We start from the raw sequence: 56175 nt of genomic DNA, 5'->3' as shown, positions 1-56175 counted from the left end.
GATCGCCACCGGTGGCGGGTTGAGTCCGGCGTCGCGCCAGGCAATCCACTGGATGCACGCAGCCCGCACCACCCAGCGTCCGATCGGCACGATCAGGCCGGTTTCCTCCGCCACCGCAATGAACTGATCGGGTCCGATGATGTTGCCCGAGCGGGGAAGCCAGCGAATCAGGGCTTCCAGCCCCACCACCCGACCGTCAGCAAGATCGGCCTTGGGCTGATACAGCAGCGCCAGTTCATCGCGTTCGAGCGCCTGGCGCAGGCCGTTTTCCAGGGCCATCTGCTGCTGCGCCACGGTATTCAGTTCATTGCTGAAGTATTCAAATCCGCTGCGGCTATGTTTGGCCTGATACATTGCCAGATCGGCCTGGCGCAGCAGGGTATTGGCGTCGAGACCATCGTCCGGATATACGCTGATAACGATTGGGCAAGCCGGTCAGCGGGTCGTGGTTGGCCAGCATGTCGAGCCGCATTTCGGAGTAGCGGCGCTCGGTCAGGGCCGCCGACACGAACAGGCCGCCCAACGCCATGGTCATCATGCTGATCTGCAGGGCAAACACGTCGCCCGGCGTGGTGGCGCCGGTGATCCCGCCGGAGGAGACCAGTACGACGCCCATCACAATGAGCGCCGCCAGAAAAATGGCCAGGCTCGCCCCGGTCACCGAAAACCGCAATGCCGCCCACAGCACGGCCGGCATCATCACGAACAGGATGATTTCGGCAGGCCGCAGGGGATCGGCGTACTCCATCATCACCCAAGTCAGCGCCAGCATGCCGATAGCGCGGCAGGGTGCCAATGATCCATGCCCCGGCGGCGGCACCGAGCGCAATGCGGAACGCGTCTTCCAGCGGCAGGATCGAACTGTAGACCGCCAACGATCCCAGCAACACGCCCACCACGCAACACGCCCACCACACCCGCTGCGCCAAAACGCAGGCTCGCCACGGCGCCAATGCCGGCCGCCAGCCAGACGGCGGCGATGACGCCCGATACGTACGTGGCGAGCTTGAGACTAAGCCAGCCTGCCAGCGCATACGCCAGCGCCGCCAGCCCGACGATCAGTGCAAAGCGCCCGAATTCAGCGGGACCAGGCAGCGATAAACGGGCCAAGAGGTGAAACCCGCTTATCGCTCGGGATCGAGTTCGGCGCGCACGGACTCCAACGCGTCCTTGAGGGTTTCCTCGGACAGCCCGTTGAGTTGTTCGGCCAGCATTTCAGCCGCGCCGATGGTGTCGGCGTCATCGGGCAGGGTATCGGTATCGAGATTGGCAACGAACACCGCGGCTGCGCCCGTCACCTGCAACAGCTGGCGGCGTTCGTTCATCAACATTTCGATTTCACCGCGCAGCAGGCGGATTTCGTCTTCTTTCATCGCGTGCAAGGGCATAGTTGTATCCTTATACTGGTCAGCCAAACAGGGTCAACACCCCGGTGTAGCCATATAAACGGTTGTGGGAAATCTCGCCGTTGGCAAAAAAACCCACCAGCGGAAAATCTCCCAGGGCATCGCGAATCAGCTCCATCTCGCGATTCTGCACGCCGAACATATGCTGGCCGCGTCCCAGGCAGGAATAATACACGCCGCCCCGGATCGGCGCGTTCAATTGCGCCCCGATGGCGGCGAGCATCCGCTGCAGGTCATCTTCGGCCGATTGCTGGTCGCGACGGCAAAACAGCAGCTCGTCTCCCGGCGCGACGGTTTCGCCGACCGCCACCAGGTTGTTTTGCGGGTCGACCCCCAGAATATTGCGCACCAGATAGTCTCCGGTGTCCGAGCCGCGTACCGGCAGGCCGACAAAAATATAGCCGGCCGCGCGCCGCAGGTCGCGTGCCAGCACCTCGCCGATTTCTTCCTTCATCACATCGAGCGCGGGACGATGATCGAGGCTGCCGACAACGTTCTTGTTGGCGGCGGTAATGCGGTGACGCGGCCCCAATGGCGACACGCCTTGCGTCAGCCGCGTCGCCAGTTTCACCCGCTCGCTGAACAACACGCCGGAAAGACCGCCGCTCACCACGCCATCGCTGATCTGCGCGGTCTCGCCGCGCGAGCTCGACAGGCCGCCGACGACGAAACCGCTCGATACGTGCGCACTCAGGCCTTCGATCAGCTCCTGGATGCGGGTGTTGGCCGGGTCACCATGGACCATGGCGAAGTAGCCATCCGACAACTGCCGCGCGTCGAGATCCTGCGGGGCTCGCAGCAGCGGCAGCATGCTGAAATCAGCCGGATCGAACTCGCCCAGCATCACTGCCATCGCAGGCGCCTCCAGGTATTCCACGCCGCTGGCGCAGACCCCCACACCCACACTGCCCGTCCAGTGCGGCACGCCGGTTGCACTCTTGAAAAAAGCCAGAATCGCGTCGAGTTCGCCCGCGAAGGCATCCGACACGTAGAGAAACCCCAGCGTCGCCGCCGATGGAATCGCGCCCAGCTGCGTCATGCAGGCCTGCGCGGCGCGGGTCCAGTCGGCGTCTCCAGCGTGGGCAAACTTGAAGGGGGTAGTCATCGCATCACATCAAACAAAAATCACGGCAGGCCTGGTATGCCGGCCATCGAGACGGCAACCCTGCCAACGCAGCCAGGCATCCAGTGCCGTCTCAACCGGCAGTCTGCCCTGCATCAGTAGCCCGTTTGGCCGCTGTACGGCAACTCGCCTTCGCCAAAGAAACTCCACAGCAGATGAGCAACCACCTCGGGCGCAATCACGGTGTGCTGGTTATGGGTTTCCTGAAGCGCGGCACGCAGTTTCTTGCGCAATTCCGGGTCGCCGGTCAGGTCGAAAATAATGTCGACTTTCGCACCCATTGTCACCACTTCCATCGCGTCCTGGAACACCGGCACCTTGCTGTGGATGAAACCCAGCGCAACCGGCGACTCCAGGTCGCGGGAGGCCACGGCGACAATTTCCACATTGACACGCTCTTCCTGAATTTTCTCCAGAAAATGCTCCGCAAACTTTTCCCCGACTTCACCCAGCCCCAGCAGGGCAACTTTGACAACATGGCTCATGGAACGACTCCTCTTATCAGTTATATGGTTGGCAACAATAGAACCTGTTGTTTTTTCCGCCCGCACACCCCAAGCATCGGATTGCCGGCTGGCGATTGCAAACGCACCGGAAGCATACGGTCCCGGCCCCCGCCTGTCGATACCGGCCAACTTGCTGGCAGACGCACGGCCCTCGCCTGTTCGTACCCGACAGCACAGGCGATATGATTCGGGCTTCGACTCAAGGCCCGCCCATGTCAGACATTGCTCCGCTCCACCCGCCCATCACGCCTTACGCCAGCGGCATGCTGGAAACAGCAGGCGTCCACCGCATCTACTGGGAGACCTCCGGCAACCCCGATGGCATCCCGGTGCTGTTTGTGCACGGCGGGCCCGGCAGCGGCACCTCGCCGATTCAGCGGCGTTTTTTCGATCCAGCACGTTACCGCATCGTGCTGTTCGATCAGCGCGGCAGCGGCCGCTCGACGCCACATGCTGAACTCACCGACAACACCACGCCGCACCTGATCGCGGACATGGAAGCGCTGCGGCGCGAACTCGGCATTGAAACCTGGCTGATATTCGGCGGCTCATGGGGCTCGACCCTGGCACTCGCCTATGCCGAAACTCACCCCGAGCGTTGCCGCGGGCTGGTACTGCGCGGCATCTTCCTGTGCCGCAAGAGCGAGATCGACTGGTTCCTTCATGGCATCCGTGCCCTGTTCCCCGAGGCGCAGCGGCAGCTGGCGGAATTCATCCCGGAAAACGAACGCCATGATCTGCTCACTGCCTATCATCGCCGCCTGGTCGATCCCGATCCGGCGGTGCACCAGCCCGCCGCCTTCCAGTGGGCCACCTTCGAGGCGTCCTGTTCGACCCTGCTGCCCAACCCCGAGCTCGTTTCTGCATTCTGCGGTGAAAAAACCGCACTGTCGCTGTCGCGCATCGAGGCGCATTATTTCGTCAACCACATCTTCCTGCCCGACAACAGCCTGCTTGCCAACGTCGGCCGCATCCGCGCCATCCAGGCCGTGATCGTGCAGGGGCGCTACGACGTCGTCTGCCCCATCGTGTCGGCCGACGAACTGGCGCGCGCCTGGCCCGAGGCGCGCTATGTCATCGTGGCGAATGCCGGCCATTCGGCGTTTGAACCGGGCATCGCACGCGAACTCGTCGCCGCCTGCGACCGCTTTGCCGAGACCGGAGCATTCGACCAATGAGCCTGTCGCCTTATGTATTCGATGCCAGTGCGGAGAACTTCAACCGGCTGGTGCTGGAAAACTCGCACAAGGGCCCGGTGCTGGTGCACTTCTGGACCCCCAAAGCCGGCCCCTGCTTCATCCTGATGCCGCGCCTGGTCAAACTCGCCGCCGAATACGGCGGCAAGTTCCTGCTGGTGATGCTGAATACCGATGACCTGCCCGAGCTTGCCCGACGCTTCGGCGTGAATTCGGTACCCACGGTGAAATTCTTCTGGCGCGGCGAAGTCGCCCACACCATCCACGGCGCCGATCCCGACAGCAGCTTCCGCGAAGTGCTCGATCGCTTCATCGCCGGCGATGCCAACCGCGCCCACGCGCTGGGCGTGGCCGCCTGGCAATCGGGCAACGTCCAGCAGGCACGCATGCTGCTCGCCAACGCGGCAATGGCCGAACCCGACAACCTCGCGATCCCGCGCGACCTTGCCAAGCTGCTGTGGGCCGAGGGCGAAGGCGAACAGGCGCTGAAGCTGCTCGACAGCCTGCCGCCGGAAGCGCGTGCGGAACCCGAAATCGCCCGCCTGCACGCGCACCTGAGCCTGGCGGAAACCGCACGTCTGGCACCGCCGCTGGCCGAGCTCGACACAGACCTCGCACACGATGGCGGCGACCTCGCCGCGCACTACCAGCGCGCGGCGGTACTGCTGGCGGCGGACGACTTTGCCGGCGCGATGGAGGAACTGCTGTTCATCACCCTTGCGGACCGCAGCTTTCGCCACGACATCGGCCGCATCAGCCTGCTGGCGCTGTTCGACCTGCTCGGCAGCGCCCATCCGCTGACGCGGCAATACCGCCAGGCCTTGTCCGAATCGCTGCATTGAACTTCGATCACCCCGCATTTGCGCCCTATCGGGCGTTGATCGAAACGCTTGAACTGGCGCGTGCGCTGCCCGCGCTGGATGCCCTCAACGCGCTGGCCGCTGCACGCGGCACGGCCCAGGCGCGCGGCCTGCCGCTGCGCTTTTGTGTTCCCGGCGGCCGCCTGTCGGCGCGCGATTACGAAACCCATATCCTGCACACCGGGCAGGTGCCGACCCGCGCCGATACCTGGCACGACGTGCTGAACGCGCTGGTGTGGCTGCGCTTTCCGCGCTTCAAGGCGGCGCTGAATGCGGCCCACGGCGAGGCCCTCGCAACCGAGACCGACACCCGGCGCGGCCGTCGCCGCGACGCGCTGACGGTGCTGGACGAATCAGGAGTGTGGGCGATCAGCCGCGACCCGGCCTTGCCTGAGTTGCTGGTCAGGCGCGCCTGGCACGCACTTTTCTGGGAAGCCCGCGCGCGCGTCGAGACCGACATGCGCTTTGTGGTGGTGGGCCATGCGCTGCTGGAAAAGACGCTTGCGCCCTACCCCTCGATGACCGGCAAATGCCTCATGCTGATTTCGGACACGCTCGACCCCGATGCCGCAGATGCGCAAGCGGCCACGGCCCTCGCCACCATCGACACCCCGCGCCAACTCGCCCCGCTGCCGGTGCAGGGGATTCCCGGCTGGGATGCGGCCAACGCCAGCGACGCGTATTACGCCAACCCGGAGATATTCCGGCCGGCGCGCTGACGAATAAACAGCTGCCTGCCCGCTTCAGCCCGCCACGGCCGGCAGTTCAGCGCCGGCCACCCAGGCCTGCGCCAGTTCCAGCTCGTCGAACAGCCGGATGTCCGCCGACATGAACAGGCGGTTCACCCACATGCTCCACGCCACCCACTCGTCGCCGGTGAGGATGGCGATGCGGCCGAAATCGTTCTTGTGCTCGCGCGAAAACTTCAGCTCTTCCCACGCCACGTCGACGCTGTACGACAGCATGTCGCGCAGGTCGAACAGCAAGTTGACCTTGCCCTGAAACTGGATGCCGTAGCACACCGCCTGCTCGAATTCACGGTAATCGTCCAGCGTGAACTGCCCCATCACGGTGACGGCAATCTGGTTGTCTTTGGTATTCAGGCTGATCATGGTGCGCTCCTCATTAAGGTGTTCTCACTATAGCGGATCGGGCTGCGCGGGCGTCGACGCGCGCACCGCCCATACGCCAGCTACCGCTACCACCGCCATGCCGGCCCAGGCCGGCAGCGGCAACCGTTCGTCGAACAGCAGCACGCCATACAAGGCAGAAAACCCCACCGTGGTGTAGGCGAGCGAGCCGACCATGAGCGTGCGGCCGCGATGGTAAGCGCGTGTCAACGCCAGTTGCGCCAGCGTGGCGGTGACGCCGATGCCGGCGAGCCACGGCCAGTCGCCCGCCAGCGGACGATGAAAGCCGGCCACCGCCATCCATACGCCGCCGCCCACAGTCGCCAGCAGGGTGAAATAAAACACCACCCGCCATTCGGGTTCGCCCAGCTTGCCCAGCTGCTTGACGTTGACATAAGCCACCGCCGCCAGCATACCCGACACCAGCCCGGCCAGCGCGGGCAGCCAGTCCTGGCCCTGCACCTGCGGACGCAACAGCAGCACGATGCCGACAAAACCCAGCAGCACCGCACCAAGCAAGCCCCGCCCGTGGCGTTCGCGCAGCCACCACGCGGACAGCGCCGCCAGAAACAGCGGGGCGGTGTAATTCAGGGTGACCGCAGTGGCCAGCGGCAGCCGACCGATGGCGTAGAAGAACAGCACCAGCGCGACAAAGCCCGACAGACCGCGCCAGAAGTGAGCACGCCAATGACGCGTGGCAAGTGGCGCCAGCAACTGGCGCCGACCGACGGCGATCACTCCCCAGATTGCGAGCAGCCCGAACGCCGAGCGGTAAAACACCAGTTCGGCGGGTGAAAAGGTAGTCGAGGCATGCTTCACCAGCACGCCCATCAGCGCGAACAGCGCCGCCGCCACCAGCATCCAGCTCGACTTCATTGGGGGCAGCTCATTGGCGCCAGCTCATCGCGGATAGGCGAAAAAATGGGCGGTGTGCGCCGCCCGTTGGGGAATTCGAAAAAACGCATTGTTAAAGCTCGATTTCCGCAGGAAAGCATGGAAATGCATCATGCCATCTTCCAGCGCCGACAACCACGGCCCGGTTTCAGGGTTGCCCTGCTGATGCAGCGCGAGCCGCGCCACGATGGTGATTTAAAGCCGGGAAGGCACAAGCTTTCAGCAGGCCCCGGCCGGAAAAGCACCGATATGTTGATTACTGTTAAGGCACCGGGCTAAATTTGTTAAAGTGTCGGTCTTTCTCCGCCGGGTCCGATTTCATGGCCAAATCCCGCGCCGCCACCTCTCCTAAAGATTACGAATCCGCACTGGCCGAGCTGGACGCCATTGTGTCCGAAATGGAATCCGGCCAATTGCCGCTGGAGGCCTCGCTCGCCGCCTACAAGCGCGGCGCCGAACTGCTGCAGTATTGCCGCCAGCAACTGGCCGATGCCGAGCAACAGGTAAAGATTCTGGAAAACGGAGCCTTGCTCCCGTTCAAGGCTGCGCAGCCTTTCAAGACTGAAGAAACCGATGACTGATTTTGCCGCCTGGACGCAAGGCTGCCAGACCCGCATGGAAAGCGTGCTGGCCGAGTGGCTCCCCCCTGCCCACATTGCCCCGCAGCGCCTGCACGAAGCGATGCGCTATGCCGTGCTGGGCGGCGGCAAGCGGGTGCGTCCGCTGCTGGCGTTTGCCGCAGGTGAGGTCACGGGCGCTGACACCGAACGCGTGCAGCACGCCGCCGCCGCGGTGGAACTGATCCATGCCTATTCGCTGGTGCACGACGACATGCCGGCGATGGACGACGACGCACTGCGGCGCGGCAAACCCACGGTGCATGTCGAGTTCGACGAAGCGACCGCCCTGCTGGTGGGCGATGCCCTGCAAAGCCTGGCGTTCGACATCCTCGCATCAACGCCGCTGGCCGACGATGCGGCCACCCAGCTCAACATGGTGCAGCTGCTGGCGCAGGCGGCCGGCTCGCGCGGCATGGCCGGCGGCCAGGCGATCGATCTGGCCAGCGTCGGCAAGCCGCTCGATCTGACCGAACTCGAATTCATGCACATCCACAAGACCGGCGCGCTGATCCGCGCCTCGGTGCTGCTCGGCGCGCAATGCGGCAGCGTCCCCGACGCCACCCGCACCGCGCTCGACCATTACGCAAAATGCATCGGCCTTGCCTTCCAGGTGGTCGACGACGTGCTTGACGCCGAAGCGCCCACCGCCACGCTGGGCAAGACCGCCGGCAAGGACGCAGCCAACAACAAGCCCACCTACGTGAGCCTGCTCGGCGCGGCGCGCGCGCGCGAACTGGCACAGGAACTGCGTGCCGACGCCCACGCCGCGCTGGACAGCTTGGGGACGCCCGCCGCGCGGCTGCGCCAGCTGGCCGACTTCGTGGTCGAGCGGACATTCTAAGATGACGACCACACCCCTGCTCGACACCCTCGACACGCCCGCCGCCCTGCGCGCCCTGGCGCCTGACGACCTGCCGCAGCTCGCAGCCGAGCTGCGCGAATTCCTGGTGGAATCGGTTTCCCACACCGGCGGCCACCTCGCCTCCAACCTCGGCACGGTGGAGCTGACCCTCGCGCTGCATTACGTGTTCGACACCCCGACGGATCGCATCGTGTGGGACGTCGGCCACCAGACCTATGTGCACAAGATCCTGACCGGGCGCCGCGCGGCGATGGCCGGCCTGCGTCAGCCGGGCGGCATCGCCGGGTTTCCCCGCCGCGCCGAAAGTGAGTACGACGCTTTCGGCGTCGGTCATTCCAGCACCTCGATCTCGGCTGCACTCGGCATGGCCGAGGCTTTCCATCAACTGGGCTCCAGCCAGCGCGCCGTGGCAGTCATCGGCGACGGCGCGATGACCGCCGGCATGGCGTTCGAAGCGCTCAATAACGCCGGCACCACCGACCTGCCGCTGCTGGTGGTACTGAACGACAACGACATGTCGATTTCGCCCAACGTCGGTGCTCTCAACAATTACCTGGCACGCCTGATGTCGGGCAAGTTTTATGCGGCCGCGCGTCGCGCCGGCGAGAAAGTGTTGTCGGTCGCACCGCCGATCCGTGAGCTCGCCAAGCGCGCCGAGGAACACATGAAGGGCATGGTGACGCCAGGCACGCTGTTCGAGGAATTCGGCTTCAACTACATCGGCCCGATCGACGGCCACGACCTCGACGTGTTGCTGGACACGCTGCACAACATCAAGCAGCTGAGCGGCCCGCAGTTCCTCCATGTGGTCACCAAAAAAGGCAAGGGCTACAAGCCCGCCGAAGCCAATCCCTGCCTGTATCACGGCGTTTCGCGCTTCGACCCGGCGACCGGCGTCGCCGAAAAATCCGACGGCAAGCCGACCTATACCCAGGTGTTCGGCGACTGGCTGTGCGACATGGCGGCCGCCGACACGCGGCTGGTCGGCATCACCCCGGCAATGCGCGAAGGCTCCGGCCTGGTGCGCTTCTCGCAGGAATATCCGAAGCGCTATTTCGACGTCGGCATCGCCGAGCAGCACGCGCTGACCTTTGCCGCTGGCCTCGCCTGCGAAGGCGTGAAGCCGGTGGTGGCAATCTATTCGACTTTCCTGCAGCGCGCCTACGACCAGCTGATCCACGACGTCGCGCTGCAAGACCTGCCGGTGATGCTGGCGATCGACCGCGCCGGGCTGGTCGGCGCCGACGGCCCCACCCATGCCGGCAGCTTTGACCTGTCCTTCCTTCGCTGCATCCCCAACATGCTGATCGCGGCGCCTTCCGACGAGAATGAATGCCGCCGCCTCCTGACCACGGCGTTTCTGCACGACGGCCCGTCGGCGGTGCGCTACCCGCGCGGCAGCGGCGCCGGTGCCGCGCTCGAACCCGGCCTCGATCCGCTCGAGATCGGCCGGGGCGTGCTGCGCCGCAGCGGCCGCGACGTGGCGCTGGTCGCCTTCGGCAGCCTGGTCGCGCCTGCACTGGCCGCCGCCGAGGCGCTCGACGCCAGCGTGGCCGACATGCGCTTCGTCAAGCCGCTCGACATCGACCTGCTGCGCGAACTGGCACAAAGCCATCGCCTGCTGGTCACACTGGAGGAAAACGCGGTGGCGGGCGGCGCCGGCGCCGGGGTGGCCGAGGCGCTCGCCGAACTCGGCATCCCAGTACCCGTGCTGCACCTGGGGCTGCCCGACACCTTCATCGAACATGGCAACGCAGCGAGGATGCTGGCCGGCTGTGGGCTGGACGCGGCGGGGATCGAACAAGCCGTCCGCCGGCGGATAACCTTATTACCCGAGTAGTTTACTCAACTATTCTGGCGGTTTATACTTGATCTAAATTGCATTCAGCCTTAGCTGAAATCACAACCAGGAGCCTGCTATGAACCAGATTTGCGACACCGCCGTTTGCATGCCGGACGTACAAAGTACGGCCGACACGCGGCAAATCGCCATCAACAAGGTCGGCATCAAGAGCATCCGCCACCCGATCCGGGTAGCGGACAAGAACGACGGCGTCCAGCACACCATCGCCACCTTCAACATGTACGTGTACCTGCCGCACAACTTCAAGGGCACGCACATGTCGCGCTTCATCGAAATCCTCAACACGCGCGAGCGCGAGATTTCGGTCGAGAACTTCGAAGGCATGCTGCGCCAGATGGTGGAACGCCTGGAAGCCGAATCGGGCTACATCGAGATGACCTTCCCCTACTTCATCAACAAGACTGCACCCGTCTCTGGCGTGCAGAGCCTGCTGGACTATGAAGTCACCTTCATCGGTTCCATCGAAAACGGCGAATTCACCCATACCACCAAGGTGCTGGTGCCGGTGACCTCGCTGTGCCCGTGCTCGAAAAAAATCTCCAACTACGGCGCGCACAACCAGCGCTCGCACGTCACCGTCACCGCCAAAACAAACGGCTTCCTGTGGATCGAGGATCTGGTGCGCAAGGTCGAGGACCAGGCCTCGTGCGAACTCTTCGGCCTGTTGAAGCGGCCGGACGAGAAATACGTCACCGAGCGCGCCTACGACAATCCGAAATTCGTCGAGGACATCGTGCGCGACGTCGCCGCCGCGATGAACGACGAGCCACTGATCGACGCCTACGTGGTGGAAGCGGAGAACTTCGAGTCCATCCACAATCACAGTGCCTATGCGCTGATTGAGCGCGACAAGTCGAAGCAGTAAATCTCCCGTACCAACAATATGGCCTGCAATCGCAGGCCTTATTTCATTACGGACACCCAGCGTCGTTCGCCCTGAACTTGTTGTGGGGCTGGTTGTGGTAGTGAAGGTGTTTGCTTGACTACTGACCGTTGGCCGGGGGTAGCCCGGCCAACGGTCAGTGGCCTTGCAAAGTCCTCAACTGCACCAACCCGCCCCACAAGAGCAAACAAATCAATATCGTTGCGTCAGCGTCATGGTCTGCCCGTCGCGGCGCATCTCCATCCGGTTCAAGAAACTCATCCCCAACAGCGGCACATTCAAACCCGCCTCCAGCACCATGCCGTCAACCTGATTCAGGGTGATACTGCCCACCTTGACGGTATTGAAGGTGACGCGCCAGGCGGGCACCACGCCGGCAGCAGTGCCGACACCCACAGCTTGACCGGCCTTGTAATCAAGCCCCATCCGTCTGGCCTCGGCTGCATTGATGGCGATGGAGGTTGCACCGGTGTCGACCAGAAAACTCATCGGATAGCCATTGAGCGAACCTGCGGCAGCAAAATGACCGCGCGCATCGGCCGTGAGCGAAACACTTTGCCGATCACTCGCAACCGCACCACCTGCAAATGATTGCCCCATACTCAGGATGCGGCGCTTGCCGTCGACATCGAAACTGGCGCTGCCCGAGTCGGCTGAAATCAGCGCCACGCCCTGAACCGCTTGTCCCACGCTGAGTGTTCGCGGTTTGCTGCCGTCGATGGTGACGATGGCCTTGTCCTTGAACAAGCCCACCACCGAGACACTCGCTGCCCATGCCGGGGTGCAGGCCAGCCAGCCTGCCGCTATGATGGTCACATTCAATGATTGTCGCTTGAGAGGCATCGTGCATCCTGTTCTGATTTTTCGTCATTCCCCGACCGAAGGGCCGGGGTATTTCACCACGTTCCTGGATCGCCACGGCATTCCCTGGCAACTGGTTCGCATCGACGCCGGCGACGCCGTGCCTGAAAGCCTTAACGGCGTTTCCGGCGTCTGCTTGATGGGTGGACACATGAGCGTGAACGATGACCTGCCCTGGATCCCGCCTGTGCTGGCCCTGATCCGCGAGGCCGTCGCGTCCGACATCCCGGTGATCGGCCACTGCCTGGGCGGCCAGCTGATGGCCCGCGCGCTGGGCGGCACGGTCGGCGCCAACCTGGTCAAGGAGATCGGCTGGGGCGACGTCCGCATCACCGATGCCGACGCCGCGCGCCCCTGGCTGGGCGATGCCACAACACCCATGCTGGCATTTCACTGGCACGGCGAAACCTTCAGCCTGCCGCCGGGCGCCACCCGCATCCTCGACAGCGCCTTTTGCGCCAACCAGGCCTATGTGCTGAACGACCGCCATATCGGCATGCAATGCCATGTCGAAATGACGCCCGAACTCATCGCCAGCTGGTGCGACAACGGCGCCTCCGAGATCGCTGCCAGCGACAGCCCGGGGGTACAATCGGCCGACGCCATCCAGGTGGACATGCCCGCCCGCACCGCCCAACTGCACCAGTTGGCGGACAAAATTTATTCCCGCTGGATTCAAGGGCTTAGGCAATAATCGCGCCACGCTTCCGAGAAGACGCTAGACAGCCGTGTCGCGCGGCGTGGGATAATCACCTAAGTTACGTTACATTTAGTTTGTAAGCACCACCTGATAATGGAGACCCTATGCAAAACGTCGATTACGCCAACTTCGATTTCGGAGAACGCCTGAACGGCTTCATCCAGGAAGTCATGAATTTCGGCGGCGCCCCCCGCACCGAAGCCGACCTCACCGAAGGCCAGAAAGTCTTTGTGCGCGCGGTCAAACGCGAAATGGTCAAATACGCCGACCCCAACCGCCGGGGCTACCCGCACCATCTGCTGGAGCAGATGGAGTCCTTCACCCGCACCATCGGCGACCTGCACAACTCCTACTTCGACGGCGGCATGCGCAAGGTCAGCGACTGTCTCTACAACCGCTGGAAGATGCTCTACGAAGAAACCAAAAAGCTGGCCGCAGCCGGGGCCGACACCAAACCCGCCTGGGTTGACGTCATCAAGACCGAGCAGACCGACATGCCCGCCTTCTTTGACGCATAAGCCTTTGTTCCATAACAAAAAAGCTCGGCTTGCCCGGGCTTTTTTGTGCCCACCATTCAGCATCAACCCCGCTTATCCTCAAATAAAAATAAAGGATTATTCAGGCGCCAAACCCGGTGCTATGCTGCTTGGACTCTAATACCCCCACACAGTCTGAGGAGACAGCATGTCCAAACTGGTACGCCCACACGGTGGCGGTGAACTCAAACCCCTGCTGCTTACGGGCGCCGCGCTTGCCGCAGAAAAAACCCGCGCAGCCTCGCTGCCCAAGGTCAAGATGACCTCACGCGAAACCGGCGATCTCATCATGATGGGCATCGGCGGCTTTACTCCGCTGGAAGGCTACATGACCCACGCCGACTGGGAAGGCGTGTGCGATGGCTACAAAATGGCCAACGGCCTGTTCTGGCCGATCCCGGTCACCCTTTCCGCCGACGAAGTCACCGCCCAGAGCATCAAGGTCGGCGACGATGTCGCGCTGGTCGACGGCGAATCCGGCGAGATCATGGGCACCATGACAATCACCGAGAAGTACGCCATCGACAAGGCGCACGAGTGCATGCAGGTCTACAAGACCACCGACCTCGAACATCCCGGCGTAAAGATGGTGATGGATCAGGGGCAGGTCAACCTTGCCGGTCCGGTCAAGGTGTTGTCCACCGGCACATTCAAGGAAGAATACGGCGACCAGTTCATGACGCCCGCCGAAACCCGTGCGGCCTTCGAGAAAATGGGCTGGTCCAAGATCGCCGCCTTTCAGACCCGCAACCCGATGCACCGCAGCCATGAATACCTGGCCAAGATCGCCATCGAAACCATGGATGGCGTGCTGGTTCACTCGCTGCTGGGCGCGCTGAAGCCGGGCGACATCCCCGCCGAAGTTCGCTCCGAGGCCATCAGCGTGCTGGTCGAAAACTACTTCGCTCCCAACACCGTGATCCAGGCTGGCTACCCTTTGGACATGCGCTACGCCGGTCCGCGTGAAGCGCTGCTGCATGCGCTGTTCCGCCAGAACTATGGCTGCTCGCATCTGATCGTCGGCCGCGACCACGCCGGCGTGGGCGACTACTACGGCCCGTTCGACGCACAGAAGATTTTCGACGAGATCCCCAAGGACGCGCTCGAAACCAAGAACATGAACATCGACTGGACCTTCTGGTGCAACAAGTGCGGCGGCATGGCCTCGCAGCGCACCTGTCCGCACACCAAGGATGACCGCATCCTGCTGTCCGGCACCAAGGTGCGTTCGATGCTTTCCGAAGGGCAGGATCTGCCGGTCGAATTCAGCCGCCCCGAAGTCGCCAAGGTGCTGCAGAAATACTACGCCGGCCTCTCTTCAGAGCAGAACGTCAAGGTCGAGTTGAAAGGCCACTCGGCCGCATGAAGATTTTAGGACACGAGCCTACCGGAAGCGGATTCGCGAATCGCCCCGGCCAAGGACGGGTTCAGTTCTAATCGGACCGCGACGTACGCGGATTGTTAGCTCACTTTAGGAGATTGTAATGCCAACCTATGTTCGTACCGACAAGTGCGACGGCTGCAAGGGTCAGGACAAGACCGCCTGCATGTACATCTGCCCGCACGACCTGATGAAACTGGACAAGGACGGTTCGGAAACCGGCCATGCGATGAAGGCGTGGAACCAGGAGCCCGAGCAGTGCTGGGAGTGCTATTCCTGCGTGAAGATTTGTCCGCAGCAGGCGATTGAAGTCCGCCACTACGCCGACGTCGTGCCGCTGGGCGGCATGGTGCAGCCGCTGCGTGGTTCCGACTCCATCATGTGGACGATCAAGTTCCGCAACGGCACACTGAAGCGCTTCAAGTTCCCGATCCGCACCACGCCCGAAGGCTCCATTGACTGCTACGGCGGCAAGCCCATGCCAAAAATGGCCGATATCGAATCCACGGGTTCGTTCACCCGGGAAATGATGGGTGGTTACCGTCCGGGCAACCCTGCCGAACTGATCCGTAAGTAATCCAGATTTAATTGAAAGAGGTGTGAAATGGCTGGAGAATTTGGTAATCCCGAAGTTGTCCAGGAGGATGTGGACATCCTCCTGATCGGTGGTGGCATGGCGTGCTGCGGCGCCGGCTACGAAATCATGCGCTGGGCAGATGCTGCCAAGGCCGAGATGGGCATCGATCTGAAAATCAAGCTGGTCGACAAGGCCGCGATGGACCGTTCAGGCGCTGTTGCGCAGGGCCTGTCCGCGATCAACACCTACATCGGCTCCGAGCAGGACCCCGCCGATTACGCCCGCATGGTCTCCAACGATCTGATGGGCATCACCCGCGACGACCTGGCCTATGACCTGGGCCGCAACGTGGATGATTCCGTGCACCTGTTCGAGGAATGGGGCCTGCCGATCTGGAAAACAGACGAAAACGGCGAGCGTCATGACGGCGCCCAGGGTCTGCCCACACTGAAGGACGGCGGCAAGCCCGTGCGTTCCGGCAAGTGGCAGATCATGATCAACGGCGAATCCTATAAATGGATCGTTGCTGAAGCCACCAAAAAAGCGCTCGGCATGGACCGCATCGAAGAGCGTATCTTCATCGTCAAGCTGGTCAACGACAAGAACGACCCGAGCCGCATCGCCGGTGCGGTCGGTTTCTCGACTCGCGACCACAAGGTTGTCGTCTACAAGGCCAAGGCCATTCTGCTGGCCGCTGGCGGCTGCGTGAACATCTTCCGTCCGCGCTCTGTCGGTGAAGGTACCGGCCGCGCCTGGTACCCGGTATGGAACGCAGGTTCGACCTACGCGATGGCTGCCGAAGCCGGCGCCGAGCTGACCATGATGGAAAACCGCTTCGTGCCCGCCCGCTTCAAGGACGGCTACGGCCCGGTCGGCGCCTGGTTCCTGCTGTTCAAGGCCCAGGCTGTCAACGCCTACGGCGAAGTCTACATGGTGAAGAACAAGGAAATGCTAAACGACTACCCGCCCTACGGGCAGGCAGCCGTTCCCGCATCGTGCCTGCGTAACCACCTGATGCTGAAGGAAATGAAGGAAGGCCGCGGCCCCATTTACATGGACACCGTGACCGCGCTCGCCAAGCTGCGCGAGACCCTGACCCCGCGCGAAGTGAAGCACCTCGAAGCCGAAGCCTGGGAAGACTTCCTCGACATGTGCGTCGGCCAGTGCGGTATCTGGGTGGGCGAGAACATCGAGCCGGAGAAGAAGAACTCCGAACTGATGCCGACCGAGCCCTACCTGCTTGGTTCGCATTCCGGCTGCTGCGGCATCTGGGTGTCGGGTCCGACCGATCTGGGCGCGCCGACCGATGAAGGCCACGCCGAAGCGGACAAGATTCCGGCCCACCTGCCCAAGGGCTGGAGCTGGGGCTATCGCTCGATGACCACCGTCAAGGGTCTGTTTACCGCCGGCGACGGCGTGGGCGCATCCGGCCACAAGTTCTCCTCCGGCTCGCACGCCGAAGGCCGCATGTGCGCCAAGTCCATGGTCAAGTACTGCATCGACAACAAGGATTGGAAACCCGAACTCGACACCTCCGTCGAGCAGCTGGTGGAAGACATCTACAAGCCGGTGCGCACTTACCTCGAGCACAAGGACTACACCACGGCGATCGACGTCAACCCCAACTACATCACGCCCAAGATGCTGCAGTTCCGTCTGCAGAAGATCATGGACGAGTATGTTGCCGGTGTCGCGACCTACTACACGACCAACGCCAACATGCTGGGCGTGGCGGAAGAAAAGCTGAACATGCTGAAGGAAGACGCCGAGAAGATGCGTGCGAAGGACCTGCACGAACTGCTGCGCGCGTGGGAAAACTATCACCGCATCCTGACGGCCGAAGCCCACATGAAGCACATCCAGTTCCGTCAGGAAAGCCGTTACCCCGGCTTCTACTACCGCATGGACAAAAACTTTGTCGATGAGGAAAACTGGCATTGTTTCGTGAACTCGATCTACGACAAGGAATCCAAACAGTGGAACTGCTTCAAGCGCGCCCACGTGGATCTGGTCGACAAGTCCAAGCTGTTCAAGCCCGCTGCCCACTAATTCGCAAGAATTAGCCAGGCAGTAAACTCCGGGCGCCGCCGTGTTAATACGGCGCCCTTTAAAACCGGGCGCCATCAGGCGCCCGGTTTTTTTCCGGTCTCAATAACAGCGAGGCAGGCAAGGTTTAGCATCCAGCCGAAAACGCGTACCCTACGCACTCCCGTCTGTGTGTTGATGTTTTCTTGAAGTGAGGGGCCGTGCCCCACGAGGTTGAACCATGAACGAAGCCGAATTTAAAGACATGATCGAAGACTCCCCGTTTGCGGGCAGTCCGGTCAAACCCATCATGCTGACAGAAGACGCGACGCTGCAGTTTCGCTGCCATCGCGACGTCAAGTGCTGGAACGCATGCTGCAGCAACATCGACATTCCACTCACCCCCTACGACATCCTGCGCCTGAAAAAACGCCTGGACATGTCGTCCGGCGAATTTCTCAACCAGTATTCGGTGCCGTTCGAGATGGACAAGGACGGCATGCCCGGCGTCAAGCTGAAGCCGGTCGAAGGCGGCACCGCCTGCCAGTTCATGACCCCGGAAGGCTGCGGCGTCTACGAAGATCGTCCGACTTCCTGCCGTTACTATCCGGTCGCGCTGCTGACCATGCGCCGCTCCGACGAATACGTCGACCGCAGCGCCTATGCCATGGTGAAAGAGCGGCACTGCCTCGGTCATTTCGAAGACAAGACGCAGACCATCGAGCAATACCGCGCCGAACAGGGCGTCGCCGAATACGACGAGAAGGCCCGTGCCTGGCGGCAACTGGTGGTCAAGCGCAAGTCGGCCGGCCCTGCCATCGGCACGCCCACGCCGATTTCCAACCAGCTGTTTTTCATGGCGAGCTACGACGTCGACCGTTTCCGTGCGTTCGTCATGAGCCCGAGCTTCAACGACACCTACAATATTCCGGTCGAGATCATGGCGACTCTGATCGCCGACGACGAAGCCCTGCTCGACTTCGGCATGAACTTCCTGCGCCACGCGCTATTCGGCGAAGATTTTGTCGAGCAGCACCCGGGAGCGTATGAAAAACGTCTGGCGCGCAAGCGCGCCCTGGCCGAGCAAAACAAGGAAGCCGGATTCCAGAAAAAGATGGAACTGGAAGACGACAAGTATTCAGGCGAACACTGAACGCCCATGCGTTTTCTTGCACTTGTCCTGCTCGCGTTGCCGACACTGCTACCCACCGGCACATCGGCGCAGGCCACGCTCAACAAGTGCCTCGACGCAGAAGGCAAGATCACCTATTCCAACCTGCCCTGCCGCAATGCCCAGGAAACCCGCAAGGTGGAAATCGATCCCGCACAGCCACCCGATCCGACGCGGCCAGCGACCGTCCTGGACGAACCTGTCAAACCTGCTGCACCCAAAGCAGCAGTTTCCCCCAAGGAGACCGCCACCTTGCGCCTCGACACCCAGCGCACCACCGGCAAGCCTGCCGCACGCGTCTCGGCACGCCAGTGCGACGCGCTGTCCGACAAGCTGGGACGCGTGTTCGACAAAATGGACCAGGCGCGTCGCAAGGGCTACACCCAGCAACAAATGGACGCGTGGAATCTGGAAGTCCAGGACCTCGAACGCAAAAAACAGCAATCCGCCTGCTTTTAAAACCCATCCAGACCATGAACGCCCGCACCCTCGACCCTGCCCACCATCTGATCGAAAAAGAGCCCTATTACGAAGCCGTCGGCGACGAAATTCTGTTGTTTGAAGCGGCCTGGCGACAACAGATCCCGGTGCTGCTCAAAGGCCCCACCGGCTGCGGCAAGACGCGCTTCATGGAACACATGGCGTGGCGTCTGAAAAGACCTTTGATCACCGTGTCATGCCACGACGATCTCACCGCCTCCGACCTGGTGGGTCGCTATTTAGTGAAGGGCGGCGAAACCGTGTGGGTCGATGGCCCGCTCACCCGCGCGGTGCGCGCAGGCGGCATTTGCTACCTGGATGAAGTCGTCGAAGCGCGCAAGGACACCATGGTAGTGATCCATCCGCTGGCCGACGACCGCCGCACCCTGCCGATGGAAAAGCTCGGCCTCGAAGTCGAAGCCCCGCCCGAATTCTGCCTCGCCATTTCCTACAACCCCGGCTACCAGAGCGTGCTCAAGGACCTGAAACAATCGACCCGGCAGCGCTTTGTCGCACTGGAATTCGACTACCCGTCGGCCGAACTCGAACGCCGCATCGTCGCCACCGAATCGGGCGTGTCCGAAGCTGTGGCGAGCAATCTGGTGCGTTTTGCGCAGATGACGCGCAACCTCAAGGGCAGCGGACTGGAGGAAGGCGCCTCGACGCGGCTGCTGGTGCATGCCGGCAAGCTGATCGCCGACGGCGTGAGCCCCGTCTCCGCCTGCAAGGCCGCGGTTGCCCAGGCCGTCACCGACGACGACGACATGCTCAAGGCCATCCAGGAACTGTCCTCGTCGATCTTCTAGGCTGAAGCGGGCAATCCGACATGGCGCAGCAGCCGCTTACCGCAGCCGAGATGGAGGCCAGCCTCCACGTCTGGCTGGACACCGAATTCACCTTTTTCAAGGTCGAGGAACTCGCCGCCGAACTCACCGCGCTGGCGCGCGACGAGCAGGACTTCATCCTCGGGTGGATCCGCCGCATCGCCTCCACCCACATCACGCTCGCCTGGCAGTTCGGCCGCCGCGCGCCCGCACTGTTGCCGCGCATGGAACGGCGCCTGCTCGAAGCGTGGGCGGTGCATACCTGCGACGTGTTCGACCGCACCGGCCTGCAGAACGCGCTCAGGGTGATGGAGCAAGTCGACACGTTCGACGAGGACCAGCATCAGCACGATGCCGCTGGCGCGCTGTTCGAGGACATCGCGCCGGTGCTGGGCAATTTCGTTTGCGGCCTCTCCGGGCGGCGGCTGCGCATCGAGGAAGGCGACGCCGCCTGGACCGACGGCGAGCGTATCGTGCTGCCGCCGCTGATCGCCGCGCTGCCGAACCTGGACGACAATTTTCAACTCGCCAAAATCACCGTCGCGCTGCTGTGGGCGCAGACCCGCTACGGCAGCCTGCGCGTCGACCACGCCGCGATTGCCGCCGGCTATGCCGACCCCGAACGCGCCCTCACCCGTCTTTACGCCCTGGAAACGCTGCGGCTGACCGCGCGCATCGCGCACGAACTACCCGGCCTGCACCGCCAGATGCAGCGCCTGCGCACGCAACTCGACCCGGCCCTGCCGCCAGCCTGGCAACGTTTCGAAACGGCGCTGGCTGCCGACCAGGCCACGCTCGATGACAGCCTGGCCCTGCTCGGCGCGGCCTACAACGAAGTCGACTGTCCGCAATGGAGCGACCAGGGCTGCCTGCGCCCGGATGCGATTGCCGCTGCCCGTGCCATCCGGCTGGACAAGGAAAAGGCGCGGCTGCGCATCAAGCTGGCCGAACTGCTGGAAGAGCACGCGGCCGCGCAGCCCGATCCGCAGGCGGCCGCCGAAACACCGCCCGAACTGGACGTGACGCCGCGCGACGAAAACGGCCAGCTCGACTTCGACATCACCCTCGACGACGCCCCGATCGCCCCGCCCGACGGCGTCAGGCAGCTGCTCACCTCGGTGTATCTCGATTTCGGCGAAATCCCCCCGGAATACCTCGTCCCGGCGGGCGACGGCGAATACGACCCGAACCGCGTGCTCGACCAGCCGGACGACCCCGATGCCGTGTGGCAGGGCACCTACCACGAGATCGGCGCCGAGCTGTATCCCGAGTGGGACCACGGCCGCCAGCACTACCGCAAGAACTGGTGCGTGATGCGGGAGAAAACCGTCACCCCGGCCTACGACAGCTTCTATCGCGACACGCTGGCCAAACACGCCGGCGTGGTGAAGCACCTGCGCAAGAAGTTCGAGGCGCTGCGCGACGAGAACCGTCTCGACAAGCGCCAGACCCAGGGCGACGAAATCGACCTCGATGCGCTGATCGAGGCGCTCGCCGATGCGAAGGACGGCCGCGAAATGAGCGACCGCCTGTTCGTCCGCCTGCACCGCGCCGAGCGCAACATCGCGGTGGCGTTTCTGGTCGACATGAGCGGCTCCACCAAGGGCTGGATCAACGAGGCCGAGCGTGAGGCACTGATCCTGCTGTGCGAGGCGCTGGAACTGCTGGGCGACCGCTACGCGATCTACGGCTTTTCCGGGACGACGCGCAAGCGCTGCGAGCTGTTCCGCATAAAAACCTTCGACGAAACCTACGACGATGAGGTGAAGGCGCGCATCTCCGGCATCCGCCCGCAGGAATACACCCGCATGGGCTTTGCGCTGCGCCACATGAGCAAGCTGCTGAACCAGGTCGAAGCCAAAACCCGCGTGCTGATCACGCTGTCGGACGGCCGTCCGGACGATTATTTCGATGTCTATCGCGGCGTCTATGGCGTCGAGGACACGCGCATGGCGCTGCTGGAAGCTGCGCGCACCGGCATTCACCCCTTCTGCATCACCCTCGACCGCGAAGCGCGCGACTACCTGCCGCATATGTACGGCGCGGCGCGTTACATCATTCTGGATGACGTGCGACAATTGCCGGTGAAAGTCACCGACATTTACCGACGCATCACGACATGAGCCTGGACGAACTCAAAATAGGATTTTTCTACAGCAACGGCGCCTACGGCCGCACCTGGGGCGTGCGCCAGTTGGCCGAAATCGCCGCCGACGCCGAAACCGGCGAGATGGTTTATCACTTCAAGGGAATCGCCGGCGCCTGCCGCCGCAAGAAAGGCCATTGCAGCCCGGCGGAATTCGCCCGCTGGGCCAAGTATCAGGTGGCGCTGCTGGAAAACGACTGGAAGCGGGTCGGCGGCGACGCAGCGCCGGCCGAATCACAGGCAGCTTAATCGGCAGCAGGGGGCTCGGTGGCAGGCAAACCCGCCGCAGGTTTATCTTCCTCCAGGATCACGGCTGCCTGCGTGCCCAGGTAATCCATCACCGCATAGGTGAGCGCACTGCAGCCGGTGCCATCGAGCGCTGAAATCGCGAACACCGGCCCGGTCCACGCGTAGTCCGCCACGAACTGGGCCACCACGGCCTTGCGTTCAGCTTCGTCCACCATGTCGATCTTGTTCAGCACCAGCCAGCGCGTCTTGTCATAGAGCCTCTGGTCGTACTTGCGCAGTTCCTCGACGATGGCGCGCGCCTCGTGCACCGGATCGCCGCCTTCCCAGCGCGGTGAAATGTCGACCAGATGCAGCAGCACCCGCGTACGCTGCAAATGGCGCAGGAACTGGTGGCCGAGGCCGGCGCCTTCAGCCGCGCCCTCGATCAGTCCCGGAATGTCGGCGATGACAAAACTGCGCTCGCTGTCCACCCGCACCACGCCCAGGTTGGGCGCCAGCGTGGTGAACGGATAGTCGGCCACTTTGGGGCGCGCCGCCGACACGGCACGGATGAAGGTCGACTTGCCCGCGTTGGGCATGCCCAGCAGGCCGACGTCGGCCAGCACCTTCAGTTCCATCTCCAGTTCCCATTCCTCGCCCGGTTCGCCCAGCGTGTGCTGGCGCGGTGCGCGGTTGGTGCTCGACTTGAAATGCAGGTTGCCCAGCCCGCCCTTGCCGCCACGGGCCAGGCAAACCGACTGTCCATCCGCGGCCAGATCGGCCACCACTTCGCCGCTGTTGATGTCGGTGAACACCGTGCCCACCGGCACGCGGACGATGAGGTCCTCGCCGCCCTTGCCGTAGCACTGCGCGCCGCGCCCGCTTTCACCCTTTTGTGCCTTGAAGATGCGCTTGAAGCGAAACTCGACCAGGGTATTGATGTTGCGGTCGGCCACCGCGATCACGCTGCCGCCGCGACCGCCGTCGCCGCCATCGGGGCCACCAAATGGAATGTTTTTCTCGCGGCGGAACGAAGCGCTGCCATCGCCGCCGTTGCCAGCGATGACCTGTATTTTGGCTTCGTCGATGAATTTCATATTGGAAATAGCCTAATTAATTCTGCACAAACAAAAAAGCCCCATCCGGCGGACAGGGCTTTTTGGCGAACGAATCGGATTCAGTTCAAATCAACTCAGACCGTCGAGTCAATCACACTGCGACCGGTTCGATGCGCACCGTGCGGCGGCGGGAAGCGCCCTTGACTTCAAACTTGACCGTGCCGTGCGCCTTGGCGAACAGGGTGTGGTCCTTGCCGATGCCGACGTTGTCGCCCGGGTGAAACTGGGTGCCGCGCTGACGCACGATAATGTTGCCTGCCAGAACCAGCTCGCCGCCGTAGCGCTTCACGCCCAGACGTTTCGACTCTGAATCGCGGCCGTTACGCGAACTACCGCCTGCTTTCTTGTGTGCCATGTTTTGAGCTCCTTATGCGGTGATGCCGCCGATTTGCACTTCAGTGAAGTGCTGACGATGGCCCTGGCTCTTGCGATAGTGCTTGCGACGGCGCATCTTGAAGATGTTGATCTTGTCTCCGCGAGCCTGGTTCAGCACAATGGCTGTAACCGTGGCGCCGCGCAGCATGGGCGCGCCCATCTTGATGTCGGCACCGTCGCCGACCATCAGCACCTGATCAAAGGTGATCTCGCTACCGATGTCGGCTTCGAGCTTTTCAATTTTAAGTTTGTCACCGGCGCTCACGCGATATTGCTTGCCGCCGGTTTTGATGACTGCGTACATGGGGGTCTCCAACCAATTCGAACCCAGGAAAGCGCGAGATTTTAACGGTGATGCCGCAACAAGTCAAACCATTTGACGGGCTATTTGAATACACGCATGGCGCACATGCATTGCGATGAAAAAGCCCGGCGGACTGCTACCATTGCAAGGTTTCCTAATAATAAGTCCATATCGTGTCTCTGGAGAGCCTGCAATCCTTTCTGGCGGACGACATGCTCGCCGTCGATCATGTCATCCGCCAAAGCCTGTATTCCGACGTGGTGCTCATCCGCCAGGTGTCCGAATACATCATCAACAGCGGCGGCAAGCGGCTGCGACCGGCGCTGGTCCTGTTGTCAGCCGGCTGCTTCAACTATTCGGGACGCGCGCACCACGAGCTCGCCGCGGTGGTCGAATTCATCCACACCGCCACCCTGCTGCACGACGACGTGGTCGACGAATCGGAACTGCGGCGCGGCCGCGAAACCGCCAACGCGCTGTTCGGCAATGCCGCCAGCGTGCTGGTCGGCGACTTCCTTTATTCACGCGCGTTCCAGATGATGGTCAGCGTCGACAACATGGAAGTCATGCGCATCCTGTCCGACGCCACCAACACCATCGCCGAAGGCGAAGTGCTGCAGCTGCTCAACTGCCACGACCCCGACATCAACGAAGAGAACTACCTGCGCGTCATCCGCTACAAGACCGCCAAGCTGTTCGAAGCCGCAGGCCGGCTGGGCGCCGTCATCGGAAATGGCACCGAGGAAGAGAAAGACGCGCTGGGACGCTACGGCATGCACCTCGGCACCGCCTTCCAGCTGATCGACGATGTGCTGGACTACTCCGGCGACTTTCTCAAGACCGGCAAGAACATCGGCGACGACCTGGCCGAAGGCAAACCCACCCTGCCTCTGCTGTACGCGATGAAGCACGGCACCCCGGATCAGGCCACCAGCATCCGCCAGGCCATCGAACACGGCGGCCTCACCGAATTCCAGAGCGTGCTCGCTGCCATCAAGGACACCAACGCCCTGCAGTACACCCGCGAAGCCGCACAGCGCGAAATTCAGACCGCCAATTCAGCAATTTCTTGCCTGGCGGATTCAAATTCCAAGGCAGCTTTGTTACAATTGGCGGCTTTCGCGGTTGACCGAAGTTTTTGACCGCGCAGTTTTTGTTTTTTTGATTTCCCGGTAGTTCTTCAAAATGGGTTCAGCACACCTGAACCCGCCATCTGCCTCGGGGCGTAGCTCAGCCTGGTAGAGTACTGCGTTCGGGACGCAGGAGTCGGAGGTTCGAATCCTCTCGCCCCGACCACTTTTCTGTCATATCCAGTCGAAACGCTGGGGTCCAACACCCCCGGGGATCGGGCATCCGTCCGATGCGACACGCCACCCTCCCCAAAATGCCGTTACCCAAATCCGATCATGCTGCATGCTCAAGCCCTGATTGGCGCGCTAATACATCAGCCAATCGTTCGGGAATATCTTCTGGTGAAAGAGGCTCTAGCGTGCGGCCATTCTCTTCAGTCGTTTTTGACAGTGCGCACCACTGAGCTTCAGAAAGAACTTGGTCATAGAGGCCATCATCGAATTCCATCAATAGTTCTCGATATCAATAATCTCTACAGGCCACGTTTTGCCACATCAATGGTGCTCACGCCCAGTACTTCGCCTTGTCCGGCAGCACCCAGCGCACCCCGCCGCGCGGGTCTTCCTTGTCGCCCCGGTAGCGGGGGATCAAATGGATGTGCAGGTGCGGCACGCTCTGCCCGCCGGCCTGGCCGTGGTTGATGCCAATGTTGTAGCCGTCCGGTTGGTGGTATTTGTCGAGGATGTCCTTGGCGTGCGTCAGCGCCTTCAACAGCGCGGCCTGCTCGGCTTCGGTGGCGTCGAACAGGGTGGCGAAGTGGCGGCGCGGGATGATGACGGTGTGGCCGAGCGAGACGGGAAAGCCGTCGCGGTAGGCGACGGTGAGTTCGTCCTCGGCCATGATGCGGATGGGGTCTAGGTGGCAAAATGGACAGGGTTTGTCGGTGGATACGGTCATGCCTTGGCTGTGCTCGTGTTGTTTACAGAAAATCGGTTACGGTCCTGCAATCCTGGCGTGCATGCCGCCCAAAGTGAATGCGTTGCACCGCCCATTTTTGAGCCGAGTTTAACGCATGCAGACATTGGGCCGCCCATCAGGCATAGCTTGCGCAGCGGCATGTTCAACGCAGATTTTCGGGGTCGATGCAGACACCGCCGACGTACGTCGGCGGGAAATGAGGTCGAGGGACTGCCTGCATCCGCCCCGGCAAGGGGCCAGGGCTTGATGCCCCAATGAGGGATCAAGCCCGCAGGGACGCGGCATGCGGTACCCCATGGCCTTCAGATCAGGGGGCGGCGACGCCTTCATGGCAAACGATAACTATTTGATTCCGCTGGCATTCCGGATTACCTCGCGTTGCTCGCCATGGGGGGATACGAATCTCCCATTGTCTACGCGGTGCAGGATTCGGGTAATGTATCGATTCCTGGCATCGAGCAAATCGGGTACCGGCCCGCCAGGCACGGAAATTGGGGCATTGCCAGCAGGGGCGGTATTCCACAATAATCTGCACCGGGGTTTCCCACTCAAACACCAACGGAGCTTTAAAAACATGAACAGAAAAGAACTTGTTGACGCACTGGCCACCCACACCCAATCCACCAAAGCGGATGCCGAGCGCAACATCGCCGGCCTGCTGGACATCATCTCTAACACGCTGAAAAAGGGCGACTCGCTCACGCTGGTTGGCTTCGGCACGTTCGAGGTGCGCAAGCGCGCTGCCCGTACCGGCCGCAACCCCAAGACCGGCGAAGAGCTGAAGATCAAGGCGTCCAAGGTTCCCGCATTCAAGGCGGGCGCAACGCTGAAGGGCTTGGTAAACGGCACCAAGAAGAAGTAAGTCTGTAACCGGTCGTCCCGCCACGGCGGAACGACCGGACCGGACGCTGCTGCACACGGCAGCGCCCCCGCAAGTCCTCACTCAAACCTACACACCTGCAAGCAATCCAAGGCACGCGATTTTCGTCGCCGAGCCGCTTCGGTCATCGCCTAGCCACTTGATCATCCCCAGGCTGCCAGTCCGGCAACCCCGACCCATTTGCCGCCTCGTATGCGCGTATGTATGTGCGGGTGCAGCTCAAGCTGATCTGAAATCCGCTACAGACTTATCTCATCTGCCCGAAGCGAAAGCTCGATGCCGTCACCCCGCCGAAGAAATCCTGCTCGTGGTAAATGCAGGCGGCAGCCTCGTCCTCGGCTGCGCCGACAGCGACCATCAGCGGGATCAGGTGGTCTGCTTGCGGATGGGCCCGCCGGGCCGATGGCGCCTGCGCCCACTGCAGCAGGCGCTGTGTACGCGCGTCAGGAGGTGAGTGCACGAGCGTCTGCTGCAACCAGGCATCGAACGCCTCCGATGCCACCTTGGCCTGAGCGCCGAACTCCCGCAGGTTGTGATAGCTCAGGCCGCTTCCGATGATCAACACGCCTTCGTCGCGCACAGGCGCAAGCGCCCGGCCCAGCGCGAAGTGCGTTTGCGGGTCGTAGCCAATCTGCAACGACAGTTGGATGACCGGGACGTCGGCTTCTGGGTACATCACGGCCATCGGGGCGATGCAGCCGTGGTCGAAGCCGCGGTTCGCGTCGAGGCGGGCCTCGATGCCTGCCGCTTCGAGCAGATGTTTCACGCGGGCAGCCAGTTCGGGCGAGCCCGGGGCGCTGTATTCCACATGGTAGGTGTGCTCCGGAAAACCGGCGTAGTCGTAGACCATGGACGGGTGTGGGCTCGCCATCACGGTGAACGCACTTGCCTCCCAGTGGCCCGACACCATCAGGACTGCGCGGGGCTTGCTGCCCAGTTCACGCGCAAGCGCCTTCAGCGAAGCCTCGAGCGGACGATAGTGCTCGCGGAGTGCGCCCGTGAGGTACGGCCACGGGCCGCCACCGTGGGACAGGAAGTAGGTAGGCAACCGTTTCATGTCGACATCCTTTCAGCACAGAACGAAACCAATGGCCGCAGCCCATCAAGGCTCAGGCACCCGCCATCACTGCCAACCGCCGCCAAGCACCTTGTACAGCGCCACGCGATTCGCAGCTTCGGACAGGCGCACGCCGATCAGATCCAGCTCGGCACCGTAGAGCGTGCGCTGCGCGTCGAGCAGGCCAAAGTAGCTGTCCACGCCGCCTTTGTAGCGCGCTTCCGACAGGAGGAAGCTTGCCGCGGTGGCGTCGACCAGCTTGCGCCGGGCATCGAGCTGTTCGACGAGGGTGGCACGTTCGGCGAGCGCATCGGCCACCTCACGGAACGCACTCTGGATCGCCTTCTCGTACTGGGCGACGTTGATGTCGCGCTGCACCCTGGCCACGTTCAGGTTCGCCTTCAGCCGGCCGGCCTCGAAGATCGGGATACGGATCTGCGGTACGAAGCTCCAGGTGCCGGAACCCCCGCCGAACAGGCCGTCCAGCGTGCTGCTCGCGGTGCCTGCGGCGGCGGTCAGCGTGATGCTCGGGAAGAAGGCCGCGCGCGCCGCGCCGATGCTGGCATTGGCTGCACGCAGCGAACGCTCGGCCTGCAGGACGTCGGGGCGGCGCGTCAGCACTTCGGAGGGCACGCCGGCCGGCAGTTCGGCCACCGCGCTCACCGTGTCGGTGAGTCTGGCGGGCAGCAGTTCGGCCGGCGCGGGCGCGCCGACGACGAACGCGAGCGCGTTCTCGTCCTGCGCGACGAAGCTGCGGTAGCGGGCAGCGTCGGCGCGTGCGCTTTCCATCAGCGTCCGTGCCTGGTGCAGGTCGAGCGCCGACACCGCGCCGACTTCGAAACTGCGGCGGGTCAGGTCGTGGGACTTTTGCCGTGTTTCATAGGTGCTGCGTGCCAGCGCGAGGCGTTCGCGGTCGGCGGCAAGCGTCAGCCAGGCATTGGCGACTTCGGCCACCAGGCTGATCTGCGCGCTGCGGCGCGCTTCCTCGGTGCCGAGGTATTGCTCCAGCGCCTGAGCGTTGAGGCTGCGGATGCGACCGAAGAAATCCAGCTCGAAAGCAGAAAAGCCGACGGTGGCGCTGTACTGGCGGGTAGTTTCCGCCTCGCCGCTGCGGGTGAGATCGCCCGGCAGGCGCTGTGCGGTCTGGCTTCCGGTCGCGCCGATGGCGGGGAACAGGTCAGCGCGCTGGATGCCATACTGCGCGCGCGCTTTCTCGATGTTGAGCGCGGCGACACGCAGGTCGCGGTTATTGGTCAGCGCCAGCGCGATCACCTCGCGCAGACGCTCATCGGCGAAGTAGCCGCGCCAGGCGATGGCGTCGGCCAACGACACCAGCGCCGGGGCTTCGGCCGGCGTCGCGTTCGGAAAGGTCGCCGGCACCGGCGCCACGGGGCGCTGGTAGTCCGGGATCAGTGTGCAGGCGCTCGTCAGGGTGGCGGCGAGCACGATGGTCAGGGTACGGAGCTTGCTCATCAGTTGACCTCCTGCGGGGTCGGGGCCGGGGAAGAGTCATCCGCCCGCGGCTTGTCCTTGAAAATGCGCTTGATCACCACGTAGAACAGCGGCACGAAGAAGATGCCAAGCAGCGTCGCGGCGATGGTGCCGCCGAGCACGCCGGTGCCAATCGCGTTCTGGCTACCCGATCCGGCGCCGGTGGCAAGCGCCAGCGGCAGCACGCCGAGGCCGAAGGCCAGCGAGGTCATCAGGATCGGGCGCAGACGCATGCGCACTGCATCCATCGTGGCGGTGACCAGATCCTTGCCCTCCTGTTCCATCTGCGCCTTGGCGAATTCCACGATCAGAATCGCGTTCTTCGACGACAGGCCGATGGTGGCGAGCAGGCTGACCTGAAAGTAAATGTCGTTCGACAGTCCGCGCCCAGTGGCGGCGAGCAGCGCGCCGAACACGCCGAGCGGGACCACCAACATCACCGCGAACGGCACCGACCAGCTTTCATACAGCGCGGCCAGGCACAGAAACACCACTAGCAGCGACAGCGCGAACAGCGCCGGCGCCTGGGCACTTGAACGACGCTCCTCGTAGGAGGTGCCGGTCCATTCGTAACCGATGCCGGGCGGCAATTTGGCCATGATCTCTTCTACCGCCGCCATCGCCTCTCCCGACGACAAGCCCGGCGCGGCCTGACCGAGCAGCTCGACCGATGGCTGACCGTTGTAGCGCTCCAGGCGTGGCGAACCGTAGCGCCAGCTTGCCTGGGTGAAGGCGGAGAACGGCACCATCTCGCCTGCCTTGTTGCGCACATACCATTTGCCGAGATCTTCCGGCGTCATGCGTGCACTGGCGTCGGCCTGCAGATACACCTTCTTGATGCGGCCGCGATCGAGGAAGTCGTTCACGTAGGTGCCGCCCCAGGCGGTGGACAGGGTGTCGTTGATGTCCGCCACGGTCACGCCGAAGGCGCCGGCCTTGGCGTGGTCGATGTCGAGCTGGTACTCCGAGCTGTCTTCCTGGCCGTTGGGACGCACGCTCACCAGGCGCTTGTCCTGCGCCGCCATGCCGAGGAACTGGTTGCGCGCCGCACTCAGGGCGTCGTGGCCGAGACCGGCGCGATCCTGCAGCTGCACGTCAAAACCGCTCGAGAGGCCGAGCTCGACCACCGCCGGCGGCACAAAGACGAACACCATGGCTTCGCGGATCTGCGCGAACGCGTCCGTCGCACGCGCGGCCACCGATCTCACATCCTTACCGGGCGCTTTGCGTTCGTCCCAGTGCTTCAGATTGACGAAGGCGATGCCCATATTCTGGCCTCTGCCGCCAAAGCTGAATCCGGCCACGGTGAACACCGCGCGCACGGTGTCCTTCTCGTTCTCGAGATAATGGCGTTCGACCTTCTTCAGCACTTCCACTGTGCGTTCCTGGGTAGCGCCGGCGGGCAACATGACTTGATTGAGCATCACGCCCTGGTCTTCTTCCGGTAGGAAGGAAGTGGGCATACGCACAAACAGCAGGCCGAGCACCGCGACGATCGCCAGAAAGATGGCGAGAAATCTCAGGCTACGCTTGAGGATGCCGCCCACCGCCGATTCATAGCGCTGCGTGTTGCGCGCGAACATGCGGTTGAACCAGCCGAAGAAGCCGCCCAGCAGACCGCGCTCGCCGTGGCCGTGGCCCTTTTCCACCGGCTTCAGCAGGGTGGCGCACAAGGCCGGCGTGAACACGAGCGCCACCAGCACCGACAGCGCCATCGCCGCGACAATGGTGATCGAAAACTGGCGATAGATCACGCCGGTAGAGCCGCCGAAGAAGGCCATCGGCACGAACACCGCCGACAGCACCAGACCGATGCCGACCAGCGCGCCGGTGATCTGGCGCATCGATTTTTTGGTCGCCTCCTTCGGCGACAGGCCTTCCTCGCTCATCACGCGCTCGACGTTTTCCACCACAACGATAGCGTCGTCCACCAGCAGCCCGATCGCCAGTACGATGCCAAACATTGTCAGGGTGTTGATCGAGAATCCGAACGCCGCCATCACGCCAAAGGTGCCGAGCAGCACCACGGGAATCGCGATGGTGGGAATGAGCGTGGCGCGCAGGTTCTGCAGGAACAGGAACATCACCAGGAACACCAGCACGACGGCTTCGATCAGCGTTATCACCACCGACTTGATCGAAATCCTGACGAACGGCGTGGTGTCGTAAGGCACCACCATCTTCACCCCGGCGGGGAAGTAACGCTGCATCTCGTCGAGCTTGGCGCGCACCGCATCGGCGGTTTCCAGCGCGTTGGCGTCGGCGGCGAGCTTGACGCCGACGCCGCCGGCGGGGTGGCCGTTGAAGCGCGCAACGGTGCCGTAGTTCTCGGCGCCGATCTCGACGCGGGCGACGTCCTTGAGGCGCACTTCACCGCCCTGCGCCGAGGTGCGCAGCAGGATGGCCTCGAATTCCTCCACGCTCTGCAGGCGGCTCTGCGCGGTGATCGTCGCGCTGAAGCCCTGCCCGGGCACTGCCGGCGTGCCGCCGAGCTGGCCGGCCGACACCTGCGTGTTCTGCGCCTGGATCGCGGCCTGGATGTCGGCGGGGGTGAGCTTGAAGTTGGTCAGCTTGGCCGGGTCAAGCCACACCCGCATCGCGTATTGCGCGCCGAACACCTGCACTTCGCCGATACCGGTGACGCGCGACAGCGGATCCTGCACGCTGGAAACGAGAAAATCCGACAGATCGTTGGCGGACTGGCTGCCGTCCTCGGAGACGAAGCCAATCACCATGAGGAAGTTGCGCGCCGATTTCACCACCTGCACGCCCTGCTGCTGCACCGCCTGCGGCAGCAGTGGCAGCGCCATCTGCAGCTTGTTTTGCACCTGCACTTGGGCGATATCGGGGTTGGTGCCAGCATCAAAGGTCAGCTTCACCGAGGCACGGCCGTAGGCATCGCTCGACGAATCCATGTAGAGCAGACCGTCGAGACCGGTCATTTTCTGCTCGATGATCTGCGTCACCGAGTCTTCCACCGCCTTCGCCGATGCGCCGGGATAGCTGGCGTTGATGACGACTGCAGGGGGTGCGATGGAGGGATATTGCGACACCGGCAACTGCTGGATGGACAGCGCACCGGCCAACATGATGACGATGGCAATGACCCAGGCGAAAATGGGTCGGTCGATGAAGAAGCTGGCCATGATCAGCTTCCCCGCTTCGCGGCGGGAGCTACGCCTGGGGCGGCTGGCGGGGCCTGCGCGGCAGCAGCATCCTGCGCCTCAACCTGCACGCCCGGTTTCACCTTCTGCAGCCCTTCCACGATGACGCGATCCCCGGCGGCCAGACCTTCGGTCACCACCCACTGGTCGCCGAGCGACTGGGGCGCCTTGACGATGCGTGGCTCGACCTTGCTTTCTGCATTGACCAGCATGACGGTCGCATTGCCCTTCGGGTCGCGGCTCACTGCCGCGTGCGGCACCAGGATGGCATTGTCCTGCACGCCCTGCGCCAGCCGCGCACGCACATACATGCCGGGCAACAACTCGCCTTTCGGGTTGGGGAACACCGCGCGCAAGGTGACGCTGCCGGTGTCCTGGTCGACCGTCACTTCCGAGAATGCCAGCTTGCCCGCGACACCGTAGACGCTGCCGTCTTCCAGCACCAGTTGCACCGGCACGGCGCCGCCACCGGCACGCTGCAGCTTGCCGGATTCGAGGTCGCGCTTCATGTGCAACAGCTCGGTGCTGGATTGCGTCAGGTCGACATAGATCGGGTCGAGCTGCTGCACGGTGGCGAGTGCTGCAACCTGGTTCGCGGTGACCAGCGCCCCCGGCGTCACCGTCGAGCGGCCGATGCGCCCCGCAATCGGCGAAGCGACACGGGTGTAACCGAGATCGATGCGCGCCCGGTCGAGCGCGGCCTTCGCTGAACCGACGTCGGCTTGCGCCTGTTTCATCGCGGCGACGGATTCTTCGTTGGCCTGCTTGCTCACCGCCTCGATCTTCACCAGCTCGGCATAACGCTCAGCCTTCAGTCGCGCCGCGTCAAGATTCGCCTCGGCGCGTGCGAGGCTGGCGCGGGCACTGTCGGTGGCCGCCTGATACGTGGCCGGATCGATCTGGTACAGCACCTGGCCGGCCTTGACCTCGCTGCCCTCCTTGAACAGGCGCTGCTTGACGATGCCGGTCACCTGCGGCCGCAGTTCGGCGATCAGATAGGGGGTGGTGCGCCCGGGCAGCTCGCTCGCAACCGGCACCGACTCGACCTGCACCGTCAGCACCGTGACAACAGGCGCGGTCTGACCCGCTGCGCCTGCCGCGTTCTGTTGCTCGTTGCCGCCACATGCGGCAAGCAGAAAGACGCTCGCCAGCGCGAAGCCTAAGGGTTTGAACATCAGCTTGCGGTGGATCTGCATGGGTGGCCTCTTGAAATTGCGTGGTGAAATTAAGCTGGTGAAATTGAGCTTGATCCCCCAGCCCATCCCGGACCAGGCGACCCAAAATACGAACAAACATTATAGAATGAACGTTCAATCTATATTAGAATTAGTTTAAGCGCAAGATTTGCGTAGCCCGTAAACTCTTGCGGACCCTGACCGGAGGAAAACATGTCAGTCACCCTCGACCACCCGTCCGAAGCCTCGCGCGCCGAAACGCGGCGTGTCCAGATCCGCGCTGCCGCGGCGGACTGCTTTCGCCAGCGCGGATTCCACGGCACCAGCATCGCGCAGATATCGAAAGCGGCCGGCATGAGCACCGGCCACATCTATCACTACTTCGAGAACAAGGAAGCGATCATTGCCGATATCGTCGCCCAGGATCTGGAACGCTCGCTGACACTGACCACCGAATTGCGCTCGGCGAGCGACGTCAAGGACGCGATGGTCGAGCGCGCCATCGAGGGCGTTGAACATAACCTCGACCCGAGCAGTGCCGGCCTCCAGCTGGAGATCGTCGCCGAAGCGGCACGCAACCCCCATATCGCAGAAATCGTTCGCGCCGCCGACCAGGCATGCCGCGACAGCCTCGCCGATACCATTCGCATCCAGCGCCAGGCCGCCGGCCACCAGGACAGCGAAGCCACGATCGCCGGCATGGTGGAAGCCCTTATCGCCATGTTCGAGGGCCTGCGTATCCGCACCATCCGCAACCCGGATCTCAATCAGGCTGCCGTGGTGCAGGTGTTCCGGCGCATGATCCACGATCTGCTTTCGCAGACCCCCTAACCACACAAACCGTACGGCTTTCAAAGCAGCCGATGCGGCTAGAATGGCGTCTTTTGTGCAGGAGTCCCGCATGTCTGAACCCGTTGTGTACGACCGCAATCCCGCCGAACTCGAGCTCGAAGCCGGTGAATACTGGTGGTGTACCTGTGGTCGCTCGATGACGCAACCGTTCTGCGACGGCTCGCACGAAGGCACCGACATGGAGCCGATGTCGATCGTCATCGAAGAAAAAACCACGGTATGGCTGTGCAACTGCAAGCACACCCAGGACAAGCCGTTCTGCGACGGTTCGCATAACAACCTGCCCGACGATATTTTCTGAGTCGTTCAACCGGATCCATCATGACGGCCGAACCCGAAAGCGTGCTCGACTTCTGGTTCGGGCCGACCGGCAACGCCGCGGAAATTGCCGGACGGCAGCGCACGCTGTGGTTCGGCAAATCGACCGCGAACGACCAGGCGGTGACCGAGCGTTTTGCCGCCACGCTGGTCGCTGCGACTACAGGCCAGCTCGATCACTGGGCACACACGCCGCGCGGACGGCTGGCGCTGGTAATCGTGCTCGACCAGTTTCCGCACCACATCCATCGCGACCGGCCGCAGGCCTTCGCCACCGACCCGCAGGCGCTGGCCCTGAGCCTGGCCGCGCTGGCGGCGAGCGAAGACCGGCAACTGGCAGCGATCGAGCGGGTGTTTCTCTATCTGCCGCTGGAGCATGCCGAATCGCTCGCCATGCAGGCGCGGTCCGTGTCGTTGTATGAGCAACTTGCGCACGAAGCTGCGGCCGACGAACGCGCGCTGTTCGACGGCTTCCTGGATTACGCGCGCAAGCATCGCGACGTGGTGGCGCGCTTCGGCCACTTTCCGCATCGCAATGCGATTCTGGAGCGGCCCTCCACACCTGACGAACTTGAATTCCTGAAACAGCCCGGCTCGCGCTTCTAGCCGGTAAAATGGCGGCTTTTGCGCCTTCCGGCCTGTTCATGTCCCGCCAGATCCTCGTCACCTCCGCCCTGCCCTACGCCAACGGCAGCATCCACCTCGGCCATCTGGTCGAATACATCCAGACCGACATCTGGGTGCGCTTCCAGAAAATGTGCGGCCACGACTGCCGCTATCTATGCGCCGACGACACCCACGGCACCGCGATCATGCTGCGCGCCGAAAAGGAAGGCATCACGCCGGAAACGCTGATCGGCCGGGTGTGGATTGATCACACACGTGACTTCGCCGGCTTCAACATCGGCTTCGACCACTACTACTCGACGCATTCGGACGAGAACCGCGAACTGGCGTCGACCATCTACCTGCGGCTGAAAGAAGCCGGCCTGATCGAGATCAAGACGATCGCGCAGCTGTACGACCCGGTGAAAAACCTGTTCCTGCCGGACCGCTTTATCAAAGGCGAATGCCCCAAGTGCGGCGCGTTGGACCAGTACGGCGACAACTGCGAAGTGTGCGGCGCCACCTACAGCCCGACCGAGCTGAAGAACCCGGTGTCGGCGGTGTCGGGCGCAACCCCGGTGCACAAGGATTCCGAGCACTACTTCTTCAAGCTCGGCGCCTGCGAGGCCTTCCTGCGCGAGTGGACGACCTCGGGCGCGCTGCAAAGCGAGGCCGCCAACAAGATGCAGGAATGGTTCGCCTCCGGCCTCAACAACTGGGACATCAGCCGCGACGCGCCCTACTTCGGCTTCGAGATCCCCGGCGCCCCGGGCAAGTATTTCTATGTGTGGCTGGACGCACCGGTGGGCTACATGGCGAGCTTCGCCAAATACGCTGCGGACAACGGCCTCGACTTCGACGCTTGGTGGGGCGCGGAATCCAAGACCGAGCTGGTGCACTTCATCGGCAAGGACATCCTGTATTTCCACGCCCTGTTCTGGCCGGCGATGCTCAAATTTTCCGGCCACCGCCTGCCGACGGCGGTGTATGCGCACGGTTTCCTCACCGTGAACGGGCAGAAGATGTCGAAGTCGCGCGGCACCTTCATCACCGCCGACAGCTACCTCGCGCAGAAACTCAATCCCGAATGGCTGCGCTACTACTACGCCGCCAAGCTCAACGGCTCGATGGAGGACATCGATCTGAACCTGGACGACTTCGTCGCGCGGGTGAATTCGGACCTGGTCGGCAAGTTCATCAACATCGCCAGCCGCACTGCCGGCTTCATCCGCAAGAACTTCGACGGCAAGCTCGCCGACGGCGTGGCCAACCTCGAACTGATCGGCGACTTCCAGGCTGCTGCCGGCACCATCGCCGCACATTACGAGGCGCGCGACTACGCCAAGGCCCTGCGCGAGATCATGGCTCTGGCCGACCGCGCCAACCAGTACGTGGCCGACGAAAAGCCCTGGGAACTGGCGAAGAAGCCCGAAGCCATCTATCGATTACATGAAGTCTGCACGGTCGCGCTGAACTGCTTCCGCCTGCTGACCCTGTACCTGAAGCCAGTGCTACCGAAGCTCGCGGAGCAGGTCGAGGCCTTCCTCAACATTCCGCCGCTGGCCTGGGAGGATTCCCAGAGCCTGTTCATCCGCCACCGCATCAACGAGTACAGCCACCTGATGACCCGTATCGACCCCAAATCCATCGAAGCCATGGTAGACGCCAACAAACAGAACCTCGAACCGACGCCCGCCCCCGCGCCAGTGCGCCACGCTGAAGCCCAGGTAAATGCCACGCAACCGGTGGCTGACACCATTAGCATCGACGACTTCGCGAAGATCGACCTGCGCATCGCGCGCATCGCCGAAGCCTCCCACGTCGAAGGTGCCGACAAGCTGCTGCGGCTGACGCTCGACGTCGGCGAACTCGGCACGCGCCAGGTGTTTGCCGGCATCAAGTCGGCCTATGCGCCGGAGACGCTGGTGGGGCGGCTCACCGTGGTGGTCGCCAACCTGGCGCCGCGCAAGATGAAGTTCGGCATGAGCGAAGGCATGGTGCTGGCCGCCTCGGGCGATGCGCCCGGCCTGTTCATCCTGTCGCCGGACAGCGGCGCGCAGCCGGGCATGAAGGTGAAGTGATACTGAAATGATACTGGCATGAAGACGCAGCACCTGCTCATCCATGGCCGAGTGCAGGGTGTGTGGTTTCGCGAATCGATGCGTCGCGAGGCCGAGCGGCTGGGTGTGACCGGCTGGGTCCGCAACACGCCCGAAGGCTCGGTGGAAGCCGTGGTTCAGGGACCGGACGGGGCCGTCGATGCACTCGTTGCATGGGCGCACAGTGGCCCGCCGCAGGCGTGGGTGGACCGTATCGATATCGAGCGCTGCGAGACGCACGGCCCGTTCAGCGGATTCGAGAAGCGGATCGACTAGCGCCGGAATGCCGGGCAAAAAAATGCCCGGCTCAGTAAAGAGCCGGGCAGATATCCACCAAAGGAGGAGGATTGGAGGAGACAACACGAAGTACCGTTGCGGCGACTTCAGTGTTATTAGAATAATCTAATATTCTTTGATGCTTGTCAACACTTTATTGCACAAAAGCGGCGAACCGGTACTTTTATATCACCCCGGGCACACCCCTCAGTAAATCACCTGCACCGACTCGGGCTTGAGCCAGTCGCCCAGCGACTCGAGCAGACGGTCGTCCAGCCGCACCCGCCAGTCCTCGCCCAACCGCACGCGACAGCTCGCGTCGTGGGTGTGGTAATCCACCCAGACCGGGCAGCCGCCCTCCTGCGCCTTGTAGGGCGCGAGCAGTTCGGCCAGCTTGCGGCCACTGCTGGACTGGGCATGGCACTGGCCGTTGCACGCCAGCCGCAGGCCTCGGGCAAAGCGGGTGCGCGCCCCGGCCAGGTCGTAGATCTGTTCTGCGGTGACCCGCAGGCCGCCCGAATAATCGTCTCGATTGACCTTGCCTTCGATGACCAGCAAGGTGTCGTCTTTCAGCAGATGGCGGTTCTGCTCGTAGAGCTCGTTGAAAATCACCACCTCGACCTGCGCGGTCGCGTCGTCGAGCAGCAAAATCATCATCTTGCCGCGTCGCGTCATCTGGGTGCGCAGCGAGACGACCATGCCGGCCAGCATCTGGAGCTCGCGGGCGGGCTCCAGGCTGTCGAGCTGTCGTTTGGCGAAACCAGACACTTCGGCCAGATACGACGTAAACGGATGGCCGCTGAAGAAATAGCCGAGCGCGGATTTCTCCTGCAGCAGCTTTTCCTGTTCGGGCCACTCGGGCACGACAATCAGGTCTTCGCCGCCGTCGAGCATTTCGCCGAACAAACCGACCTGGCCGCCGCTCCTCGCCGCGTGATCGGCGGTTTCCAGCGCCGCACCGACCGAGGCCATCAGGCTGGCGCGGTGCGCATTGATGCGGTCGAATGCGCCCGCCTTCACCAGCGCCTCGAGCACGCGGCGGTTGAGGTAGCGCTTGTCGACGCGCCGCGCCAGGTCGAACAGGCCCTGGTAGGGGCCGTTGGCTTCGCGCTCGGCGACGATGGCGCCGATCGCCGCCTCGCCGCTGCCCTTGAGCGCGCCGAGGCCGTAGCGGATTTCGGTCTTGCTGACCGGGTCGAAGCGGTAGCCGGATGAATTGATGTCGGGCGGCAGCATGGTCAGCCCGTTGGCGCGGCAGTCCTCGTAGAACACCCGCACCTTGTCGGTGTCGGACATTTCAGACGACATGGTCGCCGCCATGAACTCGGCCGGGTAGTAGGCCTTGAGCCAGGCGGTGTGATACGCGATCAGCGCATAGGCCGCCGAGTGCGACTTGTTGAAGCCGTATTCGGCAAACTTCTCCATCAGGTCGAACAGCCGCTCGGCAATCTTGGTATCGACCCCGCGCCTGGCTGCGCCCTCAAGGAAAATCGTCCGCTGCACGGCCATTTCCTCGGGCTTTTTCTTGCCCATGGCGCGCCGCAGCATGTCGGCGGCACCGAGGCTGTAGCCGGCCAGGATCTGCGCCACCAGCATCACCTGTTCCTGGTAGACGATGATGCCGTAGGTCGACTTCAGCACCGGCTCGAGGTCAACATGAAAATACTCGGGCTTCTGCTTGCCCTGCTTGCGCGCGATGAAGTCGTCCACCATGCCGGAACCGAGCGGGCCTGGGCGGTTGAGTGCCATCAGCGCGATGATGTCCTCGAAGCAGTCGCCCTTCAGCTTCTTTTCCAGATCCTTGGCCGAGCGCGATTCGGACTGGAATACCGCGGTGGTGTTGCCCTCGGCGAACAGCCGGTACACCGCCGGATCGTCGAGCGGCAGGTCTTCCAGGCGGAAATCCTTACGGTCGTCGTGACGCTGCACGAAGCGCACCGCCTCGGCCAGGATGGTCAGCGTGCGCAGGCCGAGGAAGTCGAACTTGACCAGGCCGATTGCCTCGACGTCGTCCTTGTCGAACTGCGACACCATCGATTCCGAGCCTTCGGCGCGGTACAGCGGACAGAAGTCGGTGAGCCGGCCCGGCGCGATCAGCACCCCGCCCGCGTGCATGCCGACGTTGCGGGTGATGCCCTCGAGCTTTTCGGCCAGCGGCAGCAGCTCGGCGAGCTCCTCCTCGCTGCGGGCGCGCTCGTCGATCTGCGGTTCCTTCTCGCGCGCCTCGGCCAGGCTGATCCCCAACTCGTTGGGCACCAGCTTGACGAACTTGTCGACGAAGAGGTACGGCAGGTCGAGCACGCGGCCGACGTCGCGCAGCACCGCCTTGGCCGCCATGGTGCCGAAGGTCGCGATCTGCGACACCGACTCGGCGCCGTAGCGCTGCTTCACATAATCGATGACGCGTTCGCGCCCATCCTGACAAAAGTCAATATCGAAGTCGGGCATCGACACCCGCTCGGGGTTCAAAAAGCGCTCGAACAGCAGGTCGTAGGCAAGCGGATCGAGGTCGGTGATGCTGAGGCTGTAGGCCACCAGCGAACCTGCGCCGGAGCCGCGCCCCGGCCCCACCGGCACGCCGTTGTGCTTGGCCCAGTTGATGAAGTCGGCCACGATGAGGAAGTAGCCGGGAAAGCCCATCTGGATGATGGTGCCGAGTTCGAACTCCAGCCGTTTGGTGTATTCGGGCAGCTTGGCAGCGCGGATGTCCGGGTCGGGATAGAGGTGGGCCATGCGTTCATGCAGGCCTTCGAAGGAACGCTGCCGCATGTAGTCGTCGAGACTCATGCCGTCCGGGGTCGGAAAGGCGGGCAGGCGGCTCTTGCCGAGTTCGAGCGTGAGGTTGCAGCGCTTGGCGATTTCGACGCTGTTGGCGAGCGCTTCCGGCAGGTCGGCGAACAGCGCCGTCATCTCGTCCGGCGTTTTGAAATACTGCTCGGCGGTGAACGGACGCGGGCGGCGTGGGTCGCCCAACATCATGCCTTCTGCGATGCAGACGCGCGCCTCGTGCGCCTTGAAGTCGTCCGGCGCAACGAACTGGATCGGATGGGTGGCCACCGACGGCAGGTTCAGCGCCGCGCCGATATCGAGCAGGCCGTCGATCAGGCGTTCGGCTTGCGGCTGGCCGAAGCGCTGCAGTTCCAGGTAATAGCGCCCGGGAAACAGCGCGGCCCAGGCTTCGGCGGCGGCGCGCGCGGCGGCGGGCTTGTCGTCGAGCAGCGCCTGCGCGACGTTGCCGCTGTCGCCGCCCGACAGCGCCAGCAGGCCGTCGGTGCCGTCACGCAGCCAGACAGGATCAATCTCGGCGCGGCCGCGATGGAGGTTTTCAAGATAGGCGCGGGTCAGCAGGTCGCACAGGCGGCGATAGCCCTCGCGGTGCTGCACCAGCAGCAACAGGCGCGAGGGGCGGTTACGGTCGGCGGCATTCGTCACCCACACGTCGCAGCCGAAGATCGGCTTGATGCCGGCGCCGCGCGCGGCACGATAGAACTTCACCCAGCCGAAGGTGTTGGACAGGTCGGAGAGCCCAAGCGCCGGCATGGCCATTTCGCGCGCGCGCCCGACCGCCTCGCCCACCCGCACCAGGCCATCGGCGACGGAGTATTCGGTGTGCAGGCGGAGGTGGATGAAACGCGGATCGGTCATGGGACAGGAGCAGAAAAGCAGCCTGCTATTTTAACGCCGGAGGCGGGCGAGCAAAAAACAAAAGGCAGCCGAAGCTGCCTTTTGTTTGGTCAAACACCGGATTTCACCCGCAAGGGGCAGGCCGTGGTTGTAAAGCCGATAAATCGGCAACAACCACGCTCAGTTGGCGCGGCGCTTGAATTCGTTGGTGCGGGTGTCGATCTCGATCATGTCGCCGATGTCGACGAACGCCGCCACCGGCAGCTCGTACCCGGTGGGCTTGATGCGTGCCGGCTTCATCACCTTGCCGGAGGTGTCGCCACGCACGGCCGGCTCGGTGTATTCGACTTCGCGGACGACGGTGGTGGGCATCTCGACCGAGATCGCCTTGCCGTCGTAGAACACCACTTCGACCGGCATGCCGTCGTCGAGGTAGTTCAGCGCGTCGCCGAGGTTGTCGGCTTCGATTTCATACTGGTTGTAGTCGCCATCCATGAAAACGTACAGCGGATCGGCGAAATAGGAATAGGTGCATTCCTTGCGATCGAGGTTGACGGCTTCGAACTTGTCGTCGGCGCGGTAGACGCTCTCGGTGCCTGAACCGGTGAGCAGGTTCTTCAGTTTCATTTTGACGACGGAGGAATTGCGGCCGGACTTGCTGAATTCGGCCTTCAACACCACCATCGGGTCTTTACCAACCATCACGACGTTGCCGGCGCGGAGTTCCTGTGCGATTTTCATGGGTGTGTCCTGCTGCGAGAGCGTGTTAGGGATTGAGAAAACCTATTATTTTAACTTATTTTCAACAAAATCAACCAGCTTGTCGGTGAGCCGCCCGGCCAGCCCGAGGCGCTCGCACCAACCCCCCGCATGCGCTTCGATGACGGCCTGCTGCGCGCGCCAGGCGGCCCAGCAGGCCGACATGTCCTCAACATCCGGCATGCCGTTCCAGACCCGCCAGATCCCACCCACCGCGCGTGCCGCGGCTTCATCCAGCCCTTCCGTATAGTGCGCCAGCAGCGCATTGGTCTTGTCCCAGTGCGCTGCGTCGGCCTGCGGATAGGCTTGCCACACCAGCGGGCGCGCTGCCCACTGCGCGCGCACGCAGGAATCCTCGCCGCGGACGAAATTCAGACCGCACGCCCACAGCAGATGGTCGTACCGATCCTGGTCCAGAAACGGCAGGATGTGCAGTTGCAGGGCGCCGCGCCGATGCACCTCGCTCGCCCGCAGGTCGGCGACCGACAGCCAGGCCGCCAGTTGTGGAATGACCCTGCCTTCTGGAACCAGACAGGTGATGCGGCGTGGGTCGGCCGCCCAGGCGTCAAGCAAGGCCGGCAGCGCCGGATTTTCGTAGGCGAACAGCGACACCCGCAATTCATCCGGCTGCGGCGCGTCCAGCCCCAACTGGCGCCAGAACGCGGCGACCCCGCTCTGCACGAACGCCGCGCGGCGCCCGGCCAGACCCGCCTCGGCCAGCAGGCCGCCGGTTTCCGGCGTGTAGCCGGGAAAGAAGAAATACCGCGTCAGCGGCAGCCGCGGATGGGGCGACGGCAGGCCGTGGTGTTCGGCCACCCAGGGTTCGGCGGAGAGGTATTCGAGATTGATCCATACCGGCGGCGGCGACTGCACGCTCATCGCAGCCAGGTAGGCTTCAGGCAGGGTACAGCCGAAGGCATCGATCACCACCTGCGCCGGCGCGGCCGCTGCAAACGGCGTGCGCCACGCGCAGACCGTCACCCCCTCGCAGGACTGCTCGACCGCGTTCGGGGCGATTGCAGGCCAGATGCGCTGAAACGCGTGCAGATCGTCCACCCACAGCCGCACCGCCAGCCCATGCTCGCTGACCAGCCCACGCGCCAGCCGCCAGGCGATGCCGATGTCGCCGTAGTTGTCGACGACCTTGCAGAAGATGTCCCAGGTGCGCATGCCGCGCATCCTACCGCATCGATCCGGGTGATTGCGTCATTCCCGGACGCCAGGACGCGTGGCCGCTTTCCCCATCGCCACCCCCTTGGATTGACAGGAAACAACCGTCCGACCGAGGCGCTTGTTTTTTCACGTTTTCCGCTTGAAAAAACCCATTCCGATAGTAAAAAGAAATGAGTTTGTTTCAAGAACCGTAAAGGCTTGGCATTACCGCAGGACATCACCGGGTAGCGCGCTTGAATTCAGACCGACGGCAAAAAATCCCGCCGCCCCGTCATCCGCCAGCGCAATTGTGCTTATCGCGGTTATGTTTCGTATACGCCAAGGAGGAAGTTTGAATGGCAACAGGTACTGTCAAGTGGTTCAGCGACGCCAAGGGCTTTGGCTTCATCACGCCCGATGACGGCGGCGAGGATGTGTTCGCACATTTTTCCGCCATCCAGTCCAATGGCTTCAAGACCCTGCGGGAAGGTCAGAAGGTCTCTTTCGAAGTCACCCAGGGTCCCAAGGGCAAGCAGTCTTCCAATATCCAGCCCCAGGATTGAGTCCCCTGAGCGGGTCAACAAAAAACCCCGCCTCGGCGGGGTTTTCATTTGGACCGCACCGCCTTGGCGGGGGTTTATGTTGCCGGAACAGGGCTTACATCTTCGCGACCATCACCTCGGCGAAGGCCGAGCACTTCACCTCGGTCGCGCCGTCCATCAGGCGCGCAAAGTCATAGGTCACTGTCTTGGCGGCGATGGCTTTTTCCATGCTGGCAAGAATGAGGTCGGCGGCCTCGACCCAGCCGAGATGGCGCAGCATCATCTCGGCCGAGAGGATCAGCGAACCCGGGTTGACGTAGTCCTTGCCGGCGTATTTGGGCGCGGTGCCGTGGGTCGCCTCGAACATCGCCACCGTGTCGGACAGGTTCGCGCCCGGCGCGATGCCGATGCCGCCGACTTCCGCCGCCAGCGCGTCGGAGATGTAGTCGCCGTTGAGATTGAGCGTGGCGATGACGTCGTACTCTTCAGGACGCAGCAGGATCTGCTGCAGGAAGGCGTCGGCGATCACGTCCTTGATGACGATGCCGCCACGCCCATTTTCTCCGGGCAATTCCATCCACGGGCCTTCGCCGATCGGCTTGGCGCCGAATTCACGCGCGGCGAGCACGTAGCCCCACTTCTTGAAGCCGCCTTCAGTGAACTTCATGATGTTGCCCTTGTGCACCAGGGTCACCGAGCGGCGCTTGTTGTCGATGGCGTACTGGATCGCCCTGCGGATCAGGCGTTCCGAGCCTTCGACCGATACCGGCTTGATGCCGATGGCCGACGTCGCCGGGAAACGGATTTTCGTCACGCCCATTTCCTGCTGCAGGAAGGCGATGACTTTCTGCGCTTCTGCTGTATTGGCTTCCCACTCGATGCCGGCGTAGATGTCCTCGGTGTTCTCGCGGAAGATCACCATGTCGACTTTTTCCGGCGCCTTCACCGGGCTCGGCACGCCGGTGAAGTAGCGCACCGGGCGCAGGCACACATAGAGGTCGAGCATCTGGCGCAGTGCCACGTTGAGCGAGCGCATGCCGCCGGAAGTCGGCGTGGTGAGCGGCCCCTTGATCGAGATCACGTAGTCCTTCACCGCCTGAACGGTTTCCTCCGGCAGCCACTGGTCGCCGCCGTAGACCCTGACCGCCTTTTCGCCGGCAAACACTTCCATCCAGGCGATCTGCTTGTTGCCACCGTAAGCCTTGGCCACCGCGGCGTCGACCACGCGGCGCATCGCCGGGGTGATGTCGACGCCGGTGCCGTCGCCTTCGATGAAGGGGATGACGGGGGTGTCGGGAACGTTCAGCGTGTTGTCGGCGTTGACGGTGATTTTCTGGCCCGCGGCGGGGATCTGGATGTGCTGATAAGTCATGAGGGGAGCTCGGGTAACGTTAAAATGTGTGCTTCTTATGAGGTTCGTCTCTAGCGTGGCGCGATTGATCCTGTTCAACAAACCCTATGGCGTGCTGAGCCAGTTCACCCCCGAGGGGCGCTGGCAGGGTCTGCGCGACCACCTCAGCGTGCCCGGCGTGTATGCGGCCGGGCGGCTCGACGCTGACAGCGAAGGCCTGCTGATTTTAACCGATGACGGAATACTCCAGAGCCGCATCGCCGACCCCAAACACAAACTGCCCAAAACCTACTGGGCGCAGGTCGAGGGCGCGCCTGACGAGGCCGCGCTGGAAACGCTGCGCCGCGGCATTGACCTTGGCGATTTCGTCACCCGCCCAGCCAAGGCCCGCCTCATCAACGAACCCGCCGGGCTGTGGCCGCGCAATCCGCCGATCCGCTTCAGACAGGCCATCCCGACCAGCTGGATCGAACTGATAATTACCGAAGGCAAGAACCGCCAGGTGCGACGGATGACGGCCAAGATCGGCTTCCCCACCCTGCGCCTGATCCGCGCCGCCATCGGCGAATGGACCCTGGGCGCCCTGCAGCCCGGAGAATGGAAAGAACGGCATGTTTGAGCCAAACCTGAATACACCGTGGACCCCGCACGTGGTGGTCGCCGCCATGGTCGAACGCGACGGCAAATTCCTGCTGGTGGAGGAACACACCGCCGAAGGCCTGCGCCTCAACCAGCCCGCCGGCCACTGGGAGCGCGACGAAACGCTGACAGACGCGGTGCGCCGCGAAGCGCTGGAAGAAACCGCGCATCACGTCGAGCCGCTCGCATTGCTGGGCTGCTACAGCACCCACTACCCGCGGCGCGACATCACCTATTTGCGCTTCGCCTATGTCTGCAGCGTCAGCAGCTTCGACGCCGAACGCACGCTGGATACCGGCATCGTGCGCGCTGTGTGGCTGACGCCTGGCGAGCTCGCTGCCAGTCCAATTCCGCAGCGCAGCCCGCTGGTGATGCGCTGCGTGCAGGATTACCTCGCCGGGCGGCGCTTTCCGCTCGACTTCGTTGCACACCAATGAAACCCCATTTCGTCATTGCGAGGCGAAGCCGAAGCAATCCAGGCTGCGGTCGTTCGCTGCTGGATTGCTTCGTCACTTCGTTCCTTGCAATGACGGGGAGTGCACATGACTAAAGTCGTCGTGGGGATGTCGGGCGGCGTCGATTCCGCCGTCGCCGCCTATCTCTTGAAGCAGCAGGGCTACGACGTGCTCGGCGTCTTCATGAAGAACTGGGACGACGATGACAACACCGAACAGTGCACCGCGCGGCAGGACTTCCTCGACGTGCTGGCGGTGGCCGACGTACTTGGCATCGAGGTCGAGGCGGTCAACTTCGCGGCCGAGTACAAGGAACGCGTGTTCAGCTACTTCCTCGCCGAATACCAGGCCGGCCGCACCCCCAACCCCGACGTGCTGTGCAACGCCGAGATCAAGTTCAAAGCCTTCCTCGACGACGCTATCGCACGCGGCGCGGAATTCATCGCCACCGGGCATTACGTCGGCAAGGGCGCGGACGCCGCCGGCCGCGCCACGCTATTGAAAGCGGCGGACGCCAACAAGGACCAGAGCTATTTCCTCTACCGCCTGAGCCAGGCGCAGATCCGCCCTGCCCTGTTCCCGTTGGCGCAGCTGCCGAAGCCGGAGGTGCGTGCGCTGGCGCAAAAGATCGGCCTGCCCAACGCCGCCAAGAAAGACAGCACCGGCATCTGCTTCATCGGCGAGCGCAACTTCCGCGAATTCCTCGAGCGCTACCTGCCGCGCAACCCCGGCGAGATGAAAACGCCCGACGGCCGCGTGCTCGGCCAGCATCAGGGCCTGATGTATTACACGCTGGGGCAGCGCCAGGGCCTCGGCATCGGCGGAACAAAGGACGGCGGCGACGCGCCGTGGTTCGTCGCCGCCAAGGACATGGCGACCAACACGCTGGTCGTGGTGCAGGGGCACGAGCATCCGCTGCTCAAGCGCTCGACACTGGCCGCCGGCCAGCTCAACTGGATCAGCGGCACAGCGCCCGACCCAGCCAAGCCCTACACTGCGAAGACCCGCTATCGGCAGACCGATGCGCCCTGCCGCATCACCCGGCTCGACGGCGACACCCTGGAACTGGCGTTCGACGCCGCGCAGTGGGCAGTCACCCCCGGCCAGTCCGTGGTTCTGTATGACGGCGAGGTCTGTCTCGGCGGCGGCATCATTACCTGAAGGGCGTTGTTGACCACTCCCCCCTTTTTCAAAGGGGGGCCGGGGGGGATTTGAGTCGTGCCAAAGAACCTCAAATCCCCCTCACTCCCCCTTTTCTAAAGGGGGAAGCATGTCTATCAGCGGCTTGACCATTACAATTCCTGCTTTCCCGCTTCAAACCTCATCATGTCGCACGACACCACACCCGCCCCCGCCGCCAACTTCATCCGCAATATCATCGACGAGCAGAACGCCGCCGGGAAATGGGGCGGCCGCGTGGAAACGCGCTTCCCGCCCGAGCCCAATGGCTATCTGCACCTGGGCCACGCCAAGTCGATCTTTTTGAACTTCGGCCTGGCGCGCGACTACGGCGGCGTCTGCCACCTGCGCTTCGACGACACCAACCCGGAAAAGGAAAGCCAGGAATACGTCGACGCCATCCTCGAATCGGTGAGGTGGCTGGGCTTCGACTGGGGATCGAACCTCCACTTCGCGTCGAACTATTTCGACACCATGTACGCCTGCGCCGAAACCCTGATCCAGGCCGGCCATGCCTACGTCGATTCGCTGTCGGCCGACGAGATGCGCGCGCATCGCGGCACGCTCACCGAAGCGGGCAGGGACAGCCCCCACCGCAGCCGCAGCATGGAAGAGAACCTCGACCTGTTCCGCAAGATGCGCGCCGGCGAATTTCCCGACGGCGCGCACGTGCTGCGCGCGAAGATCGACATGGCCTCGCCCAACATCAACCTGCGCGACCCGGCGATCTACCGCATCAAGCGCGCGCATCACCACAACACCGGCGACACCTGGTGCATCTACCCGATGTACACCTACGCGCACCCGATCGAGGACGCGATCGAGCACATCACGCACTCGATCTGCACCTTGGAATTCGAGGACCAGCGGCCGTTCTACGACTGGCTCCTGGATAAGCTGGCCGACGGCGGCTTCTTCACCCGCCCGCTGCCGCAGCAGATCGAGTTCGCACGGCTCAACCTCACCTACGTCGTGCTCTCCAAGCGCAAGCTGATCCAGTTGGTCGACGAAAAGCACGTTTCCGGCTGGGACGATCCGCGCCTGCCCACGCTCGTCGGCGCGCGCCGGCGCGGCTACACGGCGGAAGGCTTCAAACGCTTCACCGACCAGATCGGCGTCTCGAAATCCGACGGCTGGATCGACTACAGCGTGTTCGAGGCCTGCCAGCGCGATGGATTAAACGATTCCGCGCTGCGCCGGATCGCCGTGCTCGACCCGGTCAAACTCATCATCGACAACTATCCGGAAGGCCAGTCGGAAGAGTGCTTTGCCCCCAACCACCCGCAGCAGCCCGACCTGGGCAAGCGCGCAGTGCCGTTCTCAAGGGAATTGTGGATCGAGCGCGAAGACTTCATGGAAACCCCGTCCAAGGGCTACTTCCGCCTGTACCCGCCGCGCATCGACGCGGCGGGCATCATGCAGCCCGGCAACTCGGTGCGGCTGCGCTACGGCTACGTCGTCACCTGCACCGGGGCTGACCACGACACCGACGGCACCCTCACCGCGGTGCACTGCGAGTATCTGCCCGACACCAAATCCGGCACCCCCGGCGCTGACTCGGTCAAGGTCAAAGGCAACCTCCACTGGGTGTCCGCCGCGCATGCCTATGAAGCCGAAATCCGTTTATATGACCGGCTGTTCAGCACCGCCCAGCCGGGGCAGGCAAGCGGCGAATTCCTCGACGACCTCAACACCGACTCGGTGCAAGTCATCCGCGCGCAGCTGGAGCCCGCGCTGCGAGACGCCGCGCCGGAAGACCGCTTCCAGTTCGAGCGCCACGGCTACTTCGTCGCCGACCGCGTCGATTCGAAACCTGGCGAGCCAGTGTTCAACCGCACCGTGACGCTGAAGGATTCGTGGAGCAAGGCAGAGAAATGAGTTCGTGATATCGGCCCGGAGGATACAAACCGGTAGCCAATAGCTGCGCCATACGCCCCAGCACGTCGGCTGGCGATGTATACCTCAAGCTGACGGTCATTGATGATGTGCTGATTGTGTCCTTCAAGGAGCTATGAACATGAAGTGTCCTCTTTGCGGCGCGGCTGAACTGATCCACGACACTCGCGACGTGCCCTACACCTACAAGGGTGAAACCACCGTCATCGCGGCGGTGACGGGCGACTTCTGCCCGGCCTGCGCCGAGTCCGTCCTGGATGCGGCGGAATCGGATCGCGTCATGCGCGAGATGCGCGCCTTCTCGAAGCAGGTCAACGCGGCAATTGTCGATCCAGACTTCATCGCCAGCGAGCAAGATACTCGCGGTTGACCAACGCGCGGCCGCCGAAATCTTCGGCGGTGGCGTCAATGCCTTCCGCGCTACGAGAACGGTAAAACCAAGCCGTCTCTGGCCTTGGTGAAGCTACTCAAGGTGCTGGATCGTCACCCCGACCTGCTGAACGAGATCAGGGCGTCATAACCTCGACCTTCTCGAAACACGCCAACAAAGCCGCATCCACCGGTTGAATTCGCAAGGCCAAAGCAGACAAACCGGTTGGGGCTCAAATGTATCTAGTGGACTGGGGGCGATTCAATTTTAGCTTGGCTGGTAGGCATCACTTGAGACCAAGCCAGAGGGATTGAGATAGCCCGCCGGAATACCCGGCCCAACGCCTGCTTTTCCAGCCGCTATTTCTGCGGCGACCTGCTGGTTCAAATGCAGCAGTTGCTCCAGAAGGTCGCATTTTGGGTTGAAGCCGTAAGCCTTAAGTACGGCAGCATCGAGCGCGTCATGGGCGTCGCGGAGAGGATTCTTGCCCGGCAGGTCGAGTGTGCGGTAGAGCGCCCGCAGGCCACCATTCATGGACTGCAGCGACTGGTCGCGCAAGGCGCGCAAGCGACGGCCTGCTTCGGCTACGGCGTCAACCTGTTCGATGGCGGCAGCTTGCGGCCAAGGAAAGGTGTCGAAAACGGTTTCGGTTGTGTAGCGCAGTCGCTCGGTTAGCTTCGAGCAGTTGGCAATGAACCATTGGGCGTGTGCGACCGATTGCAAGATACCGAAACTGTAATCGTCAGCCAGCGCAAACACCTGCAAGGCGTCACCGGGGCGAATAGCAGCATCGACGAAGACGAAGATGGGCCGCTTGGTGACGCGAGAGCAAGCGAGGTAACGCGGTAGTTTGGACAACTTTCCAATGAGCTCGGGACGGCAGCGGAAATGCTGCCACCATGTTTTGAGCCAGTTCTGATCCTGGCCAGTGTCTTTCCCAGATTTCAGTTTTTCAGTAGCGGCAAGTGTTTGGACGTGTGGCAGTACCTGCTGTCGCAGATGTTCAAATGGCGCTAAATAGCGCTGGGCATCAAGAATGTCGCGAGTTTGGAAGTCGATAACGTAGCGGTCTGTTCGACCAGTGGTAAGCATCTCTTCGCCCACCATGAATAACTTCACAACATCGTTGTTGATTGAGTCTTTGAGCATTGACTGCGCTTGCTTGGCAGTCAGCATGAATCCCTTATGGCGTGGGTATTGGCCTGTATAGCAAACACCTTCATTGCAGGAAAGAAGCGCGGCGCCCCCTACATCCACCTTATCCGACAGCGAAGCGTTGATATGCGCCACTTCGCGCATATCCAGCTCGTAGTCTTTACTGGCCTGCCCGCTGCCACGGGGGCGTCGGGCTCCACCTTTGGCGGGTTCGATCTTGAACCACAGCCGCCGCTGCTTCGGCAGCAGCACGTCGTCCTGCGTTTTCACCCAGTTGGCGATGGAGACGTGGACGTTGGCTTCGCCCGACCACGGCTGGTTATCCACCGCCTCGATCACCGTGCCGCTGGCGCAGATGGCGTCGAGCCCGCCGACGCGGCTGGCGTTGTTGCGGATGTTTTGCGTGCCGACTAGGCCGCCTCGGCCGGCCAGCGGGTCCTGCGCAGTGCAGGTGGGCAGGTGGGTTTCGGCGCGGCGGAACCAGTAGACGCAGAAATCCGCCATGCCCGGTACTTCGGGATAGGCCTTGCGCAGGCGCTTGACGTAATCGGTGCCGAAATTGGGCTTAAGCAGCTTGGCGCCGAGGAAGGGCGGATTGCCGACGATGACGTCGGCTGCCGGCCACGGCGAACGGCTGCCGTCTTCGCGCAGCAGCGCGTCACCGACCATGAAATTGGCGTCGAGATTGTCGAGCGGCAGAGCGGCTTCCTCGATGTGCAGTTCGTCGATGGCGAGTTTGTGCGCCAGCATCATGGTGACCTTGGCGAGTTCGACCGCGAAGGGGTTGATGTCCAGGCCGTGGAAGTTGCGCGCGGTGACGAAGCCGAACGGGCGCTGCTCGGACTTGACGCTGGCATATTCGCCCATGCGTTCGTAGATGCGCGCTTCCAGCCGCTTGAGTTCACGATAGGCGATGTAGAGAAAGTTGCCGGAGCCGCAGGCGGGGTCGAGCACATGGAAGTTTTCAATGCGCACTAGCAGCCTCTTCAGCGCACCGAGTGATTTGGCCTTTTCAATCTGCGCGCGCCACGGCTCGACGATGGTGGGACCGATGATCTTCATGATGTCCACCGGGCTGGTGTAGTGCGCGCCGTAGGCGTGGCGGGCTTCGGCATCCATGCTGTGCTCGAAGATGGCGCCGAAGATCTCCGGCCGCACTTTCGACCAGTCAAACCGGGCTGCGTCGCGCAGCAACTGAATTTCGCCAGCCATCAATTCAATGCGTGCCGGCTGAGCGAACAGGCCACCGTTGAAATACGACACGCCCTTGAAACGGCCGCCGGCAGTGACGCCCGGCGTATTCATTTCGACGAACAGCTGGCCGATGAGATCGTAAGCCTGGGTGGGGGTGGCGCAGTCTTCGAGCAGGCGGGCGAAGAAATATTTTTCCAGCAGGCCGATGTCTTCGGCAAACAGCGCCATCAGGGACTGCAAGGTGAAACGCTGCGCCAGGCCGCGTTCGATGCCGCGGCGGATCAGTGCGCGGAATAGCGCTACCAGTTGATCGGCCGCTGCGCGAGTGACCTGCTCCTGATGGTTGCCAAACACAGGTTCGTCGCCTTCGGGGAACATGAAGGCGAGCGGCCCGTAGCGCTCGGGCAGTTCGGCAAGCCTAACCTGATCGACCGGGCTGTCCATCTGGGTTTCAAAGTCGTACACCCAGAATTCGTCGAAATTGCACAGCAAGACCCAGCGCGGCCTTCCCGGGACCAGCCGCACCCAGTAGTCGAAGGCCTGACGGTAATGCTTGGTGAGGTCTTCGCCGCGTTTTTTCATTTCCACCAGCACCAGCGGCTTCCACACCAGATCGGCAAAGCTGGTGCCCTTGCCTTCTTTCTTGATGCGATCTTCAAACGTGGCACCCGCTTCCTTGGCACCGGCATGGCCAAAGGCGCGGAAAAACTGGTCGAGAAAAATCTGTGCTTCGCCTTTTTCGTCGCCTTTGATGTGCGCGGCACACCAATCCACGAAATGGCGCAATTGGTCAGAGCGCTGGGGCATTCAAAGTTTCCATTCTTATAATTGGAAGAAGGCCAGTGCTAGTAATGAATCGGCCCCAGTTTACTAGAAACCGTTGAGCCTCAGACTCGCATTTCCGCTTTGGGCGAATGTGAGACGGTCGGACACCTCAACCTGAACATCCGCTCCTGGCCGATTGTGTGAATTCGACGCGATGCCCGTAAGCCGACGGTGGGAAATTTCGCTGGATGGCTTAACGGCTGCTTTCAACTTCGTCGAATGCATACTCCCGACCCGTAGCGGAAGCTGGCCGGTTTGAAAAGCAGACGTTTAACGAATGAAAGGGACTTCCCCGTCTCGTGGCTGCGGCGAAGTTGCCGCGTTCGGCATCGAAAGTGCCATGATGGAATTTTTGGATTTCATCAACACCTCAGGAGGGGAGTTAAGCGGCGTTTGACCCATTGCTGCAACGATTTAGCTCTCACCCTACCGTTTGCGCCACGCCGCTCTGAAACGACTTCTTCCGGGTACTTGTTCAATTAACTCGCGGGCCTCGAGGCGCTTAAAGACACCTTTCATTGTGTTTTCCGAGGCAATGCCACAAATACGCCTCGCATCGCGATTGACGATCTGGGCATAATCTTCCAGATATTCCATTACCATATCTTCTGGTGAAGCCAACTTCTGATGGGGAATGATGACCCTAACGGAGTTTTCCGTTTCCTCTATAAATGGTTCTTTTAGCCTCAACTTCCTCATCGCATCAAAAGCTGTATTTAGTCCCTCGCCAACATCCTTGTTCGGCGGGTTCGGAAATTTGTTTACCATCCTGACAATCCGCTGATTTCTTGCGAATTGAGTATCCAATATGTTCTCAAGACTCACGTGACCGGCGAGCCGCCCAGGGCTCTCCACTTCCACCCGGTTGTCGAATATTCGGATCTGGACATCTGCGGCGATGCTGTAATCTCGATGGAGAACAGCATTGGTAATAATCTCGTGCAGAGTCTCTGGTGGGTAAGTAATCTCAATAAGACTCTCAGCCCCAAGTTTTTTCATCTCTCCGATTAGGTGTTGGGTCCGCTCCACAGCGGCGTAAATCAAATGATAGGCGGCACCTTCAATCGTGATCGGATCAAACGCTAATTGATCCCGTGTGGGCGTGGCATCTGATGTGGTATATCGAAAAATCTTGATGGCGCTTCGTTTGGGCAGAGCTGCTTGCGGCTCATCCATAAACAGCATGATGCCCGCTACTGTTGGCTTACCGTCACGAATCATGCCCTGCTTCTTTAGCCAAGGTTCTGGCTCGGCAGTTGGGATTACATTAATGAGGAATCCTATGATTACTTCAGAGTTTTCAACTTCGGAAAGTTCGACATCAACCGTATAGTCCTCATATGACGCGATCCCTTTGTCCAAGCGCAACCGTTCCATTGCACCGCCTTCAGGCACCGGCAGATTTTGTGCCCCTTTGCGAACATAAACCACGCCGTCCGTTGTGTTTACTAACGTCGAATTTTTCCTAATTTCTATTTTTAGCAGTTGACCATTGGACGTCGGATGCGAAAGAAATGTTGTATCAATAAAATCCGCCAACGGCGCAATGGTGTGTAACATTTGGAGGAATGCATTTGCATCCTCAACATCCGAAAAACCATTCCAATTGCGCACCTGCTGCCCAGCGACCTCGTGCTCTTCTACTCCGATATAGAGCTCGCCCCCCGCCGCGTTGGCGAGTGCGCTAACGGAGCGACTAAGTTTTGATGGTGCAATTTCTTTGCGCTTTAAATCATGGAAATGCCCCTCTTCGAGGGCCAAGATGGCGTCCCGCTGCTCGTCAGTAATCTCTATTGCCATGGGATTTCCCTTATATTGCGAGCTAACATGAAGTTGAGGTGCCGGCGCGGCTTTTCACGCAGGTAGCCTCGAACGCAGGGTTAGAGCGCATCTGCGGCATACCATTGCTCCAACAGTTGTTTTGAGACTTGCTCAACGTAGTGCATTGATACCCCATGTTTCCGGACAAAGGAGCCAGTTTCCGCATCGATGTACTTAAGCAAAGCGAGGGCTTCAACTGCCATGGCATCGAGTCGACCCACAAGAGCCGCCATTGCGCTGTCATTATGTATGACGTTGCGACTCTCTGCACGAGAGCGATGGACTAGCCAGTTTCTTTCCGCGAGGAGCTTCGTGAAACGTTTCTCCATTTCGGGCGAGATGAGACCAGCCTTAGCAATTTGATGGAGTGTGGCCCCAAACGTTTTGGTCTGCGCCTTCTCTACAAGCGCGTTTCCTTCGGCGAGGCCCATGCCTTTCTTTGCTTGCACCAGTAAGACGAAATGCTGAGCGGCGACACCTTCCAACTCCTGAAGCTGCCACAAGGCAAAGCCGACGCCCTGAGTAACAGTCGCCAAACGGTCAGCCTTCTCCAGTTGCTGGGCAAGAGTGGTCATGCGCTCTAACGTTGGAATGAGAGGTTAGACGTTCGCACCGGCAAGCGCAGCTTGCTGGCAATCACCTGCAACAAAGGCTAGGCCTCATGCCGGTGTACCTTGAGCCCATAGATTCTCGTATGTAGATTGGACTACCGCGAAGGCGTCCGTGATCTGGGTGAGAGTAGTCGGCGTCTTCTTCGCGCCATCTTTGAACGAGGCGCCCGACTGGTAGCACGCCAAGCCGTCAACAAAGATATAGCGGTCATGGAAGCCTGCTGCGCTGCGAGCCTCGACCACAATATTGTTCTGCGCCGAAAAGGCAGCGACTGCTGACTTAAGGGAGGCCATCCGCTCCCGTGCGAGTAGGCGAACCGCAGTACCATCGGGTACATGCGGGAGGTAGCGCGAGACAAATTCGGCATCAAGGAAGGGATCGACGAACAGAAGATCGGCCTTCGCGGACTCAACAAGTTTCCGGACTTCGTCGAAGTAATCAAACACTCTGCCAGAATCAATTCCGAGAGACAGCGGTCCAGTTATACGAAAGCGCAAGTCGCTTTGCGCTTGGTGTAGTTGCACAAGGACATTTCGCCGAGTGGCGCTGAAATCGAAATTACCG

Annotated in this window: 56 protein-coding genes, 1 tRNA gene and 1 pseudogene (1 of these 58 running past the window's edge); 32 read left to right on the top strand and 26 right to left on the bottom strand. The window is 62.3% G+C overall.

From position 1 onward, the window contains the following. The 6 genes from ABW22_RS12900 to ABW22_RS12880 all read right to left on the bottom strand — a co-directional run. Positions 1 to 354 carry the 5' portion of an EAL domain-containing protein gene (locus ABW22_RS12900; protein ID WP_059757365.1) on the bottom strand. Its footprint begins 195 nt before the window's first position, so only the first 354 of its 549 coding nucleotides appear in the window; the start codon lies at positions 352 to 354; its stop codon lies beyond the left edge, outside the window. After that, positions 335 to 772, bottom strand: a complete 438-nt coding sequence (locus tag ABW22_RS12895; RefSeq protein ID WP_059757363.1) for an MASE1 domain-containing protein — start codon at positions 770 to 772, stop codon at positions 335 to 337. The genes ABW22_RS12900 and ABW22_RS12895 overlap by 20 nt, the downstream gene beginning before the upstream one ends. Further along, positions 760 to 1110, bottom strand: coding sequence for a hypothetical protein (locus ABW22_RS17390; RefSeq protein WP_157648637.1), 351 nt, complete (start codon positions 1108 to 1110; stop codon positions 760 to 762). Before ABW22_RS17390 ends, ABW22_RS12895 begins: the two co-directional genes overlap by 13 nt. A gap of 14 nt (positions 1111 to 1124) precedes the next feature. After that, positions 1125 to 1388: a hypothetical protein gene (locus ABW22_RS12890; protein WP_059757360.1), complete on the bottom strand. Its 264-nt coding sequence runs from the start codon at positions 1386 to 1388 to the stop codon at positions 1125 to 1127. A gap of 19 nt (positions 1389 to 1407) precedes the next feature. Then, the gene (locus tag ABW22_RS12885) at positions 1408 to 2511 is read right to left on the bottom strand and encodes an FIST signal transduction protein (protein ID WP_059757356.1); all 1104 of its coding nucleotides are present in this window, start codon (positions 2509 to 2511) and stop codon (positions 1408 to 1410) included. 113 nt (positions 2512 to 2624) lie between these two features. After that, on the bottom strand, positions 2625 to 3014 hold the full coding sequence (locus ABW22_RS12880; RefSeq protein WP_059757354.1) for a hypothetical protein: 390 nt from the start codon (positions 3012 to 3014) through the stop codon (positions 2625 to 2627). Between the two features lie 233 nt (positions 3015 to 3247). Here ABW22_RS12880 and pip point away from each other — a divergent pair, with 233 nt between their 5' ends. The 3 genes from pip to ABW22_RS12865 are packed head-to-tail and all read left to right on the top strand — an operon-like array spanning position 3248 to position 5810. Continuing rightward, positions 3248 to 4213 (top strand): prolyl aminopeptidase, encoded by a 966-nt coding sequence (pip, locus tag ABW22_RS12875; protein ID WP_059757351.1) that lies wholly within the window; start codon positions 3248 to 3250, stop codon positions 4211 to 4213. Beyond that, the gene (locus ABW22_RS12870; RefSeq protein WP_059757349.1) at positions 4210 to 5073 is read left to right on the top strand and encodes a tetratricopeptide repeat protein; all 864 of its coding nucleotides are present in this window, start codon (positions 4210 to 4212) and stop codon (positions 5071 to 5073) included. Before pip ends, ABW22_RS12870 begins: the two co-directional genes overlap by 4 nt. Then, positions 5070 to 5810, top strand: coding sequence for a DUF3025 domain-containing protein (locus ABW22_RS12865; protein WP_059757345.1), 741 nt, complete (start codon positions 5070 to 5072; stop codon positions 5808 to 5810). The genes ABW22_RS12870 and ABW22_RS12865 overlap by 4 nt, the downstream gene beginning before the upstream one ends. Positions 5811 to 5834: 24 nt before the next feature. Here the strand turns inward: ABW22_RS12865 and ABW22_RS12860 are convergent, their stop codons facing one another. Together ABW22_RS12860 and ABW22_RS12855 are read right to left on the bottom strand one after the other, a co-directional pair. After that, positions 5835 to 6203 carry an STAS/SEC14 domain-containing protein gene (locus ABW22_RS12860; protein WP_059757342.1) on the bottom strand — a complete coding sequence of 123 codons (369 nt, stop codon included), beginning with the start codon at positions 6201 to 6203 and terminating at the stop codon, positions 5835 to 5837. 27 nt (positions 6204 to 6230) lie between these two features. Continuing rightward, positions 6231 to 7097, bottom strand: coding sequence for a DMT family transporter (locus tag ABW22_RS12855; RefSeq protein ID WP_082708809.1), 867 nt, complete (start codon positions 7095 to 7097; stop codon positions 6231 to 6233). Between the two features lie 45 nt (positions 7098 to 7142). Between ABW22_RS12855 and ABW22_RS17645 the strand changes: the two genes are divergently transcribed. The 5 genes from ABW22_RS17645 (at position 7143) to folE2 (ending at position 11326) form a co-directional block, all read left to right on the top strand. Beyond that, positions 7143 to 7394 carry a hypothetical protein gene (locus ABW22_RS17645; protein ID WP_162264488.1) on the top strand — a complete coding sequence of 84 codons (252 nt, stop codon included), beginning with the start codon at positions 7143 to 7145 and terminating at the stop codon, positions 7392 to 7394. A 41-nt stretch (positions 7395 to 7435) separates the two neighbouring features. After that, entirely contained in the window at positions 7436 to 7696 is a 261-nt protein-coding gene (locus tag ABW22_RS12845) for an exodeoxyribonuclease VII small subunit (protein ID WP_059757334.1), read from the top strand. Next, entirely contained in the window at positions 7689 to 8576 is an 888-nt protein-coding gene (locus tag ABW22_RS12840; protein ID WP_059757331.1) for a polyprenyl synthetase family protein, read from the top strand. Before ABW22_RS12845 ends, ABW22_RS12840 begins: the two co-directional genes overlap by 8 nt. A 1-nt stretch (position 8577) precedes the next feature. Next, a complete protein-coding gene (gene dxs, locus ABW22_RS12835; protein WP_059757329.1) occupies positions 8578 to 10437 on the top strand; it encodes a 1-deoxy-D-xylulose-5-phosphate synthase in 1860 nt (619 codons plus the stop codon). 79 nt (positions 10438 to 10516) lie between these two features. Continuing rightward, a complete protein-coding gene (gene folE2 / locus ABW22_RS12830) occupies positions 10517 to 11326 on the top strand; it encodes a GTP cyclohydrolase FolE2 (protein ID WP_059757326.1) in 810 nt (269 codons plus the stop codon). A 210-nt stretch (positions 11327 to 11536) separates the two neighbouring features. On the opposite strand, the gene ABW22_RS12825 is transcribed toward folE2, so the two are convergent. Further along, positions 11537 to 12160, bottom strand: coding sequence for a retropepsin-like aspartic protease family protein (locus ABW22_RS12825; protein ID WP_237763345.1), 624 nt, complete (start codon positions 12158 to 12160; stop codon positions 11537 to 11539). 28 nt (positions 12161 to 12188) lie between these two features. Here ABW22_RS12825 and ABW22_RS12820 point away from each other — a divergent pair, with 28 nt between their 5' ends. The 10 genes from ABW22_RS12820 to ABW22_RS12775 all read left to right on the top strand — a co-directional run bounded on the left by ABW22_RS12820 (position 12189) and on the right by ABW22_RS12775 (position 22294). After that, on the top strand, positions 12189 to 12899 hold the full coding sequence (locus tag ABW22_RS12820; protein WP_059757319.1) for a type 1 glutamine amidotransferase: 711 nt from the start codon (positions 12189 to 12191) through the stop codon (positions 12897 to 12899). Positions 12900 to 13009: 110 nt separating this feature from the next. Then, on the top strand, positions 13010 to 13423 hold the full coding sequence (locus ABW22_RS12815; RefSeq protein ID WP_059757316.1) for a hypothetical protein: 414 nt from the start codon (positions 13010 to 13012) through the stop codon (positions 13421 to 13423). A 166-nt stretch (positions 13424 to 13589) separates the two neighbouring features. Beyond that, the gene (gene sat, locus ABW22_RS12810) at positions 13590 to 14807 is read left to right on the top strand and encodes a sulfate adenylyltransferase (RefSeq protein ID WP_059757312.1); all 1218 of its coding nucleotides are present in this window, start codon (positions 13590 to 13592) and stop codon (positions 14805 to 14807) included. Positions 14808 to 14925: 118 nt separating this feature from the next. Beyond that, positions 14926 to 15399 (top strand): adenylyl-sulfate reductase subunit beta, encoded by a 474-nt coding sequence (aprB, locus tag ABW22_RS12805; protein ID WP_059757309.1) that lies wholly within the window; start codon positions 14926 to 14928, stop codon positions 15397 to 15399. 27 nt (positions 15400 to 15426) lie between these two features. Further along, complete coding sequence (aprA, locus tag ABW22_RS12800; RefSeq protein ID WP_059757306.1) at positions 15427 to 17448, top strand: adenylyl-sulfate reductase subunit alpha; 2022 nt, start codon at positions 15427 to 15429, stop codon at positions 17446 to 17448. A 217-nt stretch (positions 17449 to 17665) separates the two neighbouring features. Continuing rightward, entirely contained in the window at positions 17666 to 18577 is a 912-nt protein-coding gene (locus ABW22_RS12795) for a YkgJ family cysteine cluster protein (RefSeq protein ID WP_059757302.1), read from the top strand. Between the two features lie 6 nt (positions 18578 to 18583). Then, entirely contained in the window at positions 18584 to 19054 is a 471-nt protein-coding gene (locus ABW22_RS12790; protein ID WP_059757299.1) for a DUF4124 domain-containing protein, read from the top strand. 14 nt (positions 19055 to 19068) lie between these two features. Beyond that, positions 19069 to 19881: a CbbQ/NirQ/NorQ/GpvN family protein gene (locus tag ABW22_RS12785; RefSeq protein ID WP_059757296.1), complete on the top strand. Its 813-nt coding sequence runs from the start codon at positions 19069 to 19071 to the stop codon at positions 19879 to 19881. A 20-nt stretch (positions 19882 to 19901) separates the two neighbouring features. Next, positions 19902 to 22022 carry a nitric oxide reductase activation protein NorD gene (locus ABW22_RS12780; protein ID WP_059757293.1) on the top strand — a complete coding sequence of 707 codons (2121 nt, stop codon included), beginning with the start codon at positions 19902 to 19904 and terminating at the stop codon, positions 22020 to 22022. Beyond that, positions 22019 to 22294, top strand: coding sequence for a hypothetical protein (locus ABW22_RS12775; RefSeq protein WP_059757289.1), 276 nt, complete (start codon positions 22019 to 22021; stop codon positions 22292 to 22294). Before ABW22_RS12780 ends, ABW22_RS12775 begins: the two co-directional genes overlap by 4 nt. Here ABW22_RS12775 and cgtA read toward each other — a convergent pair. From cgtA to rplU, 3 genes are all read right to left on the bottom strand, one after another. Beyond that, positions 22291 to 23370 (bottom strand): Obg family GTPase CgtA, encoded by a 1080-nt coding sequence (cgtA, locus tag ABW22_RS12770; RefSeq protein ID WP_059757286.1) that lies wholly within the window; start codon positions 23368 to 23370, stop codon positions 22291 to 22293. The two genes, ABW22_RS12775 and cgtA, sit on opposite strands and share 4 nt — an antisense overlap. Positions 23371 to 23482: 112 nt before the next feature. Continuing rightward, positions 23483 to 23746 (bottom strand): 50S ribosomal protein L27, encoded by a 264-nt coding sequence (rpmA, locus tag ABW22_RS12765; RefSeq protein WP_059757283.1) that lies wholly within the window; start codon positions 23744 to 23746, stop codon positions 23483 to 23485. Positions 23747 to 23758: 12 nt separating this feature from the next. Then, positions 23759 to 24070, bottom strand: coding sequence for a 50S ribosomal protein L21 (gene rplU, locus ABW22_RS12760; protein ID WP_059757702.1), 312 nt, complete (start codon positions 24068 to 24070; stop codon positions 23759 to 23761). A gap of 173 nt (positions 24071 to 24243) precedes the next feature. On the opposite strand from rplU, the gene ispB reads away from it, so the two are divergent. Beyond that, positions 24244 to 25212, top strand: a complete 969-nt coding sequence (ispB, locus tag ABW22_RS12755; protein WP_059757280.1) for an octaprenyl diphosphate synthase — start codon at positions 24244 to 24246, stop codon at positions 25210 to 25212. A gap of 77 nt (positions 25213 to 25289) precedes the next feature. Then, positions 25290 to 25366, top strand: a tRNA-Pro gene (locus ABW22_RS12750). A gap of 108 nt (positions 25367 to 25474) precedes the next feature. On the opposite strand, the gene ABW22_RS17385 is transcribed toward ABW22_RS12750, so the two are convergent. Together ABW22_RS17385 and ABW22_RS12745 are read right to left on the bottom strand one after the other, a co-directional pair. Next, positions 25475 to 25648: a hypothetical protein gene (locus ABW22_RS17385; protein ID WP_157648636.1), complete on the bottom strand. Its 174-nt coding sequence runs from the start codon at positions 25646 to 25648 to the stop codon at positions 25475 to 25477. 57 nt (positions 25649 to 25705) lie between these two features. Further along, positions 25706 to 26098: an HIT family protein gene (locus tag ABW22_RS12745; RefSeq protein ID WP_059757278.1), complete on the bottom strand. Its 393-nt coding sequence runs from the start codon at positions 26096 to 26098 to the stop codon at positions 25706 to 25708. A gap of 595 nt (positions 26099 to 26693) precedes the next feature. Here ABW22_RS12745 and ABW22_RS12740 point away from each other — a divergent pair. Next, entirely contained in the window at positions 26694 to 26981 is a 288-nt protein-coding gene (locus ABW22_RS12740) for an HU family DNA-binding protein (RefSeq protein ID WP_059757275.1), read from the top strand. A gap of 265 nt (positions 26982 to 27246) precedes the next feature. Here ABW22_RS12740 and ABW22_RS12735 read toward each other — a convergent pair whose 3' ends face one another. The 4 genes from ABW22_RS12735 to ABW22_RS12720 all read right to left on the bottom strand — a co-directional run bounded on the left by ABW22_RS12735 (position 27247) and on the right by ABW22_RS12720 (position 33907). Beyond that, complete coding sequence (locus ABW22_RS12735) at positions 27247 to 28056, bottom strand: DODA-type extradiol aromatic ring-opening family dioxygenase (RefSeq protein WP_059757270.1); 810 nt, start codon at positions 28054 to 28056, stop codon at positions 27247 to 27249. Between the two features lie 66 nt (positions 28057 to 28122). After that, entirely contained in the window at positions 28123 to 29529 is a 1407-nt protein-coding gene (gene adeC / locus ABW22_RS12730) for an AdeC/AdeK/OprM family multidrug efflux complex outer membrane factor (RefSeq protein WP_059757268.1), read from the bottom strand. Next, positions 29529 to 32693: an efflux RND transporter permease subunit gene (locus ABW22_RS12725; RefSeq protein ID WP_059757266.1), complete on the bottom strand. Its 3165-nt coding sequence runs from the start codon at positions 32691 to 32693 to the stop codon at positions 29529 to 29531. The genes adeC and ABW22_RS12725 overlap by 1 nt, the downstream gene beginning before the upstream one ends. A 2-nt stretch (positions 32694 to 32695) precedes the next feature. Continuing rightward, the gene (locus ABW22_RS12720; RefSeq protein ID WP_059757263.1) at positions 32696 to 33907 is read right to left on the bottom strand and encodes an efflux RND transporter periplasmic adaptor subunit; all 1212 of its coding nucleotides are present in this window, start codon (positions 33905 to 33907) and stop codon (positions 32696 to 32698) included. 192 nt (positions 33908 to 34099) lie between these two features. Between ABW22_RS12720 and ABW22_RS12715 the strand changes: the two genes are divergently transcribed. The 5 genes from ABW22_RS12715 (at position 34100) to ABW22_RS12695 (ending at position 38037) form a co-directional block, all read left to right on the top strand. Next, a complete protein-coding gene (locus tag ABW22_RS12715) occupies positions 34100 to 34717 on the top strand; it encodes a TetR/AcrR family transcriptional regulator (RefSeq protein ID WP_059757261.1) in 618 nt (205 codons plus the stop codon). Positions 34718 to 34787: 70 nt separating this feature from the next. Next, positions 34788 to 35039, top strand: coding sequence for a CDGSH iron-sulfur domain-containing protein (locus tag ABW22_RS12710; RefSeq protein ID WP_059757699.1), 252 nt, complete (start codon positions 34788 to 34790; stop codon positions 35037 to 35039). A gap of 20 nt (positions 35040 to 35059) precedes the next feature. Next, positions 35060 to 35662, top strand: a complete 603-nt coding sequence (locus ABW22_RS12705; protein ID WP_059757258.1) for a DUF924 family protein — start codon at positions 35060 to 35062, stop codon at positions 35660 to 35662. A gap of 38 nt (positions 35663 to 35700) precedes the next feature. Beyond that, on the top strand, positions 35701 to 37743 hold the full coding sequence (gene metG / locus ABW22_RS12700) for a methionine--tRNA ligase (RefSeq protein ID WP_059757696.1): 2043 nt from the start codon (positions 35701 to 35703) through the stop codon (positions 37741 to 37743). A gap of 18 nt (positions 37744 to 37761) precedes the next feature. Then, entirely contained in the window at positions 37762 to 38037 is a 276-nt protein-coding gene (locus ABW22_RS12695; RefSeq protein ID WP_059757256.1) for an acylphosphatase, read from the top strand. Between the two features lie 207 nt (positions 38038 to 38244). Here ABW22_RS12695 and dnaE read toward each other — a convergent pair whose 3' ends face one another. The 3 genes from dnaE to earP form a co-directional block, all read right to left on the bottom strand. Further along, positions 38245 to 41682, bottom strand: a complete 3438-nt coding sequence (gene dnaE, locus ABW22_RS12690; protein WP_059757253.1) for a DNA polymerase III subunit alpha — start codon at positions 41680 to 41682, stop codon at positions 38245 to 38247. A gap of 159 nt (positions 41683 to 41841) precedes the next feature. Then, positions 41842 to 42402, bottom strand: a complete 561-nt coding sequence (efp, locus tag ABW22_RS12685; RefSeq protein ID WP_059757251.1) for an elongation factor P — start codon at positions 42400 to 42402, stop codon at positions 41842 to 41844. Positions 42403 to 42447: 45 nt separating this feature from the next. Next, the gene (gene earP / locus ABW22_RS12680; RefSeq protein WP_237763344.1) at positions 42448 to 43590 is read right to left on the bottom strand and encodes an elongation factor P maturation arginine rhamnosyltransferase EarP; all 1143 of its coding nucleotides are present in this window, start codon (positions 43588 to 43590) and stop codon (positions 42448 to 42450) included. 338 nt (positions 43591 to 43928) lie between these two features. On the opposite strand from earP, the gene ABW22_RS12675 reads away from it, so the two are divergent. Then, positions 43929 to 44135: a cold-shock protein gene (locus ABW22_RS12675; protein ID WP_059757245.1), complete on the top strand. Its 207-nt coding sequence runs from the start codon at positions 43929 to 43931 to the stop codon at positions 44133 to 44135. A 94-nt stretch (positions 44136 to 44229) separates the two neighbouring features. Here the strand turns inward: ABW22_RS12675 and icd are convergent, their stop codons facing one another. Beyond that, positions 44230 to 45486: an NADP-dependent isocitrate dehydrogenase gene (gene icd / locus ABW22_RS12670; RefSeq protein WP_059757243.1), complete on the bottom strand. Its 1257-nt coding sequence runs from the start codon at positions 45484 to 45486 to the stop codon at positions 44230 to 44232. 55 nt (positions 45487 to 45541) lie between these two features. Between icd and ABW22_RS12665 the strand changes: the two genes are divergently transcribed. The 5 genes and pseudogenes from ABW22_RS12665 to ABW22_RS12645 all read left to right on the top strand — a co-directional run bounded on the left by ABW22_RS12665 (position 45542) and on the right by ABW22_RS12645 (position 50154). Continuing rightward, positions 45542 to 46084, top strand: coding sequence for a pseudouridine synthase (locus ABW22_RS12665; protein WP_059757241.1), 543 nt, complete (start codon positions 45542 to 45544; stop codon positions 46082 to 46084). Next, positions 46077 to 46541: an NUDIX hydrolase gene (locus tag ABW22_RS12660; protein WP_059757238.1), complete on the top strand. Its 465-nt coding sequence runs from the start codon at positions 46077 to 46079 to the stop codon at positions 46539 to 46541. The genes ABW22_RS12665 and ABW22_RS12660 overlap by 8 nt, the downstream gene beginning before the upstream one ends. Positions 46542 to 46646: 105 nt before the next feature. Continuing rightward, positions 46647 to 47720: a tRNA 2-thiouridine(34) synthase MnmA gene (gene mnmA, locus ABW22_RS12655; protein ID WP_059757235.1), complete on the top strand. Its 1074-nt coding sequence runs from the start codon at positions 46647 to 46649 to the stop codon at positions 47718 to 47720. 165 nt (positions 47721 to 47885) lie between these two features. Beyond that, positions 47886 to 49616, top strand: a complete 1731-nt coding sequence (locus tag ABW22_RS12650) for a glutamine--tRNA ligase/YqeY domain fusion protein (RefSeq protein ID WP_059757233.1) — start codon at positions 47886 to 47888, stop codon at positions 49614 to 49616. A gap of 133 nt (positions 49617 to 49749) precedes the next feature. Then, positions 49750 to 50154 (top strand): annotated as a pseudogene (locus ABW22_RS12645) (type II TA system antitoxin MqsA family protein). Between the two features lie 117 nt (positions 50155 to 50271). On the opposite strand, the gene ABW22_RS12640 reads toward ABW22_RS12645, so the two are convergent. The 4 genes from ABW22_RS12640 to ABW22_RS18115 form a co-directional block, all read right to left on the bottom strand. Next, positions 50272 to 53160 carry a DNA methyltransferase gene (locus ABW22_RS12640; protein WP_059757231.1) on the bottom strand — a complete coding sequence of 963 codons (2889 nt, stop codon included), beginning with the start codon at positions 53158 to 53160 and terminating at the stop codon, positions 50272 to 50274. Between the two features lie 444 nt (positions 53161 to 53604). Next, a complete protein-coding gene (locus ABW22_RS12635; protein WP_059757229.1) occupies positions 53605 to 54978 on the bottom strand; it encodes an ATP-binding protein in 1374 nt (457 codons plus the stop codon). Between the two features lie 80 nt (positions 54979 to 55058). Next, on the bottom strand, positions 55059 to 55574 hold the full coding sequence (locus ABW22_RS12630; protein WP_059757226.1) for a hypothetical protein: 516 nt from the start codon (positions 55572 to 55574) through the stop codon (positions 55059 to 55061). 84 nt (positions 55575 to 55658) lie between these two features. Further along, on the bottom strand, positions 55659 to 56057 hold the full coding sequence (locus ABW22_RS18115) for a hypothetical protein (protein ID WP_157648635.1): 399 nt from the start codon (positions 56055 to 56057) through the stop codon (positions 55659 to 55661). Positions 56058 to 56175 lie beyond the last annotated feature (118 nt).

The sequence above is a fragment of the Thiobacillus denitrificans genome (assembly GCF_001530125.1).
Classification (GTDB): Bacteria; Pseudomonadota; Gammaproteobacteria; order Burkholderiales; family Thiobacillaceae; genus Thiobacillus; species Thiobacillus denitrificans_C.
The sequence above is the reverse complement of the archived record's forward strand: the minus strand, read 5'-3'. Positions and strand labels throughout refer to the sequence as shown.

Excerpts from the sequence above, each read along its gene's own strand:
- ABW22_RS12775 (WP_059757289.1), top strand. The coding sequence starts at position 22,019 with ATGAGCCTGGACGAACTCAAAATAGGATTTTTCTACAGCAACGGCGCC.
- ABW22_RS12635 (WP_059757229.1), bottom strand. The coding sequence starts at position 54,978 with ATGGCAATAGAGATTACTGACGAGCAGCGGGACGCCATCTTGGCCCTC.
- ABW22_RS12715 (WP_059757261.1), top strand. The coding sequence starts at position 34,100 with ATGTCAGTCACCCTCGACCACCCGTCCGAAGCCTCGCGCGCCGAAACG.
- ABW22_RS12705 (WP_059757258.1), top strand. The coding sequence starts at position 35,060 with ATGACGGCCGAACCCGAAAGCGTGCTCGACTTCTGGTTCGGGCCGACC.
- ABW22_RS12630 (WP_059757226.1), bottom strand. The coding sequence starts at position 55,574 with ATGACCACTCTTGCCCAGCAACTGGAGAAGGCTGACCGTTTGGCGACT.
- mnmA (WP_059757235.1), top strand. The coding sequence starts at position 46,647 with ATGACTAAAGTCGTCGTGGGGATGTCGGGCGGCGTCGATTCCGCCGTC.
- rplU (WP_059757702.1), bottom strand. The coding sequence starts at position 24,070 with ATGTACGCAGTCATCAAAACCGGCGGCAAGCAATATCGCGTGAGCGCC.
- ABW22_RS12745 (WP_059757278.1), bottom strand. The coding sequence starts at position 26,098 with ATGACCGTATCCACCGACAAACCCTGTCCATTTTGCCACCTAGACCCC.
- folE2 (WP_059757326.1), top strand. The coding sequence starts at position 10,517 with ATGAACCAGATTTGCGACACCGCCGTTTGCATGCCGGACGTACAAAGT.
- ABW22_RS12845 (WP_059757334.1), top strand. The coding sequence starts at position 7,436 with ATGGCCAAATCCCGCGCCGCCACCTCTCCTAAAGATTACGAATCCGCA.
- ABW22_RS12870 (WP_059757349.1), top strand. The coding sequence starts at position 4,210 with ATGAGCCTGTCGCCTTATGTATTCGATGCCAGTGCGGAGAACTTCAAC.
- ABW22_RS12880 (WP_059757354.1), bottom strand. The coding sequence starts at position 3,014 with ATGAGCCATGTTGTCAAAGTTGCCCTGCTGGGGCTGGGTGAAGTCGGG.
- dxs (WP_059757329.1), top strand. The coding sequence starts at position 8,578 with ATGACGACCACACCCCTGCTCGACACCCTCGACACGCCCGCCGCCCTG.
- ABW22_RS12650 (WP_059757233.1), top strand. The coding sequence starts at position 47,886 with ATGTCGCACGACACCACACCCGCCCCCGCCGCCAACTTCATCCGCAAT.
- ABW22_RS12780 (WP_059757293.1), top strand. The coding sequence starts at position 19,902 with ATGGCGCAGCAGCCGCTTACCGCAGCCGAGATGGAGGCCAGCCTCCAC.
- ABW22_RS12720 (WP_059757263.1), bottom strand. The coding sequence starts at position 33,907 with ATGCAGATCCACCGCAAGCTGATGTTCAAACCCTTAGGCTTCGCGCTG.
- pip (WP_059757351.1), top strand. The coding sequence starts at position 3,248 with ATGTCAGACATTGCTCCGCTCCACCCGCCCATCACGCCTTACGCCAGC.
- ABW22_RS12740 (WP_059757275.1), top strand. The coding sequence starts at position 26,694 with ATGAACAGAAAAGAACTTGTTGACGCACTGGCCACCCACACCCAATCC.
- ABW22_RS17645 (WP_162264488.1), top strand. The coding sequence starts at position 7,143 with ATGGGCGGTGTGCGCCGCCCGTTGGGGAATTCGAAAAAACGCATTGTT.
- rpmA (WP_059757283.1), bottom strand. The coding sequence starts at position 23,746 with ATGGCACACAAGAAAGCAGGCGGTAGTTCGCGTAACGGCCGCGATTCA.
- sat (WP_059757312.1), top strand. The coding sequence starts at position 13,590 with ATGTCCAAACTGGTACGCCCACACGGTGGCGGTGAACTCAAACCCCTG.
- ABW22_RS12790 (WP_059757299.1), top strand. The coding sequence starts at position 18,584 with ATGCGTTTTCTTGCACTTGTCCTGCTCGCGTTGCCGACACTGCTACCC.
- efp (WP_059757251.1), bottom strand. The coding sequence starts at position 42,402 with ATGAAAATCGCACAGGAACTCCGCGCCGGCAACGTCGTGATGGTTGGT.
- ABW22_RS12815 (WP_059757316.1), top strand. The coding sequence starts at position 13,010 with ATGCAAAACGTCGATTACGCCAACTTCGATTTCGGAGAACGCCTGAAC.
- aprB (WP_059757309.1), top strand. The coding sequence starts at position 14,926 with ATGCCAACCTATGTTCGTACCGACAAGTGCGACGGCTGCAAGGGTCAG.
- ABW22_RS12885 (WP_059757356.1), bottom strand. The coding sequence starts at position 2,511 with ATGACTACCCCCTTCAAGTTTGCCCACGCTGGAGACGCCGACTGGACC.
- cgtA (WP_059757286.1), bottom strand. The coding sequence starts at position 23,370 with ATGAAATTCATCGACGAAGCCAAAATACAGGTCATCGCTGGCAACGGC.
- dnaE (WP_059757253.1), bottom strand. The coding sequence starts at position 41,682 with ATGACCGATCCGCGTTTCATCCACCTCCGCCTGCACACCGAATACTCC.
- ABW22_RS12640 (WP_059757231.1), bottom strand. The coding sequence starts at position 53,160 with ATGCCCCAGCGCTCTGACCAATTGCGCCATTTCGTGGATTGGTGTGCC.
- ABW22_RS12895 (WP_059757363.1), bottom strand. The coding sequence starts at position 772 with ATGCTGGCGCTGACTTGGGTGATGATGGAGTACGCCGATCCCCTGCGG.
- ABW22_RS12785 (WP_059757296.1), top strand. The coding sequence starts at position 19,069 with ATGAACGCCCGCACCCTCGACCCTGCCCACCATCTGATCGAAAAAGAG.
- ABW22_RS12660 (WP_059757238.1), top strand. The coding sequence starts at position 46,077 with ATGTTTGAGCCAAACCTGAATACACCGTGGACCCCGCACGTGGTGGTC.
- ABW22_RS12860 (WP_059757342.1), bottom strand. The coding sequence starts at position 6,203 with ATGATCAGCCTGAATACCAAAGACAACCAGATTGCCGTCACCGTGATG.
- ABW22_RS12725 (WP_059757266.1), bottom strand. The coding sequence starts at position 32,693 with ATGGCCAGCTTCTTCATCGACCGACCCATTTTCGCCTGGGTCATTGCC.
- ABW22_RS12855 (WP_082708809.1), bottom strand. The coding sequence starts at position 7,097 with ATGAAGTCGAGCTGGATGCTGGTGGCGGCGGCGCTGTTCGCGCTGATG.
- ABW22_RS12675 (WP_059757245.1), top strand. The coding sequence starts at position 43,929 with ATGGCAACAGGTACTGTCAAGTGGTTCAGCGACGCCAAGGGCTTTGGC.
- ABW22_RS17385 (WP_157648636.1), bottom strand. The coding sequence starts at position 25,648 with ATGGAATTCGATGATGGCCTCTATGACCAAGTTCTTTCTGAAGCTCAG.
- aprA (WP_059757306.1), top strand. The coding sequence starts at position 15,427 with ATGGCTGGAGAATTTGGTAATCCCGAAGTTGTCCAGGAGGATGTGGAC.
- earP (WP_237763344.1), bottom strand. The coding sequence starts at position 43,590 with ATGCGCACCTGGGACATCTTCTGCAAGGTCGTCGACAACTACGGCGAC.
- icd (WP_059757243.1), bottom strand. The coding sequence starts at position 45,486 with ATGACTTATCAGCACATCCAGATCCCCGCCGCGGGCCAGAAAATCACC.
- metG (WP_059757696.1), top strand. The coding sequence starts at position 35,701 with ATGTCCCGCCAGATCCTCGTCACCTCCGCCCTGCCCTACGCCAACGGC.
- ABW22_RS12890 (WP_059757360.1), bottom strand. The coding sequence starts at position 1,388 with ATGCCCTTGCACGCGATGAAAGAAGACGAAATCCGCCTGCTGCGCGGT.
- ABW22_RS12840 (WP_059757331.1), top strand. The coding sequence starts at position 7,689 with ATGACTGATTTTGCCGCCTGGACGCAAGGCTGCCAGACCCGCATGGAA.
- ABW22_RS12710 (WP_059757699.1), top strand. The coding sequence starts at position 34,788 with ATGTCTGAACCCGTTGTGTACGACCGCAATCCCGCCGAACTCGAGCTC.
- adeC (WP_059757268.1), bottom strand. The coding sequence starts at position 29,529 with ATGAGCAAGCTCCGTACCCTGACCATCGTGCTCGCCGCCACCCTGACG.
- ABW22_RS12795 (WP_059757302.1), top strand. The coding sequence starts at position 17,666 with ATGAACGAAGCCGAATTTAAAGACATGATCGAAGACTCCCCGTTTGCG.
- ABW22_RS12735 (WP_059757270.1), bottom strand. The coding sequence starts at position 28,056 with ATGAAACGGTTGCCTACCTACTTCCTGTCCCACGGTGGCGGCCCGTGG.
- ABW22_RS12695 (WP_059757256.1), top strand. The coding sequence starts at position 37,762 with ATGAAGACGCAGCACCTGCTCATCCATGGCCGAGTGCAGGGTGTGTGG.